Annotated in this window: 53 protein-coding genes and 1 pseudogene (1 of these 54 running past the window's edge); 34 read left to right on the top strand and 20 right to left on the bottom strand. The window is 71.1% G+C overall.

The features are described 5' to 3' along the window. Window positions 1-1,680 carry the 3' portion of a hypothetical protein gene (locus ABZ855_RS28770; RefSeq protein WP_360811673.1) on the top strand. 1,113 nt of this gene lie to the left of the window's left edge, so only the last 1,680 of its 2,793 coding nucleotides appear in the window; its start codon lies off the left edge, out of view; it ends in the stop codon at window positions 1,678-1,680. A 75-nt stretch (window positions 1,681-1,755) separates the two neighbouring features. Here ABZ855_RS28770 and ABZ855_RS28765 read toward each other — a convergent pair whose 3' ends face one another. After that, window positions 1,756-2,142: a PPOX class F420-dependent oxidoreductase gene (locus ABZ855_RS28765; protein ID WP_360811671.1), complete on the bottom strand. Its 387-nt coding sequence runs from the start codon at window positions 2,140-2,142 to the stop codon at window positions 1,756-1,758. A gap of 75 nt (window positions 2,143-2,217) precedes the next feature. Between ABZ855_RS28765 and ABZ855_RS28760 the strand changes: the two genes are divergently transcribed. The 3 genes from ABZ855_RS28760 to ABZ855_RS28750 all read left to right on the top strand — a co-directional run bounded on the left by ABZ855_RS28760 (window position 2,218) and on the right by ABZ855_RS28750 (window position 5,632). Beyond that, window positions 2,218-3,186: a hypothetical protein gene (locus ABZ855_RS28760; protein ID WP_360811669.1), complete on the top strand. Its 969-nt coding sequence runs from the start codon at window positions 2,218-2,220 to the stop codon at window positions 3,184-3,186. 116 nt (window positions 3,187-3,302) lie between these two features. Further along, the gene (locus tag ABZ855_RS28755) at window positions 3,303-4,124 is read left to right on the top strand and encodes an SAM-dependent methyltransferase (protein WP_360811667.1); all 822 of its coding nucleotides are present in this window, start codon (window positions 3,303-3,305) and stop codon (window positions 4,122-4,124) included. 149 nt (window positions 4,125-4,273) lie between these two features. After that, the gene (locus tag ABZ855_RS28750; protein ID WP_360811665.1) at window positions 4,274-5,632 is read left to right on the top strand and encodes a S1 family peptidase; all 1,359 of its coding nucleotides are present in this window, start codon (window positions 4,274-4,276) and stop codon (window positions 5,630-5,632) included. A 73-nt stretch (window positions 5,633-5,705) separates the two neighbouring features. Here the strand turns inward: ABZ855_RS28750 and ABZ855_RS28745 are convergent, their stop codons facing one another. Both ABZ855_RS28745 and ABZ855_RS28740 read right to left on the bottom strand, forming a co-directional pair. Continuing rightward, window positions 5,706-5,891, bottom strand: a complete 186-nt coding sequence (locus ABZ855_RS28745) for a hypothetical protein (protein ID WP_006380218.1) — start codon at window positions 5,889-5,891, stop codon at window positions 5,706-5,708. Between the two features lie 109 nt (window positions 5,892-6,000). After that, window positions 6,001-7,161, bottom strand: coding sequence for an ROK family transcriptional regulator (locus ABZ855_RS28740; protein WP_360811663.1), 1,161 nt, complete (start codon window positions 7,159-7,161; stop codon window positions 6,001-6,003). A gap of 171 nt (window positions 7,162-7,332) precedes the next feature. Here ABZ855_RS28740 and ABZ855_RS28735 point away from each other — a divergent pair, with 171 nt between their 5' ends. From ABZ855_RS28735 to ABZ855_RS28720, 4 genes are read left to right on the top strand one after another with little or no spacing between them, the layout of a single operon-like run. Continuing rightward, window positions 7,333-8,235: a sugar ABC transporter permease gene (locus ABZ855_RS28735; protein ID WP_360811661.1), complete on the top strand. Its 903-nt coding sequence runs from the start codon at window positions 7,333-7,335 to the stop codon at window positions 8,233-8,235. A gap of 17 nt (window positions 8,236-8,252) precedes the next feature. Continuing rightward, entirely contained in the window at window positions 8,253-9,206 is a 954-nt protein-coding gene (locus ABZ855_RS28730; protein ID WP_360811659.1) for a carbohydrate ABC transporter permease, read from the top strand. Window positions 9,207-9,223: 17 nt separating this feature from the next. Then, entirely contained in the window at window positions 9,224-10,579 is a 1,356-nt protein-coding gene (locus ABZ855_RS28725) for a sugar ABC transporter substrate-binding protein (RefSeq protein WP_360811657.1), read from the top strand. A gap of 47 nt (window positions 10,580-10,626) precedes the next feature. Further along, on the top strand, window positions 10,627-11,829 hold the full coding sequence (locus tag ABZ855_RS28720; protein ID WP_360811655.1) for a Gfo/Idh/MocA family oxidoreductase: 1,203 nt from the start codon (window positions 10,627-10,629) through the stop codon (window positions 11,827-11,829). Between the two features lie 52 nt (window positions 11,830-11,881). Here the strand turns inward: ABZ855_RS28720 and ABZ855_RS28715 are convergent, their stop codons facing one another. Then, window positions 11,882-12,577, bottom strand: coding sequence for a L,D-transpeptidase (locus ABZ855_RS28715; RefSeq protein ID WP_360811653.1), 696 nt, complete (start codon window positions 12,575-12,577; stop codon window positions 11,882-11,884). A gap of 180 nt (window positions 12,578-12,757) precedes the next feature. Here ABZ855_RS28715 and ABZ855_RS28710 point away from each other — a divergent pair, with 180 nt between their 5' ends. Beyond that, on the top strand, window positions 12,758-13,336 hold the full coding sequence (locus ABZ855_RS28710; protein WP_360811651.1) for a hypothetical protein: 579 nt from the start codon (window positions 12,758-12,760) through the stop codon (window positions 13,334-13,336). 6 nt (window positions 13,337-13,342) lie between these two features. Here ABZ855_RS28710 and ABZ855_RS28705 read toward each other — a convergent pair whose 3' ends face one another. The 4 genes from ABZ855_RS28705 to ABZ855_RS28690 form a co-directional block, all read right to left on the bottom strand. Then, entirely contained in the window at window positions 13,343-14,308 is a 966-nt protein-coding gene (locus ABZ855_RS28705) for an SDR family oxidoreductase (RefSeq protein ID WP_360811649.1), read from the bottom strand. A 58-nt stretch (window positions 14,309-14,366) separates the two neighbouring features. Continuing rightward, on the bottom strand, window positions 14,367-14,939 hold the full coding sequence (locus ABZ855_RS28700; RefSeq protein WP_360811647.1) for a DUF6624 domain-containing protein: 573 nt from the start codon (window positions 14,937-14,939) through the stop codon (window positions 14,367-14,369). A 49-nt stretch (window positions 14,940-14,988) separates the two neighbouring features. Beyond that, window positions 14,989-15,408, bottom strand: coding sequence for an ATP-binding protein (locus tag ABZ855_RS28695; RefSeq protein WP_360811645.1), 420 nt, complete (start codon window positions 15,406-15,408; stop codon window positions 14,989-14,991). 209 nt (window positions 15,409-15,617) lie between these two features. Continuing rightward, window positions 15,618-17,072 (bottom strand): hypothetical protein, encoded by a 1,455-nt coding sequence (locus ABZ855_RS28690; protein WP_360811643.1) that lies wholly within the window; start codon window positions 17,070-17,072, stop codon window positions 15,618-15,620. 253 nt (window positions 17,073-17,325) lie between these two features. Here ABZ855_RS28690 and ABZ855_RS28685 point away from each other — a divergent pair, with 253 nt between their 5' ends. The 5 genes from ABZ855_RS28685 (at window position 17,326) to ABZ855_RS28665 (ending at window position 21,170) form a co-directional block, all read left to right on the top strand. Then, entirely contained in the window at window positions 17,326-18,192 is an 867-nt protein-coding gene (locus tag ABZ855_RS28685) for a helix-turn-helix transcriptional regulator (protein ID WP_360811641.1), read from the top strand. A 3-nt stretch (window positions 18,193-18,195) separates the two neighbouring features. After that, window positions 18,196-18,444: a DUF397 domain-containing protein gene (locus ABZ855_RS28680; RefSeq protein ID WP_360811639.1), complete on the top strand. Its 249-nt coding sequence runs from the start codon at window positions 18,196-18,198 to the stop codon at window positions 18,442-18,444. Between the two features lie 275 nt (window positions 18,445-18,719). Beyond that, window positions 18,720-19,286: a hypothetical protein gene (locus tag ABZ855_RS28675; RefSeq protein WP_360811637.1), complete on the top strand. Its 567-nt coding sequence runs from the start codon at window positions 18,720-18,722 to the stop codon at window positions 19,284-19,286. Between the two features lie 34 nt (window positions 19,287-19,320). Next, window positions 19,321-20,130, top strand: coding sequence for an SAM-dependent methyltransferase (locus ABZ855_RS28670; protein ID WP_360811635.1), 810 nt, complete (start codon window positions 19,321-19,323; stop codon window positions 20,128-20,130). Window positions 20,131-20,216: 86 nt separating this feature from the next. After that, window positions 20,217-21,170, top strand: coding sequence for an alpha/beta hydrolase fold domain-containing protein (locus ABZ855_RS28665; RefSeq protein ID WP_360811633.1), 954 nt, complete (start codon window positions 20,217-20,219; stop codon window positions 21,168-21,170). Here the strand turns inward: ABZ855_RS28665 and ABZ855_RS28660 are convergent. Together ABZ855_RS28660 and ABZ855_RS28655 are read right to left on the bottom strand one after the other, a co-directional pair. Continuing rightward, the gene (locus ABZ855_RS28660; protein ID WP_360811631.1) at window positions 21,157-22,194 is read right to left on the bottom strand and encodes an RNA polymerase sigma-70 factor; all 1,038 of its coding nucleotides are present in this window, start codon (window positions 22,192-22,194) and stop codon (window positions 21,157-21,159) included. The genes ABZ855_RS28665 and ABZ855_RS28660 overlap by 14 nt on opposite strands. A gap of 471 nt (window positions 22,195-22,665) precedes the next feature. Beyond that, window positions 22,666-23,865, bottom strand: a complete 1,200-nt coding sequence (locus ABZ855_RS28655; protein WP_360811629.1) for an FAD-dependent oxidoreductase — start codon at window positions 23,863-23,865, stop codon at window positions 22,666-22,668. Between the two features lie 354 nt (window positions 23,866-24,219). On the opposite strand from ABZ855_RS28655, the gene ABZ855_RS28650 reads away from it, so the two are divergent. Both ABZ855_RS28650 and ABZ855_RS28645 read left to right on the top strand, forming a co-directional pair. Continuing rightward, window positions 24,220-26,295: a discoidin domain-containing protein gene (locus tag ABZ855_RS28650; RefSeq protein ID WP_360811627.1), complete on the top strand. Its 2,076-nt coding sequence runs from the start codon at window positions 24,220-24,222 to the stop codon at window positions 26,293-26,295. Window positions 26,296-26,317: 22 nt separating this feature from the next. After that, window positions 26,318-26,911: a TetR/AcrR family transcriptional regulator gene (locus ABZ855_RS28645; RefSeq protein ID WP_360811625.1), complete on the top strand. Its 594-nt coding sequence runs from the start codon at window positions 26,318-26,320 to the stop codon at window positions 26,909-26,911. A 43-nt stretch (window positions 26,912-26,954) separates the two neighbouring features. On the opposite strand, the gene ABZ855_RS28640 is transcribed toward ABZ855_RS28645, so the two are convergent. The 3 genes from ABZ855_RS28640 to ABZ855_RS28630 form a co-directional block, all read right to left on the bottom strand. Next, window positions 26,955-27,599: an NAD(P)H-dependent oxidoreductase gene (locus ABZ855_RS28640; protein ID WP_360811623.1), complete on the bottom strand. Its 645-nt coding sequence runs from the start codon at window positions 27,597-27,599 to the stop codon at window positions 26,955-26,957. An 86-nt stretch (window positions 27,600-27,685) separates the two neighbouring features. Next, window positions 27,686-29,119, bottom strand: a complete 1,434-nt coding sequence (locus ABZ855_RS28635) for a HAMP domain-containing sensor histidine kinase (RefSeq protein ID WP_360811836.1) — start codon at window positions 29,117-29,119, stop codon at window positions 27,686-27,688. 77 nt (window positions 29,120-29,196) lie between these two features. Continuing rightward, complete coding sequence (locus ABZ855_RS28630; RefSeq protein ID WP_319210367.1) at window positions 29,197-29,895, bottom strand: response regulator transcription factor; 699 nt, start codon at window positions 29,893-29,895, stop codon at window positions 29,197-29,199. Between the two features lie 151 nt (window positions 29,896-30,046). Between ABZ855_RS28630 and ABZ855_RS28625 the strand changes: the two genes are divergently transcribed. The 3 genes from ABZ855_RS28625 to ABZ855_RS28615 are packed head-to-tail and all read left to right on the top strand — an operon-like array spanning window position 30,047 to window position 32,851. Then, window positions 30,047-31,384 (top strand): ferric reductase-like transmembrane domain-containing protein, encoded by a 1,338-nt coding sequence (locus ABZ855_RS28625; protein WP_360811621.1) that lies wholly within the window; start codon window positions 30,047-30,049, stop codon window positions 31,382-31,384. A 10-nt stretch (window positions 31,385-31,394) separates the two neighbouring features. Continuing rightward, the gene (locus tag ABZ855_RS28620) at window positions 31,395-32,123 is read left to right on the top strand and encodes an FMN-binding protein (RefSeq protein ID WP_360811619.1); all 729 of its coding nucleotides are present in this window, start codon (window positions 31,395-31,397) and stop codon (window positions 32,121-32,123) included. 5 nt (window positions 32,124-32,128) lie between these two features. Further along, window positions 32,129-32,851 carry an FAD:protein FMN transferase gene (locus ABZ855_RS28615; RefSeq protein WP_360811617.1) on the top strand — a complete coding sequence of 241 codons (723 nt, stop codon included), beginning with the start codon at window positions 32,129-32,131 and terminating at the stop codon, window positions 32,849-32,851. A 99-nt stretch (window positions 32,852-32,950) separates the two neighbouring features. Here the strand turns inward: ABZ855_RS28615 and ABZ855_RS28610 are convergent, their stop codons facing one another. From ABZ855_RS28610 to ABZ855_RS28600, 3 genes are all read right to left on the bottom strand, one after another. Next, on the bottom strand, window positions 32,951-33,580 hold the full coding sequence (locus ABZ855_RS28610; protein WP_360811616.1) for an MBL fold metallo-hydrolase: 630 nt from the start codon (window positions 33,578-33,580) through the stop codon (window positions 32,951-32,953). Further along, the gene (locus tag ABZ855_RS28605) at window positions 33,580-34,665 is read right to left on the bottom strand and encodes an S-(hydroxymethyl)mycothiol dehydrogenase (protein ID WP_360811834.1); all 1,086 of its coding nucleotides are present in this window, start codon (window positions 34,663-34,665) and stop codon (window positions 33,580-33,582) included. The genes ABZ855_RS28610 and ABZ855_RS28605 overlap by 1 nt, the downstream gene beginning before the upstream one ends. A 206-nt stretch (window positions 34,666-34,871) precedes the next feature. Beyond that, the gene (locus ABZ855_RS28600; RefSeq protein WP_360811614.1) at window positions 34,872-35,468 is read right to left on the bottom strand and encodes a transketolase; all 597 of its coding nucleotides are present in this window, start codon (window positions 35,466-35,468) and stop codon (window positions 34,872-34,874) included. Between the two features lie 270 nt (window positions 35,469-35,738). On the opposite strand from ABZ855_RS28600, the gene ABZ855_RS28595 reads away from it, so the two are divergent. Genes ABZ855_RS28595 through ABZ855_RS28580 form a run of 4 tightly spaced genes read left to right on the top strand, consistent with a single transcriptional unit; the run spans window position 35,739 to window position 41,220 of the window. After that, window positions 35,739-36,509, top strand: coding sequence for an isopentenyl transferase family protein (locus ABZ855_RS28595; protein ID WP_360811612.1), 771 nt, complete (start codon window positions 35,739-35,741; stop codon window positions 36,507-36,509). Then, window positions 36,506-37,870 (top strand): FAD-binding protein, encoded by a 1,365-nt coding sequence (locus tag ABZ855_RS28590; protein ID WP_360811610.1) that lies wholly within the window; start codon window positions 36,506-36,508, stop codon window positions 37,868-37,870. The genes ABZ855_RS28595 and ABZ855_RS28590 overlap by 4 nt, the downstream gene beginning before the upstream one ends. Continuing rightward, complete coding sequence (locus ABZ855_RS28585; RefSeq protein WP_360811608.1) at window positions 37,867-39,423, top strand: TIGR00730 family Rossman fold protein; 1,557 nt, start codon at window positions 37,867-37,869, stop codon at window positions 39,421-39,423. Before ABZ855_RS28590 ends, ABZ855_RS28585 begins: the two co-directional genes overlap by 4 nt. 36 nt (window positions 39,424-39,459) lie before the next feature. Further along, a complete protein-coding gene (locus tag ABZ855_RS28580) occupies window positions 39,460-41,220 on the top strand; it encodes an ABC transporter ATP-binding protein (RefSeq protein ID WP_360811606.1) in 1,761 nt (586 codons plus the stop codon). Window positions 41,221-41,242: 22 nt separating this feature from the next. Here the strand turns inward: ABZ855_RS28580 and ABZ855_RS28575 are convergent, their stop codons facing one another. After that, window positions 41,243-42,088, bottom strand: a complete 846-nt coding sequence (locus tag ABZ855_RS28575; protein ID WP_360811604.1) for a (2Fe-2S)-binding protein — start codon at window positions 42,086-42,088, stop codon at window positions 41,243-41,245. Between the two features lie 208 nt (window positions 42,089-42,296). Here ABZ855_RS28575 and ABZ855_RS28570 point away from each other — a divergent pair, with 208 nt between their 5' ends. The 9 genes from ABZ855_RS28570 (at window position 42,297) to ABZ855_RS28530 (ending at window position 53,533) form a co-directional block, all read left to right on the top strand. After that, on the top strand, window positions 42,297-43,289 hold the full coding sequence (locus ABZ855_RS28570; RefSeq protein ID WP_360811832.1) for an iron ABC transporter permease: 993 nt from the start codon (window positions 42,297-42,299) through the stop codon (window positions 43,287-43,289). Next, complete coding sequence (locus tag ABZ855_RS28565) at window positions 43,286-44,335, top strand: iron ABC transporter permease (RefSeq protein ID WP_360811602.1); 1,050 nt, start codon at window positions 43,286-43,288, stop codon at window positions 44,333-44,335. Before ABZ855_RS28570 ends, ABZ855_RS28565 begins: the two co-directional genes overlap by 4 nt. Continuing rightward, a complete protein-coding gene (locus ABZ855_RS28560) occupies window positions 44,332-45,159 on the top strand; it encodes an ABC transporter ATP-binding protein (RefSeq protein ID WP_360811600.1) in 828 nt (275 codons plus the stop codon). Before ABZ855_RS28565 ends, ABZ855_RS28560 begins: the two co-directional genes overlap by 4 nt. Before the next feature lie 69 nt (window positions 45,160-45,228). Next, the gene (locus tag ABZ855_RS28555; RefSeq protein ID WP_360811599.1) at window positions 45,229-46,272 is read left to right on the top strand and encodes an iron-siderophore ABC transporter substrate-binding protein; all 1,044 of its coding nucleotides are present in this window, start codon (window positions 45,229-45,231) and stop codon (window positions 46,270-46,272) included. 107 nt (window positions 46,273-46,379) lie between these two features. Continuing rightward, complete coding sequence (locus ABZ855_RS28550) at window positions 46,380-47,567, top strand: ATP-grasp domain-containing protein (RefSeq protein WP_360811597.1); 1,188 nt, start codon at window positions 46,380-46,382, stop codon at window positions 47,565-47,567. 50 nt (window positions 47,568-47,617) lie between these two features. Next, entirely contained in the window at window positions 47,618-49,366 is a 1,749-nt protein-coding gene (locus ABZ855_RS28545) for an IucA/IucC family protein (RefSeq protein ID WP_360811830.1), read from the top strand. Next, window positions 49,363-50,577, top strand: a complete 1,215-nt coding sequence (locus ABZ855_RS28540) for an MFS transporter (RefSeq protein WP_360811595.1) — start codon at window positions 49,363-49,365, stop codon at window positions 50,575-50,577. Before ABZ855_RS28545 ends, ABZ855_RS28540 begins: the two co-directional genes overlap by 4 nt. Then, complete coding sequence (locus ABZ855_RS28535) at window positions 50,577-52,325, top strand: IucA/IucC family protein (RefSeq protein ID WP_360811593.1); 1,749 nt, start codon at window positions 50,577-50,579, stop codon at window positions 52,323-52,325. Before ABZ855_RS28540 ends, ABZ855_RS28535 begins: the two co-directional genes overlap by 1 nt. Further along, on the top strand, window positions 52,322-53,533 hold the full coding sequence (locus tag ABZ855_RS28530) for a type III PLP-dependent enzyme (protein ID WP_360811591.1): 1,212 nt from the start codon (window positions 52,322-52,324) through the stop codon (window positions 53,531-53,533). The genes ABZ855_RS28535 and ABZ855_RS28530 overlap by 4 nt, the downstream gene beginning before the upstream one ends. A 90-nt stretch (window positions 53,534-53,623) precedes the next feature. Here the strand turns inward: ABZ855_RS28530 and ABZ855_RS28525 are convergent, their stop codons facing one another. Continuing rightward, entirely contained in the window at window positions 53,624-53,920 is a 297-nt protein-coding gene (locus tag ABZ855_RS28525; protein WP_360811589.1) for a hypothetical protein, read from the bottom strand. 174 nt (window positions 53,921-54,094) lie between these two features. On the opposite strand from ABZ855_RS28525, the gene ABZ855_RS28520 reads away from it, so the two are divergent. Then, a complete protein-coding gene (locus ABZ855_RS28520) occupies window positions 54,095-54,469 on the top strand; it encodes a nuclear transport factor 2 family protein (protein WP_360811587.1) in 375 nt (124 codons plus the stop codon). 49 nt (window positions 54,470-54,518) lie between these two features. Here the strand turns inward: ABZ855_RS28520 and ABZ855_RS28515 are convergent, their stop codons facing one another. Beyond that, window positions 54,519-55,493: a CU044_5270 family protein gene (locus ABZ855_RS28515; protein WP_360811585.1), complete on the bottom strand. Its 975-nt coding sequence runs from the start codon at window positions 55,491-55,493 to the stop codon at window positions 54,519-54,521. Then, a complete protein-coding gene (locus ABZ855_RS28510) occupies window positions 55,486-56,034 on the bottom strand; it encodes a sigma-70 family RNA polymerase sigma factor (RefSeq protein WP_360811583.1) in 549 nt (182 codons plus the stop codon). Before ABZ855_RS28510 ends, ABZ855_RS28515 begins: the two co-directional genes overlap by 8 nt. Before the next feature lie 9 nt (window positions 56,035-56,043). Here ABZ855_RS28510 and ABZ855_RS28505 point away from each other — a divergent pair. Beyond that, window positions 56,044-56,300 (top strand): annotated as a pseudogene (locus ABZ855_RS28505) (hypothetical protein); the annotation flags it as partial.

The raw sequence follows: 56,300 nt of genomic DNA, 5'->3' as shown, positions 1-56,300 counted from the left end.
CCGGGCTGTGACGGCGATGTGTCCGATCTGCAGGGCGAGGTGGCCGTGGACGGCACCCGTGGGATCAGCCGCGGTACCGCCCTGCACAGCGCGGTGTACGTGATCGGCGCCAACCACAACTACTTCAACACCGAGTGGACGCCGGGGCAGGCGCAGGCGCCGGCGGACGACGACTTCGGGTCGGACCCGGACGAGCGGGACCCGGTGTGCGACGTGGGCACCCGGACCCGGCTGACCCCCGACCAGCAGCACAGGGCGGGCTCCTCCTACATCGCGGCTGCGGCCAGGCTGTTCGTCGCGGGCGACGACCGCGTGCGTCCGCTGCTCGACGGCTCCGGCCGGCGGGCGCCGTCCGCCGACCCGGCGCGCGTCCTCACGCACGCGGTGGGCGGGAACCGTTCCGCCGGCATCCTGCCGGACGGCGCGGTGACCGTGCAGGGCGGCGGCGGGCGGCTCTGCTCGGCGGTGGACGACCGCCCCTCGGTCAGGTGTCTGGCCCCGGAGGCAGCTCAGTCCCCGCACTTCGCGAGCTGGATGCCGCCGCGCGAGGTGGGCCGCCGTGCGATCACCTTCAAGTGGTCGCAGCCGGGCGGCGCGGTACGGGTCACTCCCGGCCGTCCGGTCTCCCTCGGCGGCGCCAAGGCTCTCGCCCTGCGCGTCTTCGTGCCGCCCAACACCACCGGCACTCAGCTCGACGTGTCCGTCACCGACACCGCCGGCAAGCACGCCACGCTCGGCCGGGTCCGCGTCGACGGGCTGCCCGGCAGTCCGCGGACGGCCTCGTACTGGGCGCGGGAGGTCCGCGTACCGCTGTCCGCCGCCGCCCGGGCCGGCCTCGACCTGCGCAAGGTGCGGAGCGTGGAGCTGACTCCGCGCAGCCGTGCGGGGCAGGCCTGGCTGATCGACACCTGGGGCTGGCGCCCCGGCACCCCGGCGGTACGCGCCGCCGCGCTGCCGCGCGTGGACATCGGACGGCTCACCGTGAAGGAGGGCGACTCCGGCTCCCGCACCTACCGGGTGCCGGTCCGGCTCGCCGGCCGGGGCAGTGGCACGGTCCGGGTGTACGTCCTGCCCGCCGGGACGGAGACCATGACGAGCCGACTGGTGACGGTGCGTCCGGGCCACCAGGGCATCGACGTGCCGGTGACGGTCAAGGGCGACACACTCTACGACTACGAGTCGTGGATGTATGTGATGGTGAAGGCGGTGCGCGGTACGGTCATCGGCTCGTACACCGGCGGGGTGACCGTCACGAACGACGACCCCAAGCCCAAGGTCACCGTCACCCCGGTCGCGGACCGGGTCACCGAGGGGCAGCGGCTCACCTGGCGCGGGACCCTGTCGGCGCCGTCCCGCACCGAGATGAACACGATCCTGGAGATCCTGCCGGTCACCGGTGGCACGGAACTGTCCACCACGGACGTCGACCCGGCGTGGCTGATGGAGGTGTCCGGTGAGTCACCGCTGCCGTCGCGGCCGTTGTCCTCGATCGACGGGCTCGCTCTGTGGGGGACCGTCCCGCCGGGCTCGCTGAGCGCGGAGGTGAGTGTCCCGACCGTCGCGGACACCGTCGCCGAGCCCGCCAGGACGCTGCGGTTGCGGCAGATCGAATACGACGACGAGACCGGGGACCCGATCCCGGGTCCGGAGTTCACCGGGACGGTGCTCGACGCGTCGTAGGGCGTGAACTCCCTTGCACGTGGCTGAAGGTGGGACCTCTGCCCCTGCGGGGGCGGGTCCCACCTTCGGCTGTTTCTAGACGAGGGTGATCCGGATGCCGACCGTGCCCGACTTTCCGCGCCGCAGCCGGCTGCCGAGCAGGGTGAGCCGGCCCAGCACGCTGTACTTGCGGGCGATGAGCTGCCGGTAGGCGTCGGTCGCGGGCTGGTCGAGGATCGTGGCCGTGGCGGGGACCGAGTCGCCGGTCGGGTTGCCGCGGGCGTCGCAGGGGCCGACGAGGATGTCCGCCCGGTTGCGGATCCGCTTCACCTTCCAGGCGTCCGCCGCCGACCAGGCGCCGAGGGCGTCCCCGTCCCGCACCACCCAGACCGGGGTGGCGACGGACGTGCCGTTCTTGCGGAAGCTGGTGATCAGGAGGTACTTGCCCGCGCCGAGCCGGTCCAGGTTGCTGGTGTCGTCCATAAGCGGGAGTGTAGGCGCCGGCGCTCACCCGATAATCAGATGCCCTTCCGGTCGCCCTGCGGGATGCTGACCTGTGTGACCCGGCAGCACACGCACGTCGAGATCGCCTGCGACGAATCGGGGTCGGACGGCGAGAACCTGACCGGCGGGAACACCGATGTCTTCGCGCACGCCAGTGTGGATGTGCCCATGGAGTGCGCGGCGGCGGCCATCCGGGAGATCCGCGACCGGATCCGGTCGCCCGCCGAGGAGTACAAGGCGAACCATCTGCTGCGGGAGAAGCACCGGGCCGTCCTCGAGTGGCTGCTCGCGCCCTCGGGTCCACTGCACGGTCGCGCCTACGTCCATCTCACGGAGAAGACCTTCTTCATGGTGGAGCGGGTCGTCGACCTGCTCCTCGGCGACCCGACGGGCGCCGTCCCCCTCTGCCGGGCGGGCGCGGACGTCTTCGGCACCGAGCTCTGGACGCGGTTCCTGACGGCCGCGAACGCCCTGCTCTGGGTACGCGCCGAGGCCGGCGCCGGTCCCGGGGCGCCCGTCGAGGCGTTCTTCCGCGCGGTGGACGCGTTGGCCGAGCGGACACCGGAGCCGCGTGCCCCGGACGCGGCGGACGTGCTGAAGCTGCTCGGGGGCGCCCGCTCCCGTGCCGCGGACCACCGGGCCCGGCTGCTCGCGGCCCCCTCCCTGATCCCCCTACTGAATCCGCTGCTGCCGGCGATCCTGCAGACCGCCGCCTACTGGCGCGGCGGCGGCCGGGCCGTCGTGCTGGTGCACGACCGGCAGAACACGCTGACGGAGGAGCGCATCGAGTGGCTCAAGGACACCGCCCGCATCGGCGGCCTGCGGCTCGTCGTCGCACGGGACGACACCCGGGTCCAACTGGCCGATTTCCTCGCCGGAATCGCCCGGAGTGTCGCCTCGCACGAGCTGAACGGGCGCGGGGACGCGACACTCACGGCACTGCTGCGGCCGTACGTGGACGCCCGGTCCGTATGGGGCGACGAGCGCAGCCGGGGCCGGCTCTTCGGTGCCGTCCCCAGCTGATCCACGACTGATTCGCAAGTGATCCGTCATTGCGGCGTCACAGCTCTCGCCAACATCAACAACCTTGTCTAGATTGCCGGTTGACACTCTCTCGCAGGTGCTCAGGAGCTGACCCCGTGCCCGAGAACTCCCCGGCCCCCTCGCTGCAGTCGCGGATCAACTCGCGACAGCCGCACACGGCCCGGATCTGGAACTACTGGCTCGGCGGCCGGGACCACTACGAGGTCGACCGCGAGGCCGGCGACCGGATCCGTGAACTGCACCCGGGCATCAGCGAGTACGCCCGCGCGGACCGGCTCTTCCTGGGCCGGGCCGTACGCCATCTGGTCACCGTGTGCGGGACACGGCAGTTCCTCGACATCGGGACGGGACTGCCGACCGCCGACAACACGCACGAGGTGGCCCAGCGGCTCGCCCCCGACACCCGGATCGTGTACGTGGACAACGACCCGCTCGTCATGGTCCATGCCCGCGCCCTGCTCACCAGTACGCCCGAGGGGCGTACGGACCATGTCGACGAGGACCTGCGCAACGTCGACGCGATCCTCGAACAGGCCGCGCGGACCCTGGACTTCACCCGGCCCGTCGCCCTGATGCTCCTCGGGGTGGTCATCTTCCTCGGCGACGACGAGGACCCGCACGGCGTCGTACGACGGCTGCTGGACGCCCTTCCGCCGGGCAGCCACCTGGTCCTCTCGCACACCATCACCGGCCCGGGACTGAGCGAGGTGGACGCGGCGGTCCGCTACTGGAACGCGCACGGCACCCCCCGGCTGACCCAGCGGACCACGGAGGACGTGACGCGTTTCTTCGACGGCCTGGACCTGCTGGAGCCGGGCGTCGTGTCCTGCTCGCGCTGGCGCCCGGAGGGGTCGCCCGCCGGGGAGGACGAGCCGCCGGAGGTCGCCATGTACTGCGGAGTGGCCCGCAAGCCCTGACGTGATCCGCCCCGGGGCGAACAACCCGAACGGGATCTTGGACGAGGTGAACACGAACACCGCTTGCCACGTATGGAAGTGAGGGTCACTCAACGACCGGAGGTCCCCGCGGTGTCGACACCGCGCGTTCAGGGTTCGGGAGCCATTTGATGAGGCACGCACGACGACGGATCGTCCGGCGAGCGACACGGCTGGCGGCCGTCGGCGGAGTCATCCTCGGCGGATTGATGGTCACCCAGGCTGTGGCGACCGAGCCACCCCAAGTCGCCCTGCCCTTCAGCTCCGCGCGCGCGGCCGGCACCACCGGCAGTGACCTCGTCAACGAACTCGGCACCGACCGTACGGCGGGCAGCTGGATCGCGGCCGACGGGAAACCGGTGGTCGCGGTGACCGACGCCCAGGCGGCGGCGGAGGTCGAGAAGGCGGGCGCCCGCGCGAAGGTCGTGGACCACAGCATGAACGACCTCAAGTCGGCGACGCAGGCGCTGCGTTCGGCGCCGCGCGTGGCGGGCACGGCATGGGCGGTCGACTACACGAAGAACGAGGTGGTCGTCCAGGCCGACAAGACGGTGTCGGCCGCCGACTGGGACAAGCTGGCCGCGGTCGCCAAGCGCATCGGCGCTTCCGTGCGCATGGAGCGCAGCCAGGGCGAGTTCACCACCCGGATCAACGCGGCGCAGCCGATCCTGTCGACCGGCGGGCGCTGCTCGGCGGGCTTCAACGTGACCAACGGCTCGGCCGACTTCATCCTCACGGCCGGTCACTGCGGCCCCAACGGTTCGGTGTGGTTCGCGGACACCGGGGGTTCGCGGGAGATCGGCAAGACGATCAGCGGCAGCTTCCCGATCAACGACTACTCGTTGGTGCAGTACGACGGCGGTTCGGCCGGTGACGGCGCCGACGTCGTCGCCATCGGCAACGGCCGGGGCGTGCGGATCACGGGTGCGGCCGATCCGACCGTCGGCCAGAAGGTGTTCCGCAGCGGCAGCACGACCGGGCTGCGCGACGGCAAGGTGACCGGGCTCAACGCCACGGTCAACTACCCGGAGGGCACGGTGTCGGGCCTGATCGAGACCACTGTGTGCGCCGAGGCGGGCGACAGCGGCGGCCCGTTGTTCTCCGAGGGCATCGCGCTCGGGATCACCTCGGGCGGCAACGGCGACTGCAAGACCGGCGGTACGACGTTCTTCCAGCCGGTGACCAAGGCGCTGACCGCGCTGAACGTGCGGCTGATCGGCCAGGCGGGTCAGGCGGCGGCTCCGGCGCCGGCCGCGACGGCCTCGCAGAACGCCGTGGCCCCCGGGGAGGCCCAGCCGGGCTCGGTGGCGCCGGTGACGGGCGGCTCCGCCGGGGAGGCACTGCTGGAGAGGCTCGGCGACCCGAAGAATGTGGGCCCGGGGCTGCTGATCGTGGGCGGCAGTCTGATCGCCCTGGTCGCCACGCGATGGTTCCGGGTGGAACAGGACCGGCGGGACTACCGCAGGTCGTACTCGGCCACCTGGGGCTGAGAAACACAAGAGGCCGGGGCTGACGCGCTCTGCGCGGCCCCGGCCTTGCGGCTGGAAATGTCGAACGAAGACGTCAGGCGTCGCGTCCGGGGTGCGGGGAGACCGCGGCCCACTCGGCGACGAGCTGCTGATAGGTGAGCCGCTGCTCACTGTTGAGGATCCCGCCCGACCGGAGCCACAGGGCCCGGATCTCTTCGTTGACGTCGGCTGCCGAGCGATCAGGGGCGGATTGAAGAGTGGTGGACATGCTGTGAAGCATATGACGCCCCGCGTGAAATCTGAATCGAATAAATCGGACTGTTCCGGCATTACTGACCGTGTTGCTGATCACGTCCACCGCGTCACACCCCCGTCGCCCGCCTCGGAGTTCACCGGTCGGTCGCCCCCAGGACCAGCACCTGGATGGCGAGTACGGCGGCCCCGCGCGCCCAGTCGTGGAAGTCGGAGACCTTGGTCTCGAGGTTGACCGGGTCGGCGAGCGGATGCCGGTTCGCCAGGATGCTCTCCTCGACGGCGCCGCCGGCCGCCTCGACCAGACCCACGCCCTCTCCGGCGAGCAGGATCTTCTCGGGCATCGCGAAGTTGGCGATCTGGGCGATTAGCGTGCCCAGCGCACGGGCCGCCTCGTCGACGACCCGTGCGGCCATGGGGTCACCGGCGAGCGCCGAGGCGAGGATCTCGTCGTACGTCGGATCGTTTCCGGTGGCGGCGCGGATCTGGTAGCGGATGCTGGGGATGGTGAGCAGCGAGATGGCGCTGCCGCGTTCCCCGTCCGGGGTGAGCGGGCCGTTCGGGTTGACGATCCAGCGGCGCCCTATGCCCAGGCCGTCCTCGGAGGACTGCACGCGTCGGCCACCGTTGACCAGGCCGTAGCCGAGGCCCGCCCCTATCGTGAGGACCGCGAAACGGTCGAGGCCGCGGCCCGCGCCGAACCAGCTCTCGGCCTCGACGAGGGCGGTGACGTCGTTCTCGACGACCACCCGCAGCCCGGTGCGCTCCTCGACGAGTGCGGCTAGCGGGACGTCGTACCAGTCGAGGAAGACGGAGTCGGCGACCACCGCGCGGTTCTCCACGCGCCCGCCGACGCCGATCCCGATTCCGGCCACCGCGGGGTGGGCGGCGGTCAGTTCGGCGGTCATCTCACCGACCAGATCGGCCACTCGGGCCGGATCATGGGTGGTGAGAGGGCGGTCGAGGCGGGCGACGACCTCGCTGCGCAGCGTGGTGACGACGCTGTAGACCATGTCGTCAGTGATCTTGAAGCCGAGGAAGGCGCGGGACTCGGCGACGACGTCGAGGGGCTGCGAGGGGCGCCCCTGGCGCACCTCGGCCGCCGCACCGGTGTCGGGCACCTCGACGAGGAGTCCCGATTCGAGCAGGGGTTTGGTCAGCCGGGTGAGGCTGCCCGCAGAGAGGTCCAGCCGCCGGGCGAGTTCGGTACGGGACAGCGGGCCGTGGACGAGCACCTCGATCGCCACCGAGCGCTCACCGGCGCTGAGCGGCGGCCACCCGTCGGTCAGTGCGGTCATACCGATCAGACCCCCACCTTTTCTTTTGGCACGGAACTAACAGGGCTCACCATACGCGGGAACCATCGCCCGAAAAAGATTCCGACCCGCACCTTGACGGATGGATTCTTTCGTCGCAAAAGTAAGTGACCTGAGGACGAGCCGCCGACGAGCAGACGAGGGAGTCTCTCCATGACCGTCGCCTCCACCAGACCTCCTGTGCGTCCACCCCGAGGCGACGGCGCGCTCGCAGCGCTCTTCGTCGCCCCGGCGATGCTGGGCTTCCTGGTGTTCCTGCTCTGGCCGACGCTGCGGGGCGTCTACCTGAGCTTCACCCGCTTCAACCTGCTGACCCCGGCCGAGTGGGTGGGGCTCGACAACTACGTCCGGATGGTCAACGACCCTATCTTCTGGGACTCGCTGACCGTCACGGTCGAGTACGTCGCCATCAACATCGGCGTGCAGACGGTGTCCGCGCTCGCCATCGCCGTACTGCTCCAGCGGCTGACCCAGTCGGCCGTGCTGCGCGGGATCGTGCTCACCCCCTATCTGATGTCGAACGTCGTCGCGGGCATCGTCTGGCTCTGGATCCTCGACACCCAGCTCGGCATCGGCAACGAGATCGTCGCGGCCCTCGGCCTCGACCGGATCCCGTTCCTCGCGGACGAGACCTGGGCGATCCCCACCATCGCGCTGATCAACGTGTGGCGGCACGTCGGCTACACCGCACTGCTGCTCTTCGCGGGTCTCCAGGCCATCCCGGGCGACATGTACGAGGCGGCCAAGGTGGACGGGGCGAGCGAGGGGCGAATGTTCTGGCGCATCACGATGCCCTTGCTGCGTCCGGTCCTCGCGGTGGTCCTGATCATGACGGTGATCGGCTCGTTCCAGGTGTTCGACACGGTCGCGGTGACAACGGCGGGCGGCCCGGCGAACGCCACCAACGTCCTGCAGTTCTACATCTACGGCTCCGCCTTCGGCCGCTTCCAGTTCGGCTACGCCTCGGCGATGTCCGTGGCCCTGCTGGTCGTGCTGAGCGCGATCACCTTCCTCCAGTACCGGCTCACCCGGGCCGGCCACACCGACCTCGGCTGACCGGGAGGAGCCGCACGATGACAACCTTGACGACACCGGCACCAGCACCGGCACCCACCCCGACCCCGGTCGAAACGGCCGTACGACCGCTGCGGCGCGGGCCCTCCCTCGGGCGGATCGCCGCCTGGACGGTGATGGCCGCGATCGTGCTGGTCACACTGCTGCCGTTCTACTGGATCCTGCGCACCGCCCTGTCCACCAACGCGGGCCTCGCCGCCGACCCGGCGAACCCGCTGCCGGTGCACCCGACCATCGGCGGTTTCGAGCGGGCGCTCGGCCTGCAGTCCACCAAGGAGGCGATCGCCCAGGGCGGCGCGGGCGGCGGCCTGGACTTCTGGCGCTACCTGCTGAACTCGGTGCTCGTGTCGACCCTGATCACCGGCTGCCAGATCTTCTTCTCGGCGATGGCCGCGTACGCCTTCGCCCGGCTGCGCTGGCGGGGCCGGGACACCGTCTTCGGGCTGTTCCTCGCGGGCCTGATGGTCCCGGCCATCTTCACGCTGCTGCCGAACTTCGTCCTGATCAAGCAACTCGGCCTGGTGGACAACCTGTTGGGGATCGCCCTGCCAACGATGTTCATGACGCCGTTCGCCGTGTTCTTCCTGCGCCAGTTCTTCATGAACATCCCGCGCGAGGTCGAGGAGGCCGCGCTCCTCGACGGCGCCGGCAAGATCCGCGTGTTCTTCCGGGTGCTGCTGCCGATGGCGTCCACACCGGTGCTGACGCTCGCGATCCTGACGTACATCACCGCCTGGAACGACTACTTCTGGCCGCTGATGGTGTCGTACAGCGACAGTTCCCGGGTGCTGACGGTGGCGCTCGCGATCTTCCGGGCGCAGACCCCGCAGACCGGTGTCGACTGGTCGGGGCTGATGGCGGCGACCCTGATCGCGGCGCTGCCGATGCTCGTCCTGTTCGGGTGCTTCGCGCGCCGCATCGTGAGTTCCGTCGGCTTCACGGGGATCAAGTGACAACCGAGAGGACGGACATGCGCATTCGTACCGTCGTGGCACTGACCGGAGCCCTGACACTGTCCCTCGCGACCGGTTGCGCGCAGGGCGGAGCGACCGGCTCGTCGGCGGACACGGTGACCTACTGGCTGTGGGACGCCAACCAGCAACCCGCCTACGAGGCCTGTGCGAAGAGCTTCGAGCGGCGGAACCCCGGGCTGAAGGTGAAGATCACCCAGCTGGGCTGGGACGACTACTGGACCAAGCTCACCGCGAGCTTCATCGCGGGTACCCAGCCGGACGTGTTCACCGACCACATCCAGAAGTTCGGCCAGTTCGCCGACCTGAAGGTCCTCGAGCCGCTCGACGACCTCGGCATCGAGGACTCCGCCTACCAGCCGGGCCTCGCCGCCAACTGGATGGGCCAGGACGGACACCGCTACGGCGCCCCGAAGGACTGGGACACCGTCGCCCTCTTCTACAACCGGAAGCTGACGGACGCCGCCGGTCTCACGGCCGCACAGCTGAACGAACTCTCCTGGAACCCGAAGGACGGCGGCACCTTCGAGAAGGCGATCGCGCACCTCACCGTCGACAGGAACGGCAAACGGGGCGACGAGCCCGGCTTCGACAAGGACAACGTCAAGGTGTACGGGCTGGCCACCAACGGCGCCGGCGACGGTGACGGCCAGACCCAGTGGAGCACCTTCGCCGCGTCGGCGGGCTGGACCTACACGAACGAGAAACGCTGGGGCACCGAGTACCGGTACGACAGCGATGTCTTCCAGTCGGTGATCAAGTGGTACTTCGGCCTGGCGAAGAAGGGCTACATGGTCCCCTTCACCGACTACAACTCCCAGTCCAACCAGGCCAACACACAGGTCGCGGCGGGCAAGGCGGCAGCGGCGTTCGACGGCGCCTGGATGATCTCGTCGTACGCCGGCTTCAAGGGCCTGGACATCGCCACCGCCGTCACTCCGGCGGGGCCCACGGGCAAGCGGGCGACGATGATGAACGGCCTCGCCGACTCCATCACCAAGAACGCCCACAACATGGCCGGCGCCAAGAAGTGGGTCGCCCATCTGGCGTCCGCCGAGTGCCAGCGGACGGTGGGGAGTTACGGGATCGTCTTCCCGGCCACCCCTGACGGCACGAAGGCCGCCGTGACCGCGTACAAGAAAAAGGGCATCGACGTCTCGGCGTTCACCAGGCCGGTCGCCGACGAGAAGAGGGGCGGGAAGGAGTTCGCCACCTTCTCCTACCCGATCACCAACTACGCGGCGGACGTGTACGCGCTGATGCACCCCGCCATGCAGGACATCTTCGGCAACGGCAGGTCCGTGACCAGCCTCGACCGGACCAACAGCCAGATCAACCTGATTCTCGACCAGTGACGGCACCGAAGTCACCGGCAGGACAACACACGAAGGGCACGCACAACATGACGTTCTCCCTCGGCATCGTGGGCGCCGGGCAGTTCTCCGGTCAGTTCGCCAAGCTGTTCCTCGCCCACCCGGGCGTCGGCGAGGTGTACGTGACCGACCTCCTGCCGGAGCGGGCGGAGCAACTGGCCGCGGCGGAAGACCTGTCGGGCACGTTCCCCTCGTACGAGGCGATGCTGGAATCGCCCGCGGTCGACGCGGTCGCGATCTTCACCCAGCGCTGGACGCACGGCCCCCTGGTCGTCCAGGGCCTCGGGGCCGGCAAGCACGTGTACTCGGCGGTGCCGATGGCGGTGACCGCGGCGGAGATCGGCGCGATCATCGACGCCGTACGGGCCACCGGGCTCACGTACATGATGGGTGAGACGAGTCAGTACAACCCGGCGACCGTCCACGCCCGCAACCAGATCGCGGAGGGCGCCTTCGGCAGGCTCTTCTACGCCGAGGGGGACTATGTCCACGACATGGACCTCGGGTTCTACGAGGCCTACCGGTACAGCGGCGGCGACAACTGGAAGGCAACCGCCAGCTATCCCCCGCTGCTGTATCCGACGCACTCGGTGGGCGGGGTGCTCGGCGCCTGGCAGACGCACGCCGTGAGCGTGTCCGCGATCGGGGTGCGGGACGAGCGCGGCGACGGTGTGTTCGACAAGGAGGTCAGCCAGTTCGGCAACGACTACTCCAACGCGAGCGCGCTGTTCGAGGTCGCGGGCGGCGGTTCGTTCCGTACGAACGAGTTCCGCCGGGTCGGCTACCCCTCACAGATCCGGGAGTCGCGGTTCCGGTTCTTCGGTACGGACGCGAGCATGGAGCAGCTCGCCACGGTCGCCCTCTGGCAGGACAAGAAGGGGGTCACGGACATCAGCGAGCTGCTGGAGCCCAAGCCCACCATGGCTGCTGACGATCCGTCACTCCAGCACATCGCACCGGACCTGCGGGCCGCGTTCACCTCGGGCTCGGCCCCGGTGCACGACCGTTCGCGGCTGCCGAGGGAGTTCGACGAGCTGCACAACGGCCATGAGGGCAGCCACCACTTCCTGGTGGACGACTTCGTGACGGCGGTCAACACCCGCACCCTGCCCTCGGTGAACGCGTGGGTGGCCGCCCGTTACACCCTGCCGGGCATCGTGGCGCACGACTCGGCGCGGCAGGGTGGGGCGAGGCTCGCGATCCCGGACTTCGGGGACGCGCCCGAGGTGTGACCCCCCGGGGGAAAGGGGGCGACGACCGGGCGGCCCGTGGCCGGGTGCCTCATCAGGTGCCCGGCTTGCGGCCGTACACGAAGACGTCGTCGCCGTTCTTCAGCAGCGACCAGTACTTCTTGGCGGTCGTCTTCGTCATGTTGACGCAGCCGTGCGAGCCCGGCGGGTTCCACATGCTGAGGCCGACCGAGTGGAAGGCCTGCCCGCCGTCGAAGAACTGGCTGTAGGGCATCGGCACGTCGTAGATGTTCGAGACGTGGTCGATGTCCCGCCAGTAGATCTTCTTCAGTCCGGTGCGGGTCTCATAGCCGTCGCGGCCGGTGCGGACCGGCACCGGGCCGTAGACGAGGCGGCTGCCGTCCTGGATCCAGCTCAGCTGGAGCGTGAGGTTGACGCAGGCGATCCGGCCCTTGTTGGTCGGGCACTTGCCTTCCTTGTTGGGCTTGTTCCCGACGGCCTTCTGCTTCAGCATCAGGTCCATCACACCCCAGGTGACGGAACCCGCGTAACCCACGTTGGGGGTGATGCCGTGCTTGGTCTGGAAGGCCCGTATGGCCTTGCAGTCGGCGGCGGACTGCCGCCCGTCGACGGGCCGGCCGAGGAACTTCTCCACCTTCTTCTGGTACGGCCCGGTCTGCGTCGTGCAGCTCGCGGCCTGCGCCGGAGCGGTGCCGAGCGCGAGCGTGAGCGGGGCCAGCAGCCCCGTGATCCCGAGCGCTACCGCACCTCTTCTGCGTATGTCCCCCATGGTGGTGCCTCTCTCGTCATGTTCTGCGTGCGGGTTGTCATGAACTCTCTTCTCTGCGTCCTAGACCCGCGCGGCGCCCGATCGGTTGTAGGTCGGCCCGGGCCGGGACAGAACGGTGACAATCCCGTGGTCAGCGACCGTACTGTGCTGGAGATCAACTGGACGGATAGCGTGGCGAACATGTCCGCGTTCATTCAGCAACTCCCCGCTCTCCTGGGTGTCGTCATCGGCGCCCTCGGCTCCTACTGGGCCGTCGCACGGGGGGACCGGGTCCGCTTCCAACGCGAGCGAGAGGCACGCTGGGAGGAGCGCCGGCTGGCGGTGTACACGGAGTACGCGCGGGCGCTCAAACAGTCGGTCACCCTGACCTACCGGGTCGCGGCGAGCCTCGGCAACGACCCGCATCCGCATCCCCTGACACCCGAGGAGGCGGCCCCGCTCATCGCCGAGGCCACCGTCGCCCGGGACCCGTACGGGGAAGCCCTGCTTCTGCTGGGCGCCCCAGAGGTGGTGACGAAGGCCCGGGAGTGGGTGGTCACGCTGCTGGAGATGGAGGCGTTCTTGCGGGAGCGGATCGAGGATCCACAGATCTGGCAGGCGCTGCTGGAGCGCCAGCGGGCCGGACGCGAGGGCTACTACTCGGCCGTACGGAGCGACCTGGCGCTGCCGCCGGGCCACTCCGCCCGCTGGCCGGTCCTGCCGGTCCAGGCGGTCCCCGGGAGCCCAGGGGACCCCGGAAGCACGGCCGGCCGCAGCTGACGGCTCCTACCGGTATCCGCTCGTGTCCGCCGGCTTCCCCGCGTCCTGGACCTCGACCATGTAGCGCCAGGCGTCCGGGCGGCTGCCGTCGAGGTCGGTGAAGCCGTAGACCTGGGCGAGTTGCCCGCTGGAGAGGGACTCGCCGTTCCAACGGGCCACGTCGGGGTCGGCCGCCAGGGCCGTGACGGCGCGGCCGACGAAGCGCGGGGTCTCCGAGATGGCGAAGTGCGGGACGCGTTCCAGCGCGTCCCGCCAGTTCTCCTCGCGGACGCCGAAGTGTTCCAGCATCATCTCGGAGCGCAGCCAGCCGGGGGTCAGGGCCACGGCGGTGGCGCCGCGCGGGCCGAGTTCCCGGCCGAGGGCGAAGCCCATGCGCAGGACGGACGACTTGGCCAGGTCGTAGAAGAAGGTGGCGCGGTAGTTGGCCCGGTTGTAGTCGGCGGTGCCGTCGGTCATCTCGACGACCAGGCCGCCGGGGTTGCGCAGCAGCAGGGGCAGGGCGTGGTGGCTGGTGATCGCGTGGGTCTCCACGGCGAGTCGCAGCAGGCGCAGGCCGTTGTCGAGGTCGTGCTCCCAGACAGGGCTCTCCCACTCGAAGAGGTTCTCCCCGCCCCAGATGTCGTTGACCAGCACATCGAGCCGGCCCTGCTCGTCGGCGACCCGGTCCACCAGCGCCCGGACCTGCGCCGGGTCGAGATGGTCGGTGGGTACGGCGATGCCCCGGCCGCCGGCCTCGGTGACCAGGTCGGCGGTGTCCTCGATGGTCTCCGGCCGGTCGTACTCGGAGCGCTGCTGCCGGGTGCTGCGGCCGGTCACGTAGACGGTGGCCCCGGCGGCACCGAGTTCCACGGCGATGCCGCGTCCGGCGCCGCGCGTCGCCCCGGCGACCAGCGCGACCCGGCCGGTCAGTCGCCCGGCGGGAGCCCCCTCGTCCCGCTGCCCGTCCAGGGGGCTGTCCGTCGTCCTCGGCATGTCCGTGTCTCCTCCGTGCGTGAGCGGTGGCCCGACCGACCCGGTCGGTGGACCGGCGTCACGTCCAGGGTGACGCCGATACCGGACAACCCTTGTCGGGTATTCCGCTCACGACATGCCGTAGCGCGGGAAGTTGCTCCGCCAGCGGGTCCAGGCCGACGTCCTGACGGCGTTCCTCGACCGTCTCGGGTTGACGGATGGGGTACGGGCAGAGGGTGCCGGCGTCGATGCGGGTGCCGTAGAACTGCGGCTGGCCCAGCTCGACCGCGCAGTGGTCGGCGATGTAGGCGTGGTGCACGGCCGGGCAGCCGCCGTCCGCCACGGCCTCCGCGATCAGGTCGCGGCAGGTGAGCTGGAAGCCGAGGTCGGCGGTGTGCAGCAGGATCATCAGGGCGGCCGTGGAGGCGCGCTCGCCGACCTGACCGGCCTCCGGCCAGCCTCGCCGGGCCACCACCGCCCGCAGGGCGTCGGCGTTGGCGCCGCGGCACCGGGTGACGAAGTGCCGGTTGAGCGCGGTGGGCGCCTGTCGGGCCAGTCTGGTCAGCCGCTGGTCCTCCTCGGCCCTGCGCACCAGTTCGGCGGCCAGGGCGGTGTGTCCCGGGCCGGCCGCCGAGTCTCGCGCGGTCTCCATGGGCGGTGCGCTCCTCATACCGATTCCGTTCTCCTGCCCCCGACGCCCTTCACGTCTTCTCTCCGACGACCAGCGAGAACCACACCTTCTTGCCCCGCGTTCCCGGGTTCGGCGGCGCTGTGCCCCAGTCGTCCGCGAGCGCGGCGACGATGGCCAGTCCGCGTCCCGACTCAGCCGCCTCGCCGGGTGTGCGCGGCCGGGGCAGCAGGGGTGAGGGGTCCGAGACGGTGACGCGCAGTTCGTGCTCGGTGTGCTCGAGCACGATGACGACCGAGTCATCGGGACCGGCGCCCGCGTGCGAGACGGCGTTCGCGAACAGTTCGTCCGTCGCGAGGACGGCGTCGTCGAGCAGCTGGGACAGGTGCCAGAAGGTGAGGTGAGCGGCGACCGTGCGCCGTACCCGGGACGCGCACGAGGGGTGCGCGGGCACCGCGACCTGGAACAGGCTGGGCCTGCTGAGGGAGATCAAGGGAGCCTCACCATGTAGTCCACGTCCGGGGGCGTAAGTGTGGTGGGGACGCCGTGGGTGCCGTGGGTGCCGTCGGTGCCGTCATCGGGGATCCTTCCGGTGCGTCGGAGCGCCGGGTGCTGTTGTCGAAGACAACAGCACCGGTGGCCTGCCTGACCAGGGAGTGCGGGGGTTGTCCGGTTGCATATGCGTAGTGGTTCCGGTGGCGGCTATGCCACCGCTCCCAGGACCGGACGCGACCTGCGTTCGAACTCCTGCACGATCGGCTCGGCGCGGTGCGGGCCGAGCCGGCCTCGGAAGTCCCGCAGGGCCTGGATCGAGCGTTCACTGTGGACGCCGCTCAACGCGTCGAGTGCCTCTGTCGCCGTGCTGAGCGCCTCGTCCAGCCGGTGCTGCTGCAGATGGGCCGTCGCCAGCACCGAGCGGCTGATCGCCTGGCGTCGGCGGCGGTCGGCGTGGGCGCGTACGGACTGCGCCGCGGTGTCCTCGGCCTGTGCCGCCCAGCCCAGGTCGCGGAAGCACAGCGCCGACTCCGCCTCCAGGTAGTGGTGGTCCAGGAAGCGCACCCAGGGCGACTCCTCGGCGCTTCCCCGGCTCGCGGCCAGCTGCTGCTCGGCCGCGCGCAGGGCGTCGGTGGTCTCGCGGGCGCGGCCGAGCGCCGCGTGTCCCCGGGCGGACATGGCGTACAGGCGCATCAGGCCGAGGGGGCTGCCGGCGCTCCTGGCGGTGGCGAGGCCGGCCCGGGCCAGGCACACGCCCTCGTCGGGACGGCCGAGGCTGGTCGCGAGGTGGGACAGGCCGGCCATGATCTGCCCGCCGAGCACCCGGTCACGCCCTTCGGCGCAGAGCCGCAGCCCCTGGGTCATGTAGCGCTGCGCGAGCCCGTACTCCCCCGCGTCGTACGAGCTCCAGCCGGCCATCGCCGCGAGGCGGGCCGCGGCGGCGAACAGCTCGCGCAATTGGGCCGGGGCGACTCCGCGCTGCTGCAGCATCGGGATGAGCTCGGTGGTCAGGTAGTGCACGATGCTGGTGCGGACCCCGCCGCCGCCGTAGTGGTTGTCCATCTCGTCGAACATGCCGATCATCGCGTGGACCTGCTCCACGGGACCGGCGGCGCCGGGAGGGGGCACGACGGCCAGTGGGGGACGGACTCCGCCCGTCTCCTTGGCCGTGTCGACGGGGGCCGCGTTCTCCAACAGCCAGAGCAGCCACTCCCGCTGAGGGTTCGTCAGGGCGCCCGCGACGAAGGGCACCGTGCCGAGGAGCGTGCGCCGGGAGATGTCGGTGGAGCCGAGTTCCGCCAGGGTGTGCAGCGTTTCGGCCACGTCGTCGCCGTACACGAGTGCCCTGCCCACGACGGGGCGTTGCGCGTCGGGCGCGAACCCGAGGTCGGCCGGGGAGAGGGTGCGGGCGAGGCGCTCGCACAGCACGGCGGCGATCAACTCCGGTGTACCGCCCCGCGGCTGCTGGCCCTGGAGCCAGCGGGTGACGGACGCCTTGTCGTAGTTGGTGTCCACGCCCTGACGGCGACCCAGTTCGTTGACGCGGTGCGCGAGTGAGGCGTACGAACAGCCGGCGTCCTTGAGCGCGTTCGCCAGCGCCTTGTTGGCTCCGGCCGCGCCCTTGCCGGGGCTTCTCGGTTGTCCGTTCGTCACGGCGGCCATCCAGGTCTCGCATCACGTCGGTGTGGGGGCCTCGCACCCCTCCCGAGCTGCCGGGGCGTCAACTTCCCGGCAGCCGGACGAGGTTCGGTGAACCGCCGCGCGATGTGCGGTAGGTCACCCGATCACTATGGTGACCGACGGGCACAGCTCGCAACCTTCGTTCTGATAATTTCAGAATGAAGCGCAAAGCCCTGTCGGTGTCAACCGAAGACATGGCACACTGCCCGCTGTGACGGTCCCCCGGAGGTCCCACGTGAGCGAGAACCGCTCAGGCGGAAGTGCCCCCACCGTCCTTCGGATGGTCCTCGGCAAGCGGCTGAGGCATCTGCGGGAACAGGCGGGTGTGTCGTTCGAGGACGCCGCACGGGCGATCGAGGTCACGCCGTTGACGGTCCGCCGGATGGAGAAGGCCGAGGTCGGCCTCCGCATCCCCTACGTGAAGGAGCTGCTGCGCACCTACGGGGTCCTGGCCAAGGAGATCGACGACTTCCTCCACCTCGCCAGGGAGGCCAACCAGCCGGGCTGGTGGTACACGTACCGCGATGTGCTGCCGGACTGGTTCAGCGCCTATGTCAGCCTGGAGAGCGAAGCCACCGTCATCCGGCTGTACGAACCCCACTACGTCCCCGGCCTGTTGCAGACCGACGACTACGCCGCCGCGCTGCTGCGCATCGGCTTCCCCAACGCGAGTGACGAGGACATCCGGCGCCGGGTCGCCCTGCGGCTGAAGCGCCAGGATCTGCTCGACAAGCCCGAGGCGCCCGCCGTCTGGGCCGTCCTCGACGAGACCGTGCTGCGCAGGCCCGTGGGCGGGGCCGAGGTGATGCGGGCTCAGATCGACCACCTCAGTGAGGTGTTGGAGTACCCGAAGGTCCGGATCCAGATCATGCGGTTCACCGCCGGTCCGCACCCGGGAGCCTTCGGTCCCTTCCACTACTTCCGCTTCGGCTTCTCCGAACTGCCCGACGTCGTCTACACGGAGAGCCTCGCCGGCGCGCAGTACTTCGACCAGCCCGCCGACGTCGTGACGTACCTGGAGGTACTGGACCGGATGTCCGTTCAGGCGGAGCCGGTCGCTCGGACCAGGGAGATCCTGGCAGCACTGCGTAAGGAGTTGTGAACCATGGCAACAGACAACAACCCCGTTTACAGCGGCATGCCCGCGTCCGAACTCGGCCGCGAGGGCTGGCACAAGCCCTGGAGCGGCACCAACGGCGGAAGCTGCGTCGAGGCCAAGCGGCTGCCCGACGGCAGTGTCGCGTTCCGGCAGTCCAAGGACCCCGAAGGGCCCGCGCTGGTCTACTCCCGGGACGAGATGGTCACGTTCCTGGAAGGCGCCAAGTCCGGCCAGGCCGACTTCCTGATCGCCTGACACCCGTGCCCGCCGTGCGCCCTGGGCGCGAACGGTCCGCGTACGGCGCGTCACCACACCCGCACAACCGGACAACCCGCACGCGCACTGCCGCCGCGCGGAGGTCCCGTACACACTGAGGGAGTTGACGCACGACCGCGCGCACGACCGTGCGCGCACCACTCCGAAGGGAGCGGCATGCACACGCCGCCTCGCGCCCCGGGTCCAGCCATGCCGCCCGGACGTGCCGGCACTCCCCTGCCGGGCCGCTCCCCCGGAGCGGGGACACCCGCGCGATGAACCATCCGCCCCGGCCTCTCGCGGAGACCGTCGCGCCGTACCGGACCCTGTTCGTCGAGGGCCACGAGGGCGTCCACCGCGGCCGACTTTTCACCCAACTGGCGCAGTTCGGCTTCCCGTTACGGCGACCGCCGACGGGTCTGCACCACCTCGACCCCGCCCGTCCGTACCGCGAACTGCTGGCCGCGCCCGGCCGGTTCGTCGTCGACGGCGGTGTCATCGGGGAACTCGTGTACGGGCCGCTGCGTCGCGGACGGTCCCGGGTGACCTGGATCGAGGCACTCGACCTCGCCGAGGCGATCGCGGAACGCGAGGGCGCCATGATCCATCTCACCGGCGGTGAAGGCTGCGGCGAGTCCGGCGACGAGGGGGCGGAGACCGCGGCCGCCGCACTCGCCTACGCCCGGGTGTTCGAGACGCTCGCCCAGCACGTTCCCGTGGTGAACGTGCGTGTCACCCCCGCCCTTGTGGACGTGGTCACCGAACGGGCGCGCCGCATCCGTGCACCCGCGCACTGGCAGCCCCAACTCCGGCAACAGCCCAGACAGTTGACGGTAGGTTAGCGATGTCCGCGCGAGGCAAGTCAGGAGAACTCCGATGACAGACAGCCGGTCCACCCCCGACCAGGAAGCCCTGTCCAAGATCGACACCACGGTGCCGCACTCCGCCCGTATCTGGAACTACTGGATGGGAGGCAAGGACAACTACGAGGTCGACCGCGAGGCGGGCGACGAGTACCGCCAGATCGCCCCCAACATCGAGGCGATGGCCCGCGCCTCGCGCGTCTATCTGATCCGCACGGTCACCTTCGTGGCCCGCGAGCGCGGCATCCGCCAGTTCCTCGACATCGGCACCGGCCTGCCGACGTACGACAACACGCACCAGGTCGCCCAGAAGGTGGCCCCCGAGTCGCGCATCGTCTACGTCGACAACGACCCGCTCGTCCTGCGGCACGCCCAGGCCCTGCTCACCAGCACCCCCGAGGGCACCACGGACTACGTGGACGCGGATCTGCGCGAGCCCGAGAAGATCATCGAGACGGCCCGTACGTTTCTGGACTTCGACCAGCCGGTTGCGCTGATGCTGATGGGCATCCTCGGCCACATCCAGGACTGGGAGGAGGCCAAGTCGATCACGCGCCGCCTCCAGGCCGCCCTTCCCCCGGGCAGCTACTTCGTGCACTACGACAGCACGGACACCGACGAGGAGCTCAAGCGGGCGCAACAGGGGTACGACGACACGGGCGCGGTTCCGTACGTGCTGCGCAGCCCCGACAAGCTGTCCGCGCTCTACGAGGGTCTGGAGCTGCTGGAGCCGGGCATCGTCTCCTGCCCCCTGTGGCGTCCGGAGCCCGGCACCTCGCCGGAGCCCACGGATGTGTACGGCGGAGTCGCCTACAAACCGTAGACGCTTCCCTCGCACCGGGCGGTCGTGTTGAATGACACCCTGTCGATCGACAGGATTCCTGGCATAGCCCGACCGAACGGAACCGCATGTCCCTCCTGGCCAGGCCTGCGGTGGCCTCCCTCATCGCCAAGACGATGCAGCGTGTCCTCACACTGGCGGACCGTCGGTCCGGCGGGCCGGGTTCCGCCGCCGCGGCCCATGCCCGCCTGCCCGAGTTCCCGCGTGCGACGAGCGAGTTGACGGTCCCGACGTCGGTCGCCCCGGCCCGGGTCGTGGTCTACCGTCCCCCGGCCGAGGACACCGACGACGCGGCCCCACCGGTCCACGTCAACTTCCACGGCGGCGGGTTCATCATGGCGCTGACGGAGTCGGACGACGCCTTCTGCCGTGCCGTCGCGGCGCTGGCGGGCGTGGTGGTCGTCAACGTCGACTACGTCGTCGCCCCGCAGTACCCGTTCCCGGCCCCGCCCCGGCAGTCGTACGAGGTGGTCCGGTGGATCGCCGAGAACGGGGCCGCGCACGGCTGGGACGGCACCCGGCTCACCGTGGGCGGGCAGAGCGCCGGCGGTGGTCTCGCGGCGGCCGTGGCCCGCCAGGCCCTGGAGGAGCAGGGCCCCGCCATCGCCCTCCAGGTCCTGCACTACCCGCCGCTCGACCTGGCGACCGCCGCGAAGGACAAGCGGGCGGCCATAGCCAAGCCGATGCTGCGCCCATGGATGGGTGAGGTGTTCGACAGCGCGTACGTGCCCGACCCGAGCCGGCGCACCGACCGCCTGGTCTCCCCCGCCCACCCGAAGGAGACCGCGGACCTCAAGGGCATCACCCCGGCCCTGATCATCACGGCCGCCCACGACCGGCTCCGGGCGGAGGGCCTGCGGTACGCCGAGCGGCTCCGCCAGGTGGGCTCGCTGGTGGAGCACCATGACGTGGCGGGGGTCGACCACGGCTACGACCTGAACGACGACGAGCGGGGCCGGGAGATCTACGCCTTCGTCTCCCGGCACATCCGGCAGGCCACGGCCGACGTCAGCGCAGGGTGAGCGGGGTCTCCGTCTCGGCGCGGGTCAGTTTCTCGGGGTTGCGCACGTAGTAGAGGCCGGTGACGCGCGCGTCCTCGACGCGCATCGCCAGGATCCCGTCGAGCACACCGCCCAGGCTTACGCGGAGTGCGAAGCCGCCGTTGACCTCGGTGGGGGCGACGGTGACCGGGCTCGTGTTCTTGCCGAGGGCACCGACCAGGAAGCGGGCCACCTTCTCGGCGCCGCTGATCGGCCGCAGCGCGGCCTGCTTGATGCCGCCACCGTCGTTCACCATGACGACGTCGGGGGCCAGTACGGCGAGGAGGGTCTGCGGGTCCCCGGTCTCCAGTACGCGCTGGAACGATTCCAGGACGGCCCGGCTCTCGTCCGGGGACACCGAGTGGCGGGGGCGCCGGGCGTCGACGTGCCGGCGGGCACGGTGGGCGATCTGGCGGACGGCCGCGGGGCTCTTGTCCACGGCGGCGGCGATCTCGTCGTAGCCGGTGTCGAAGACCTCGCGGAGGACGAACACGGCGCGTTCGGTCGGCGACAGGGTTTCGAGGACGAGCATCAGGGCCATCGAGATGCTCTCGGCGAGTTCGACGTCCTCGGCCACGTCGGGCGCGGTGAGCAGCGGCTCCGGCAGCCACTCGCCGACGTAGGCCTCCTTGCGGCGGCTCATCGTGCGCAGCCGGTTGAGGGCCTGCCGGGTCGTGATGCGGACCAGATAGGCACGCTGGTCGTTCACCTGCCCGAGGTCGACCTTGACCCAGCGCAGCCAGGTCTCCTGAAGAACGTCCTCGGCATCGGCCGCCGACCCGAGCATCTCGTAGGCGACCGTGAAGAGCAGGTTGCGGTGCGCGATGAAGGTGTCGGTCGCCGGGTCGGTGGAGGGGGTGGGGGTGGGGGAACCGGGTTCAGGGGTGGCTGGTGCAGTGGCCCCAGGCTCGGGGGTCGCGGGTGCAGTGGCCCCAGGCTCGGGGGTCGCGGGTGCAGTGGCCCCAGGTTCGGGGGCGGGTGCAGTGGTGGGGGGTTCGGGAGGCATGATTTCAGGAGTTGCGGGTTCGGAGGGCATGAGTTCGAGGGACCTTGGTGCCGGGGCCGCGGGCTCGGCGGCTGCGGACTCGGGGACCGCAGGCACAGCGGCTGCGGACTCGGGGACCGCAGGCTCAGCAGTCGCGGGCTCGGGGGCCGCCGACTCGGGAGCCCCAGGCGCGGAGGCCCCAGGCGCGGGGTCCGCCGGCGCGGGAACCCCAGGCGCGGGAGCCACAGGCGCGGAGGCCCCAGGCTCGGGAGCCGCAGACTCGGGAGCCCCAGGCTCGGAGGCCGGCGGCTCGGGAGCCGCAGGCTCGCTCATGTTTCCGCCCCTGTCCGGCGTGGGCCGCGGCCCCGTCTGCCGACGGTTCTGGTTCTTGGGCGTGCTTCCACCAGGGTCCCTCTTCTTTTCCTTGACAGCGTTCGATCAATAGCGGCGGGACACTGCCCGGCGTCCCGCCGTGACACACCGGGCAGCGTCTCAGGCCGCTCGCTCGGTGGCGGCAGGCTCCTGGGCGAGCACGGCCTTGACGCGCTGCCCACGCGTGGCGTCCTTGGACCACCACGTACGCGCACCGGGCTTGCGCGCCTCGTACGACAGCTGCCAGGGGATGCCCTTGCAGATGAGCTCCTTGATCTTCGCGCCCGACCAGCCACCGAGGTAGTACTTCCTGACGCTGTCGTCCTTCTCGGCGAGCTGGAAGACACCCCCGTGCCGCCCCAGGCTGATGCACTGGGCGACGAACCCCACGTCGACGGACGCGGGCTGCTCACCCGCGATCCGGCTCAGTACCGTCTGCGCGGCCTGCGGGCCCAGTTGGACCGCCGCCTGGCAGCTCATCCGGTACGGCAGGTCCGAAGGTGCGGCCGAGTCCCCGGCCGCGACGATGCGCTCGTCGTCGACGCTCGTCAGGGTCTCGTCGGTGAGCAGCCGGCCCAGGGCGTCGGTGCGCAGCGCACTGCGCGCGGCCAGGTCCGGCACGCCGAACCCGACGGTCCAGACCGTCACCGCGCTCGGCAGCTCGCGCCCGTCGGCGAGCCGCACAGCGTCTCCGGTCACCGCCGTCACCTTCGTGTCCGGGCCGTCGAGGACACTCACCCCGAGCGCGGTGAGCTGCTTGGCCACCGAGCGGCGTGCTCGCGGATGCAGCGACGGGCCGAGCAGTCCCCCGCACACCAGGGTCACGGTGCGGCCCTGTTCGGCGAGCTCGGCCGCGGTCTCGATACCGGTCGCCCCCGCCCCGACCACCGTCACCGGAGCCCCGGCGGGGGCGGCGTCGAGGGCCGGCCGCAGTCGCTGTGCCTCCTCCAGGCCGGCGATCGGGTAGGCGAACTCGGCGGCGCCCGGCACGCGCGGGTCGGCGCTGCCGCTGCCCACCGCGTAGACCAGGTAGTCGTAGGCGACCGTGCCTCCGCCGGCGAGCGTCACGGCGCGTCCGGCCGCGTCGATCTCCGTCACGGTGTCCACCATCAGCCGGACGTTCTCGGCGAGGAGCTTGCCGTAGTCGGCGAGCGCGTCGTGGGTGCCGGCCACGAGTTGGTGCAGGCGGATGCGGTCGACGAAGGTGGGGCGGGGGTTGATCAGGGTGACGGTGATGTCGGTGCGCTGTGTCAGGCGGTTGGCGGCCATGACTCCGGCGTAGCCGCCGCCTATCACGATCACATCGGTGTTCCCGCTCATGGTGTCTCCTCCGTTTGGGCTGTGCGACGGGGTCCCCTCGAAGGGGGTTCGGCCTTAAGACACCGGGCGGCTCGGGGTTGTGACAGGTGTTCCCGGATTTTTTTCGGCCCCGCCGCCCCTACCCGTCCCATCACTGGGGGCTGCCGCCCCCAGACCCCCGCTTCGGCCTGAACGGCCTCGTCCTCAAACGCCGGACGGGCTGAGAGGGCGGGCCCGGGCCGTAAGGTGCGGCGGCCGGGCTGAAGGAGCGCCTATCAGGTCAAGCGTCCCGGACTATTGACTCCGTCACCCTGCTGTAGCGATCCTCGTCACGTAGTTGCACGTGTCATGACAACCTTTTGTGCGAGGACGTGAATGATGACCGAGCCCCCTTTTCCGCCTCGCCCGCCTCGCGGACGCAGCCCTCTGGCCGTGGTGTCCCTGCTGCTCGCCGTGCTGGCGCTGACGCTCGGTACCGGGCCCAGCTCGGCGGCCGGCACCGACTGGTGGACGCCTACCGCCCGGCCTGCGCCCGACTCCCAGATCAATGTCACGGGTGAGCCCTTCAAAGGCACCAACTCCCAGGGCGAGGTACAGGGGTTCGTCGACGCGCACAACCACCTGTTCTCCAACGAGGCGTTCGGCGGACGGCTCATCTGCGGAAAGGTGTTCTCCACCAGCGGGATCGCCGACGCCCTCAAGGACTGTCCCGAGCACTACCCCGACGGCACCTTCGCGGTGTTCGACTACATCACCCACGGCGGTGACGGCAAGCACGACCCGGTCGGCTACCCGACGTTCAAGGACTGGCCCGCGTACGACTCGCTGACCCACCAGGCGAACTACTACGCCTGGATCGAGCGGGCCTGGCGCGGCGGTCAGCGGGTGCTGGTCAACGACCTGGTCACCAACGGCGTGATCTGCTCGGTCTACTTCTTCAAGGACCGCAGCTGCGACGAGATGACCTCGATCCGCCTCCAGGCGAAACTGACGTACCAGCTCCAGGACTTCATCGACGCGCAGTACGGCGGCACCGGCAAGGGCTGGTTCCGGATCGTCACCGACAGCGCGCAGGCCCGCGAGGTGATCAAGCAGGGCAAGCTGGCGGTCGTGCTGGGCGTCGAGACGTCCGAGCCCTTCGGCTGCAAGCAGATCCTGGACATCGCGCAGTGCGGCAAGGCCGACATCGACAAGGGCCTCGACGAGCTGTACGACCTGGGTGTGCGCAGCATGTTCCTGTGCCACAAGTTCGACAACGCGCTGTGCGGGGTGCGCTTCGACGAGGGCGGTCTCGGTACGGCGATCAACGTCGGCCAGTTCCTGTCGACCGGCACCTTCTGGCAGACGGAGAAGTGCGCGGGCGCGATGCACGACAACCCCATCGGCGGTGCGACGGCGACCAACGCGACCGAGGAGCTGCCGGAGGGCACCGAGCTGCCGACGTACCCCTCGGACGCCCAGTGCAACAAGCGCGGGCTCACCGATCTCGGCGAGTACGCGGTGCGCGGCATGATGAAGCGCAAGATGATGCTCGAGATCGACCACATGGGCGTCAAGGCCGCCGGCCAGGCTATGGACATCTTCGCGGCGGAGGCCTACCCGGGCGTTCTCTCCTCGCACAGTTGGATGGACCTCAACTGGACCGACCGGGTCTACGGTCTCGGCGGGTTCATCGCCCAGTACATGCACTCCTCCAAGGAGTTCGTCGCGGAGGCCGCGCGCACCGACGCCCTGCGCACCAAGTACAACAAGGGGTACGGCTACGGCACCGACTTCAACGGCATCGGTGACCACCCCGCCCCGCGCGGCACCAACACCGGTACGGCGGTGACGTACCCCTTCACCAGTGTCGACGGCGGTTCGGTGATCAACCGGCAGACCACGGGTTCGCGCACCTGGGACATCAACACGGACGGTGCCGCGCACGTCGGCCTGATCCCGGACTGGATCCAGGACATCCGGCAGGTCGGCGGCGCCGACGCGGTGGGTGACCTGTTCCGGGGCGCGGAGTCCTACCTCGACACCTGGGGGGCCTCGGAGGCCCACAAGGCCGGGGTGAACCTCGCCAAGGGCGTGTCCGCGACGGCCAGTTCGTCGGAGTCGAACCCCGTCACCAGCTACCAGCCCGGCCGCGCCGTGGACGGCGACGCGGGCAGCCGCTGGGCCAGCGACTGGAGCGACGACCAGTGGCTGCAGCTCGACCTCGGTTCGACGAACCTGGTCAAGCGGGTCACCCTCGACTGGGAGAGGGCGTTCGGCAAGTCGTACCGCATCGAGCTCTCGACCGACGGCACGACCTGGCACACCGCGTGGTCCACGACCGTCGGCGACGGCGGCCTGGACACGGCGCAGTTCGCGGGAACACCGGCCCGCTATGTGCGCGTCCACGGACTGGATCGGGGCACGGACTGGGGATACTCACTCTACGAAGTGGGTGTCTACGGCACCTGAGTTCCGTATCTAGGGGGAGTTCATGGCACGCAAGCCGTCGGCCGAGCGACGCCGGCAGCTGACCGAGGCGGCCATCCGCGCGATGACCCGGGACGGCGTCCCCAGGACGACGACCCGGTCCATCGCGGCCGAGGCGGGCGTGTCACTGAGCGTCTTCCACTACTGCTTCGACTCCAAGCAGGCCCTGATCGAGTCGGTCATCACGACGATCATGGATCACACGGTGGGGGTGGTGCGTGCGGCGATCCAGCCGCAGGCCACCCTCCAGGAGACGATCCGGGCGGGCTTCAGGGCGTACTGGGACCATGTGGTGGCCCATCCCGGCGAGCACATGCTGACCTACGAACTCACCCAGTACGCCCTGCGCGAGCCGGAGTTCGCGCATCTGGCGCGTCGGCAGTACACGCTGTACACCGACACGTACGCCGAACTGCTGGAGCAGCTGCGCGAGAGCATGGGCTTCGAACTGAGCGTGCCCGTACCGGTGTTGGCCGGTTATCTGGCCGCGATGACGGACGGGCTGACGCTCAACTTCCTTGCCCTCGGCGACGAGAAGGCCAGCGGGGACATCATCGACACGGTCACCGACCATGTGGCCGCCCTGGTGAAGGAGTAGCCCGCGCCGGAGGAGCGGCCCGGGCTCTCTCCTGGGTCAGCCTCTACCGGGTTACCGCCAGCAGCCGTTCGGCGTACTCCGTGAGGTACTCCTCCCGCTGTTTCGCCGACGCCTCCCCGGGGGCCCGGGCGACGAACGGCGGGAGGACGTCGAAGCCCAGGCAGCGCAGGACGCCGTGGTGGACGGGCCACAGGACGCGGTCCAGGTCGTCGTCCGTGCTGTCGGGGTCGTACAGGCCCGTCGGGGTGCCCGTGGTCGTGCAGACCAGCGCGCGTCTGCCCTTCAGCGGGCCGGTGCCGTAGGCGCGTCCCTCTCCGTAGGCGAAGCCGCGGGCCATCGTGCGGTCGATCCAGCCCTTGAGGATGGCCGGCATCCCGGACCACCAGAGCGGGAAGTGGAGGATCAGCAGATCGCACCGGGCGACCTTCTCCTGTTCCGCGAGGATGTCGGGCGGGGTCTCCCGCGCCGCCGTCACGCGTTCCTGTTCGACGGCCACGTCCAGGAAGTCCGGGTCGGTCCAGACTCCGGGGAAGTCCTCGGCGTCGACGGTGGCCTTCCAGCCGAGCCGGTACAGGTCGCTGACCACGACCTCGTGCCCGGCCCGCTTCAGGACCTCCACGGCTCTGACCTTCAACGCGCCGTTGAATGAGCAGAGTTCGGGGTGGGCGAAAACGATCAGTACGTTCACAGTGGGGGGTCTCCTCAGATCGTCCGTGCCGAGCCGTTCGGACCGAGTCGTTCTGTTCGCGTTGCTTTTCCCAGGCTTTCGGCTGTTCAGGTGTTCAGCGGGCGGTCCGTTCTGTCGAGCGGGATGCGCAGGGTGAAGGCGGTGGAGCCGGGGCCGCTGGTCACGTCGAGGGATCCGCCGTGCGCCCGGGCCAGGGAGAGCGCGACGGCGAGGCCCAGGCCGCTGCCGCCGCGGTCGCGGCTGCGGGCCTTGTCGACGCGGTAGAAGCGGTCGAAGACCCGGTCCCTGTCGGCGGCCGGGATGCCGGGGCCCGCGTCGGCGACCCGGACCACCGCGTAGTTGTGGGCACTGTTGTCGCCGCCCGCGCCGCCGCTCTCACTGTGGCCGGTGTGCTCCACCATCACGTCCACGGACACCGCTGTTCCGGCGGGCGTGTGCACGGCCGCGTTGGTCAGCAGGTTGTCCAGAACCTGCCGGACGCGCAGCGGGTCGAGGCGCAGCCGCAGTTCCTTCGGCGCGGCGGTCAGCGTCAGCGGATGGGCCGGGTGGCCCGCGCGGAAGGCGTCCGCCGCCTGGGCCGCCAGTTCCACCAGGTCGGTGTCCTCCAGGCGCAGCGGTGCCTCGACCTGGGCGGCGTCCAGCCGGGCGAGGAGCAGCAGGTCGTCGAGGAGGACGCCCATCCGGGCCGCCTCGGCGCGCAGCCGGGCCAGGTGCTTCTCCCGTTCGCCCGGCTCGTTGGCGGCGGCGTACTGGAAGAGGTCCGCGTAGCCCCGTACCGACATCAAAGGGGTGCGCAGCTCGTGCGAGGCGTCGGCGACGAAGCGGCGCAGGCGCTGTTCGGCCTGCGTGCGCACGGCGAGGGAGTCGTCGATGTGTTCGAGCATGGTGTTGAACGCGGTGCGCAGTTCCTCGACCTCGGGGCCGCCGTTGCCCCGGTCGGCGCGTACGGGGAGCCGGGCGGAGTCGGTGAAGTCGTGCGAGGTGATGCCGCGGGCCGTGTGGGCCATGTCACTGAGGGGTCTCAGGCCGCGCCGCAGCACCGCGCGGCCGAGGATCACGAGGCCGAGCAGCGCGAGCGCGAAGGCGACGACCTGGACCGTGACCAGCCGGTCCATCGTGTCCTCTATGTCGTCCATGGGTGCCGCGGTGACGAGGACGATCCCGTCCTCGACCTCGCAGGCGCGCAGCCGGTAGGCCTCCCCGTCGATGCGCGCGGTGCGCAGGACGGGGTCGGTGCCGGAGGCCCGCAGGGTCGCGGCGGTGGCGAGGAGCTGGGCGGAGTCCGTCGGCACGTCGGCCGGCTGTCGCAGGACCGGCTGGGGGCCGGACACCGCGTACGAGGCGGTGTACCAGCCCCAGTACGGCTTGCCCTGCACGCTGCCGTATGCCTCGACGTCCTTGGACTGGCTCGTCTGGACGAGCGCCATCTGGTCGCTGAGCTGGCGTACCAGGTACTCCCGCATGTACATCGAGAGCGACGCGCCGACGACGGCGAAGACGCCCAGCGCGAGGACGCCCATACCGAGTGCCAGCCGCGTGCCCAGCCGCAGCCGGCGGTAGTGCTCCCGGCAGCGGCGGATCGCCTGGACCACGCGCTTCACTCGCCGACCTGCCGGACCACGTAGCCGACGCCGCGCACGGTGTGGATCAGCGGCTCGTCGTGCTGGTCGGGGTCGTCGAGCTTGCGGCGCAGCCGGCTGACGACCAGTTCCACGACGTTGGACCGGCCGCCGAAGCCGTACTCCCAGACATGGTCGAGGATCTGCGCCTTGGTGAGCACGGTCGGCGACTTGCGCATCAGGTAGCGCAGCACCTCGTACTCGGTGGGGGTGAGGGTGAGCCGTTTGTCGCCGCGGCGGACCTCGCGGGTGTCCTCGTCCATGGTCAGGTCGGCCACCTGGAGCACGGACCGCTGGAAGGCGGGGCCCGCGCTGCGGCGCAGCACGGTCCGCAGCCGGGCCATCAGCTCCTCCACGGCGAAAGGTTTCACCAGGTAGTCGTCGCCGCCCCGGGTGAGTCCGGCGACACGGTCGGCGACTCCGTCGCGGGCGGTGAGGAAGACCACGGGCACCATCGTGCCCGACAGCCGCAGCCGGTCGAGCACGGCGAAGCCGTCGAGGCCGGGCAGCATCAGGTCGAGCACCACGATGTCGGGGCGGAACTCGGCGGCCCTGCTCAGCGCGTCCTCGCCGGAGTACGCGGTGACCGCCTCCCAGCCCTCGTAGCGGGCGACGGTCGCGACCAGGTCGGCGATGGGCGGATCATCGTCCACGACTAGAAGTCGTACTTTTTCCACGTGCTCATACTGCTGCACGCCGCCCGCGACGCCACACCTCCCTCCCCTTCCTGCGCACGATCGATAAGAACTTGAAAGTCCAACGACAGGTGAATGACAGCTACGGTCGGTCATGCTCGGTGTCCCAGGACCCGATCAAGGAGCACCATCCGTGACGACCGTCCAATCGCCTCCCGCGCCCCCCACGGCGATACGACCCAAAGTGGTGGCCCGCACCGGCCTGTACGCCGTGCTGGCCGCCAATGTGGCCGTCGTGACCGTCTTCTTCGCCCAGGCGGGCTTCGCCTCGAACGCGCTGATCGTGCTGGGCCGCCTCGCCGGCCTGTACGGCGCGCTCTTCATGGCCTTCCAGCTGGTCCTGGTGGCGCGGCTGCCGTGGCTCGACCACCGCATCGGCATGGACCGGCTGACCTCCTGGCACCGCTGGGTCGGCTTCGGACTGCTGTGGACGCTGCTGGCCCACGCGGTGTTCATCACCTTCGGCTACGCCGAGGGGACGTCAATGGGCCCGATCGACGAGCTGGTGGAGCTGGCCGAGACCACCGAGGGTGTGCTGCGCGCGATCGTCGCCCTGGCCCTGATCATGATCATCGGCGCGGTCTCCGCACGCTACGCCCGCCGCCGCCTCGCGTACGAGACCTGGCACTTCATCCACCTGTACACGTATGTGGCGGTGGTCCTGGCGTTCACCCACCAGGTCGGGGTCGGTACGACGTTCACCTCGTCGCCCGCCGCCACCACGTACTGGTGGGCCCTGTGGGGCGTGGCCCTCGGTTCGGTGTTCCTGGGCCGGGTGGTGCTGCCGCTGCGCAAGAACCTCCGCCACCAGCTGCGCGTCTCGGCGGTCGTCCCCGAGGCCGACAACGTCGTGTCGATCTACATGACGGGCCGCGACCTCGACAAGCTGCCCGCCCGCGCCGGCCAGTTCTTCCTGTGGCGGTTCCTCACCAAGGACCGCTGGTGGCAGGCGAACCCGTTCTCGCTGTCGGCCGCGCCCGACGGCAAGTCGCTGCGGCTGACCGCGAAGGTGGCCGGCGACGGCACCGCCGCCCTCCGCCACATCCCGGTCGGCACCCGTGTCTTCGCCGAGGGCCCGTACGGCGCCTTCACCGCGATGCACCGCACCCGGCCGGAGTCCGTCCTCATCGCGGGCGGCGTGGGCGTCACGCCCATCCGCGCGCTCCTGGAGGAGATCCAGGGCCACGCGGTGGTCATCTACCGGGTGGCCAGGGACCAGGACGCCGTCCTGTACGAGGAGCTGCGGGACATCGCCCATGCCAAGGGCGCCGAGCTGCACCTGGTGAGCGGGCCCGTCGTCCCCGACCTGCTGGCCCCGGCCGAGCTGGCCGCGCTGGTGCCGGACATCACGGAGCGGGACGTCTTCCTGTGCGGCCCGCCGCCCATGATGAACGCGGTGCTGCGCAACCTGCGGGAACTGGGCGTGCCCAAGTCGCAGACCCATTTCGAGCGCTTCAGCCTGGCCGGATAAGAGGAACGTCGTGAAACGAGCACTGCCTGTACTGGTCCTGAGCGTGGCGGGCCTGGTCCCCGTCTGGCTCTACGAACCGTCCCTGGGCATCACGTCCTCGGCGGCCTCGACCCCGTCCACCTCGTCGTCGTCCTCCTCATCGGGGTCCGGCGGTTCGTCGTCCAACGTCTTCACCGGTCCCACCGTGAACACCGAGAAGGGCGACGTCCAGGTCGAGGTGACGTTCGCGGGCTCGAAGATCTCCTCGGTACGGATGCTGAAGCAGCCGAACCACCCGCAGACCACGGCCGCCGTGCCGGTCCTCATCAAGGAGACGCTCGCGGCGCAGAGCGCCGACATCGACACCGTCTCCGGCGCCACCATCACCAGCGGCGCCTACAAGGAGTCCTTGCAGGCCGCCATCGACGCCCGGGCCGACTCCGCCGCTTCGGCCCCGTCGCCCGCCGCGTCCACCCCGTCGTCCGGGGCCGCCGCCTCCGCGTCCAAGGTCGTGTCCGGGACCGCCGTGGACACGGAGAAGGGCACCGTGCAGGTCGAGGTGACCTTCGAGGGCGACAAGATCGCTTCCGTGAAGATGCTCCAGCAGCCGAACCACCCGCAGACCACGGCCGCCGTCCCGGTCCTGATCTCGGAGACCCTGGCCGCGCAGAGCGCCGACATCGACACCGTCTCCGGCGCCACCATCACCAGCGGCGGCTACCGGGAGTCCCTCCAGGCCGCCATCGACGCGAAGGGCTGAGCGGGATGCGGCGCGTCGAACACATCATGGGGTTCCCGATCTCGCTGCTGATCGAGGACGAGAGCCCTCCGACGGGGGCGGCGGACGCCGTGTTCGCCTGGCTCCACGAGGTCGACGCGCGCTTCAGCCCCTTCAAGGCCGACAGCGAGGTGTCCCGCCTGGACCGGGGCGAGCTGGGGTACGGCGAGCTGAGCGCGGACCTCACCGAGGTGCTCGGCCTGTGCGAGGAGTACCGGGTCGCGACCCAGGGCGCCTTCGACGTACGGCTGCCCGGGCGGGGCCTCGATCCGTGCGCCATGGTGAAGGGCTGGGCGGTGCAGCGGGCCGCGGAGCGGCTGGAGGCGGCGGGCGTACGGACGTACTGCCTGAATGCCGGCGGTGACGTGGCCGCCGCCGGGCGCCCCTGGCGGGTGGGGGTACGGCATCCCGAGCACGCCGACCAGCTGTGCGCCGTGCTGGAGCTCACCGAGGGGGGTGTGGCGACCTCCGCCCGCTATGAGCGGGGCGACCACATCCTCGACGGCCGCACCGGCCGGCCGGCGACCGGGCTGCTGAGCCTGACCGTCGTCGCGCCCACGCTCACCGAGGCGGACGCCACGGCGACGGCGGCGTTCGCGATGGGCGCGGAGGGCATCGACTGGGCGGCCGCCCGCAAGGGCTGCGAGGTGTTCGCGGTCGACGCCGACCGCCAGGTCTTCCGCACCCCGGGACTGCCGGTCGCCGCCTGACCGAACGCACTCGTTCGCCGTGTACGTCCGTGTGGGCGCCCTCCGTCTCGGCGGTGGGCGCCCAAACAGGCGTGTCCGGGTCCGTGGCCGTCGGTGGCGTCAGTGGCCGCGGGCGATCCAGTCCTCCAGGCTCGGCGCCTCGGCCCCGATGGTGGTGGAGTCACCGTGCCCGGTGAGGACCTTCGTCCCGGCCGGAAGGGCGAGCAGCCTGTCCCGGATCGAGTCGATGATCGTCGGGAAGTGGGAGTAGGAGCGGCCGGTGGCACCCGGGCCGCCGTTGAAGAGGGTGTCGCCCGTGAACACGGTGCCGAGCCCCTGGACGTAAAGGCAGACCGCGCCCGGGGCATGGCCCGGCGTGTGCAGGACCGTCAGCTCGATCCCGGCGACCGCCAGCACCTGGCCGTCGGTCAGCGTCGCGTCGGGGTCCCGGTCGGGGTGCGTCTGCTTCCACAGCGGCAGGTCGTCGCCGTGGAGCAGGATCGGGGCGCCGGTGCGCGCGGCCAGTGCGGGAGCGGCGTCGATGTGGTCGTTGTGGGCGTGGGTGCACACGATGGCGGTCAGGCGCCGGTCGCCGACGGCCGTCGCGATGGCGTCGGCGTCATGGGCGGCGTCGATGACGATCACCTCGTGGTCGTCGCCGACGATCCACACGTTGTTGTCGACGTCCCAGGTGCCGCCGTCGAGGCTGAACTGCCCGGAGGTGACGAGGTGTTCGATGCGGGCGGCCATCAGAGCACCACCACGGAACGCAGTACGTCGCCGCCGTGCATCCGCTCGAACGCCTTCTCCACCTCGTCGAGTTGGATGGTCTCCGTCACGAACTTGGCGAGGTCCAGGCGGCCTTGAAGGTGCAGGTCGATGAGCATGGGGAAGTCGCGGGAGGGCAGGCAGTCGCCGTACCAGGACGACTTCAGCGAGCCGCCGCGCCCGAAGACGTCGATCAGCGGCAGCTCGAGCTTCATCTCCGGCGTCGGCACCCCGACCAGGACCACCGTCCCGGCGAGGTCACGGGCGTAGAAGGCCTGCTTGTACGTCTCCGGGCGGCCCACCGCCTCGATGACCACGTCGGCACCGAAGCCGCCGGTCAGTTCCTGGATCGCCTCGACGGGGTCGGTCTCCTTGGAGTTGACCGTGTGGGTGGCGCCCATCGTGCGGGCGGTGGCCAGCTTCCGGTCGTCGATGTCGACGGCGATGATCTTCGCGGCTCCCGCGAGGTTGGCCCCGGCGATCGCCGCGTCGCCCACCCCGCCGCAGCCGATGACGGCCACCGTGTCACCGCGACCGACGTTCCCGGTGTTGATGGCGGCGCCGATACCGGCCATCACACCGCAGCCGAGCAGCCCGGCGACGGCAGCGGAGACCGACGGGTCGACCTTGGTGCACTGGCCGGCCGCGACGAGGGTCTTCTCGGCGAAGGCGCCGATACCGAGGGCGGGAGAGAGCTCGGTGCCGTCGAGCAGGGTCATCTTCTGCTTGGCGTTGTGCGTGTTGAAGCAGTACCAGGGGCGGCCACGCAGACACGCCCGACAATTCCCGCACACGGCACGCCAGTTGAGGATCACGAAGTCCCCGGGAGCCACATCGGTGACCCCCTCCCCCACCGACTCCACCACACCAGCGGCCTCATGGCCGAGCAGGAAGGGGAACTCGTCGTTGATCCCGCCCTGCTTGTAGTGCAGGTCCGTGTGGCACACCCCGCACGCCTGGATCTGGACGACGGCCTCGCCCGGACCGGGGTCCGGCACGACGATCGTCTCGACCCGCACCGGTTCGTTCTTGCCCGGTGCGATCACGCCGCGTACTTGCTGCGCCATGGTGCTGAACCCTTCCATCGGCCAATGTTCGGTTCTTCGCTCCGACCCTACGTGCGACCGATCGGTAACGGCACGTCCACGGCGGAGCCCGCCGCGTGGCGTGGCGGGTGCCCGCCACGCTCGGCGGGGCGGGCGGCGGGCACGGGCGGTCCGTGCCGCCGAGCGGCGCGTTCGCGGGGCTCGGCGAGCAGCCGCCGACGCGGGCGTCAGCGCATGAATTCCCTTACCGCCCGGGCGAGTTCGGCCTCGTCGAGGCCGTCCGGGCCACCGAGGGCCAGCAGCCGGTGCGGTACGTGGACGAGCGTGCCGGCGATGTGATGGGCCGAGGTGCCGCGCGGGCAGGGCTCCACCAGGATGACGTCGGCGTGCTCCGCGGCGAGCACGGCGGTGCGCAGCCCGACCTCGTCGAAGGGGCGGACGACGGCCGTGTAGAGGACGGCGAGGTCCAGCCCGGCCGTGGCCCGCAGCACCGGGTCGAGCGTGGCACCCACCGCGAGCACCACGCCGGCGCCTCCTTCCCGGACGAGCACGAAGCCATCGGTCGCACCGCGCCGCGGTTCGGCATTGGACTCGGCGGACACATGGATGTACGCGCGCTCGGCGCGCGTGGTGGCGGCCAGTACGGACTGCCGCGCCTCCTCCGCGTGGCCCGGGACGTACACGGTCCAGTCGGGACGGGTGGCGAACCTGGCGAGTTCCTCCGGCACACCGAAGCCGACGAGGACCTGAGTGTCCGGGCGGACCTCGTCACGCCCCGGGAGCGGCAGGGCGTCAGCGGCGGCGAGCAGCATGTCGGAATGCACGGAGTCCTCCTGGGTAAGAGCCTGATGCACAGCATGAGGAATTCATTAAAATAAGGGGTTTCCCGCCCCAGCCTCCTGTTGCGGATTCCCTGGGATTCTCCCACTCAAGCAGCCTTTTCCAGCCTTTAACAACTGCGGGAAAATGTGGTTGTTTCTTTGCCCTGACCAGGCGGGCAGCTGGTGTTGACCCGTGTCACGTCGTGCTTTTCTTGTCCGTGCTCAGCAGCGGTTTCATGGAAACGAGTCGCACGGATCGGGAGGGAAGCGCCGATGGCCGGTATCCCGGAGGACTGCACGAATCGTCCTTTTGTTCATCTGATCGCGGGGCCGACGGGGGCGGGCAAGAGTGCCGCGGCCAACGATCTGGCCCGGGCCACCGGAGCCCCGGTCGTCGTCGCCGACCGGCTCCAGTGCTTCACCGACCTGGCCACCACCAGCGCTCGCGCCGGCGGCGAGGCCCCGGATGTACGGCGGTACTGGCTCGCGGACCGGACCGTCCCCGACGGCGACCTCGGCGCGGTCGCGGCCGCCGACTCCCTGTTCGACCTGGTCGAACAACTGGGCGCGCGACACCGGTTGGTGATCGTCGAGGGCGGTTCGATCTCCCTGCTGAAGGTACTGGCCGAGCGCTGCGCCGCGCTCCCCTGGCAGCTGTCGGTACAGGTGCTGCCGCTGCCCGCGTACGGCGACTACGTCGAGGCCCTCACCCGCAGGGCGCTGACGATGCTCGCTCCACCGGCCCCCGACCGCAGCCTGCTGGAGGAGCTGGCCGAGCTCTGGGCCGATCCCCGGCAACGGCGTTTCGCGGCGTCCGTGAACGGCTTCGAGGCCGTTCTCGAATGCTGCGCGAAGTACGCACTGGATGTAGAGACCATTCACAAACAGGAACTGCCCGATCCGATACGGTCGCGGATGGCCTCTCTCATCGCCCTGCGGCATGCGGAGCACGGCATTCTGCAGAGTCGCGTGTTCACCGAAACTTTCGAAAAACAGGTACCGGGGCCCGTATTCGATCCGAGTGTGCTGGAGCGTGCCGCGTGAAGAAAGCAACCGGCGTCATTACCCGGCCGGATTCCCTGTATCCGTTCCCGGAGTTCACCGCGGACGCGGGCCCGGCCGCCGGCGACTTCGGGCACATCGTCGGTTCACGGCCGCTGGGCGTGTTCGCGCCCCCGTCCGTGGCCGCTCTGCGGGACTTCGTCGCCCTGGTCGGCCCCCGGGGTCTGCCCGTCACCGCACGGGGCGGCGGGTACTCCGTATACGGCCAGGGGCAGGCGGAGGGCGGGTACGTCGTCGATCTGAGCGCCCTGGACGAGGTGCGCTGTACGTCGGCAACGCGGACGCTGACCGCCGGAGCCGGCGCGAGCTGGAGCGAGGTGGTCCGCGCCGCCCTCGCCGAAGGGCTCACCCCGCCCGTGCTCCCCGACCATCTCGGCGGCAGCGTCGGCGGACTGCTGAGCACCGGCGGCCTGGGCGGATCGAGTCACCGGCACGGCCTGGTCGCCGACCACGTGCGGGAGTTGGAGGTGGTCACCGGCGCCGGTGACCTGGTGACCTGCTCGCGCGAGCGCCACCCGGACCTCTTCGACGCCGTACTGGCGGGACTCGGTCAGTGCGCGGTGATCGTAAGCGCCACCCTCGAACTGGTCCCCGCACCCGCCCTGGTCCGTCGCTTCCGCCTCTACCACCACTCCCCCGGCACCTTCTTCGCCGACCAGCGCGCGCTGGCCCGCGACGACCGCTTCAGCCATGTGTGCGGCCAGGCACGGCCCGCGCTCGGCGGCACCTGGGACTACATGCTCGAGGCGGTGGCCCCGCACACCGGCCAACTGCCCTGCGACGACATCCTGTTGACCGGCGGGCTCGCACACGACCGCAACACCGAGGAGATCGAGAACCTCTCGTACGAGGAGTTCGTGCGGCGCATGGACCGTGACGAGCGGATCCTGCGCACCACGGGCGAGTGGCAGCGCCCGCATCCCTGGCTCACGCTGCTCCTCCCGGAGGAGGCCGCCGCCGACTTCGTCCCGACGGTGCTGGCCGACCACGCGCAGAGCGGTCTGCGCGCCTGCGGAGTGGTCCAGCTGCGTCCGCTCATCTCCCGGACGCTGCGTGCCCCGCTGCTGCGCAGGCCGTCCGGCGAACTCCTGTGCCTGCTCTCCCTGATGCGCACGGCGCCGCCGGGCGCCCCCGAGAACGTACGGGAGGCTGTCGCCGCCAACCGTGCGCTGTACGAGCGGGCACGCGAGCTCGGCGGGGTCCTGCACCCGACCAGCGCGCTGCCGATGACCTGCGGGGATTGGCGGACGCACTTCGGCCCGGCCTGGGAGACCCTCGCCCGCGCGAAGGAGCGCTACGACCCGTACTCCGTCCTCACCCGGGGGTACGGACTGTGGCCGTGACCTCTGTCACCGTCTTCTGTGGTGCCTCCCCCGGGCACCACCCCGCCCACCGGGAGATCGCCGCCGAGCTGGGCCACGCCCTCGCGAAGGCGGGCCTGCGTCTCGTCTACGGCGGCGCCCGCACCGGCCTCATGGGCGCCCTCGCGGACGCCGCGCTGGACGACGGCGGCACCGTGACCGGAGTCGTACCGCGCCGGCTGCTGCCGTACGAGATCGCGCACGAGGGGCTCAGCGAGCTGGAGGTCGTGGCCGACATCCATGAACGCAAGGCGCGCATGGCGGAGTTGGGCGACGCGTTCGTGGCGCTGCCGGGCGGGCTCGGTACGGCGGAGGAGTTGCTGGAGGCGCTGGCCTGGGCGCAGCTGCGCATTCACCGCAAGCCGTGTCTGCTGCTCGATCCGTGCGGCTTCTATCGTCCGCTGCTGGCCTTCCTCGAGCACGCGCGGGACGAGGGGTTTCTGCATCCCGGGGACCTGGAACGGATCGTCGTGTGTACGTCGGCGGAGGAGGTCGTCGAGCAACTCAACGGGTCTGATCGCCGGTTGACCGACGAGGCGGCTTCGGAGGGGGCAACTTCCCAGGCCCCGACGGCTTTTCGTGGGCGGACCGCGTTCCTGTTCTCGGGTGCGGGGTCGCAGCGGCCGGGGATGGGGCGTGAACTCCATGACCGCTTCCCCGTGTTCGCTGCGACGCTGGAAGAGGTGTGCGCGGGGCTCGACCCCTATCTGGACGTGCCACTGCTGGACGTGATGTTCGCCGAGGCCGGGACGCGGACGGCGGCTCTGCTGGACCGGATGGCTTTCGGCAATCCGGCGATCTTCGCCCTCCAGGTCGCGCAGTACCGGCTGCTGGAGAGCTGGGGTGTGCGTCCGGACGTCCTCTTCGGTTACTCGGCCGGGCGGATGGCCGCCGCCCATGCCGCCGGGGTGTTCTCCCTCGCGGACGGCTGCCGTGCGGTGGGCGCCCTGTCGCGGCTCATGGGTTCACTGCCGAGCGGAGGCGCGATGGCGGCGCTCGAGGTGTCCCCGGAGGAGTTCCGCGCGCGGCCCGGTGTGGTGGTCGCCGCGGTCAACGGGCCCCGGGCGGTGGTGGTTTCGGGCGACCGGGACGCGGTGCGTGCCGTACGGGAGGAGTGGGAGGCACGCGGCCGGCGGACGGGGGCGCTGCGCACCGATGTGGCCGCGCACTCGGCGTGGCTGGACCCGGTCCTCGACGATTACCGGCGCACCCTGGGGACGCTGGACCTGCGGGCCCCGCGCCTGCCCCTCGTCTCCGACATCTCGGGGAAGCCGGTCGGCGGCGAGGCCGCGACGCCGGAGTTCTGGGTGCGGGAGCTGCGCGAGCCGGTCCGCTTCGCCGATGCCGCCGACCTGTTGGCGCGGGACGGGGTGGGCACGTATCTCGAACTCGGCCCGGGCGAGGTGCTGGCCGGGCTGCTCGACGGCTGTCTGCCGGACGACGGCCCGGCACCCCTCGTGCTGGCGACGGCCCGGGACTGGCGGACGCTGCGCCGGCAGGTAGGGGCACCGCACCTCCCCACGCCGTCGACGTAGGGTGAATGCCCACCCCGACTGCCTTCGAGGAGCGCCGTGAGCATCGCAGAGCCGAACGCCGGTCCGCCGCCCGCCTGGCGGCTGCTCCTCGGCTACGTACGGCCGCACCGCTGGACCCTGCTGGTGGGCGCCCTGCTGTCGCTGGCCACGGGTGCCGCAGGGCTGGCGCTGCCGCTGGTCGCGCGGGGGCTCATCGACGACCTGTCCCACGACCGGACGATCACCGGGGCGCTGCTGCTGATGTCGGCGCTCGTCGTCGCCAACGCGGCACTGGGCGCGCTCGGTTCGTACGTGCTGCGGCGCACGGCCGAGTCGGTGGTGCTCGGCGCCAGACGGGCGCTGTCCTCCTATCTGCTGCGGCTGCGGATTCCGGCCGTGGACAAGACCGAGCCCGGCGATCTGATGGCCCGGGTCACCTCGGACACGACTCTGCTGCGGGAGGTCACGACCGACTCGCTGGTCGGCCTCGGCACCGGCGGTCTCACCCTGGTGGCGACGGTCGTGATGATGGGCCTGGTGGACCCGGTGCTGCTGGGCGTCACCCTCGCCGTGATCGTGGGGGCGGGAACCGTGCTCGGGGTGATCGTCCCGCGTATCAACAAGGCGAGCCGTCGGGCGCAGGACGCGGTCGGTGTCATGGGCGCCTCGCTGGAACGGGTCCTGGGCGCGCTGCGCACGATCAAGGCGTCCGGCGCGGAGCACCGGGAGGAGGAGCGGCTGCACGCGGCGGCCGAGGAGTCGTGGCGGCAGAGTGTGAGCGCCGCGAAGTGGTCGGCGGCGGCGGGCAACACGGCAGGTCTCGCGATGCAGATCGCCTTCATCACGGTGCTCGCGGTGGGCGGCGCGCGCGTCGCCACGGGCGCGGTCGAGGTCGGCACGCTGGTCGCGTTCCTGCTCTACGTCTTCTATCTGATGTCGCCGATCCAGCAGGTCGTCGGCGCGATCACCCAGTACCAGACGGGCGCCGCGGCCCTCACCCGTATCCAGGAGGCTCTCGCCCTGCCCGCCGAACCCGCGGCGGCCCACCCCGTGCCGCTCCCGGCCCCCGACGCCGAACCGGCGGCCCTCGCCTTCGAGGAGGTCCGCTTCCGCTACGCCGACGACCTTCCCTACGTCCACCACGGGGTGACGTTCGCCGTGCCGCCCCGGGGCATGACGGCGTTCGTCGGCCCGTCCGGCGCGGGCAAGACCACCGTCTTCTCGCTCATCGAGCGCTTCTACGACCCCGAGTCCGGTGTCATCACGCTCGACGGCCGGGACACCGCCGACTGGGAACTGACCGAACTGCGTTCCGCGATCGGCTATGTCGAGCAGGACGCGCCCGTCCTGTCGGGCTCGCTGCGCGACAACCTGCTCCTCGGCAGCCCGGAGGCGGACGAGGACGCGGTCACGCACGTCGTGAAGACGACCCGGCTCGACGGTCTGGTGGCGCGGTTGCCGCGCGGGCTCGACACGCTGGTCGGGCATCGCGGCACCAAGTTGTCGGGCGGCGAGCGCCAACGGGTGGCCATCGCACGCGCGTTGCTGCGCCGCCCCCGGCTGCTTCTGCTGGACGAGGCGACCTCGCAGCTCGACGCGGTGAACGAGGCGGCGCTGCGCGACACGGTCGCGGATGTCGCCCGTACGACCACGGTCCTGGTCGTCGCCCACCGGCTGTCGACGGTCACGATGGCGGACCGGATCGTGGTGATGGACGCGGGGCGCGTGCGTGCGGTGGGCACACACCGCGAACTCGTCGCGGGGGACCCGCTGTACGCCGAGCTGGCGGCGACGCAGTTCCTGGCGACGGCCGGCTGAGGGTACGCGGCTCGGCCGGCGCTCAGCTCTCCAGCCTGCGCAGCCGTTCCGTGTCGCAGGTGCGGGGGCAGGTGAGGCAGGCCTCGTCCGGGCGGATCGTGTAGTAGAGACAGCAGCCGGCCCGGGTGCGGGTCGGGTGGCTGTGCCCGGCGGTGTCGGTGAGGTGGCGGAATCCGGCGCCTCCGGGGTACGGGGAGACGGCGGAGGGCAGCAGTTCGGTGGCCGCGCGGACGGCGTCGTCCTCCTGGCCGAGCACCCGCCCGAGGTACCAGATCCCGGAGACGAGGTCGTCGGAGACCATGCCCCACAGGGCACGTGATCCCCGGCGGGCGACCGGGCCCAGCGCGGTGAGCAGCGGGGCCATGTGGTCGGCGACGGCGGAGCGCAACTCGGCGCGCAGCGCCTCCTCGTGCGGGAGGACCGTGACTCCGGGGAGGCCGGCGGCGGGGTCGCCGGGCAGACAGGACAGGGCGGATCCCGGTGTGATCCTGTACACGCCGGTGGGGAGGTCCAATCGGACATCCTCGGGCCGGATGCGCGGCACGCGCCGCTCCAGGTACCAGACGCCGCTCATCAGCAGGCTCACCGACCAGGCGTAGTCGTGCAGAGCGCGGGACGCGGCGACATGGGGGCGGGCGGTGTGCGCGTAGCGCTCCTGGATCCGCGCCGACTCGGCCCCGACGAAGGCATCGAGGGTTTCCTGACGAGCCGTCAACTCAGCTGCTGTGAAACCCCCTTGAACGCCCGGCGCGTCCGGTGCCACCACCTCCGCGGTGAGCACCTCGCAGACCTCGGTGAGCCGCTTGTAGGCGCCGCCGAGGACGAGCGCGACGGCGGCGGTCGGCGTGGTCTCCAGGGTGACGCTCATCGGTACTCCTGCACAGAGGGGCCCCCAGATAGGGTTAGATAAGGCTTACCTTACTAGCAAGATCGCAAGGCGGTAACCGGGCATGCCCTCATCTCGACGATCAAGGACCGTGCACGTCACAGGCCCTTCACGGCTGGTTGAAAAGTAAAGCATGCCTAACCTAAGCTCCCGGCTCGTGACTGCGACCCAACGGGGCGCGCCGACCGGTGTGCCCTTCCGTGCCCTGAAGCACATCCCGATCCTTCTGGGCGGACTCGGGGCCCTCGCCCTGTGCTCCGCGCTGAGTCTCGCCCTCGGCACGCGCTCGGTGCCCCTGTCGACCGTGGCCGACGCGCTGTTCGGCCACGCCCAGGGCAGAGACGCGCTCGTGGTGACCGGGCTGCGGCTCCCGCGTACCGTCATCGGGCTCGCGGTCGGTGCGGCGCTCGGGGTCGCCGGGGCGGTCGCCCAGGGCATCACCCGCAACCCGCTCGCGTCGCCGACCACCCTCGGCATCAACGCGGGCGCCGGTTTCGCGGTGGTGGTCGCCATCTTCGCGCTGAAGCTGAACGACCCGGTCGAATATGTGTGGTTCGCCTTCGCGGGCGCCGCCGGTGCCGCCCTTCTCGCCCAGTCGCTGGCCCGCCGGGCGGGCGACATCGACCCGGTACGGCTCGCCCTCGGCGGCACGGTCCTCCAACTCGTCCTGCTGTCCTGGACGTCGGCGGTCATGCTGCTGAACCAGCGCACCCTGGACGAGGCCCGCTTCTGGCTGGCGGGCTCCCTCTCCGGGCGCACTCTCGACACCCTCTGGCCAGTGCTGCCCACGCTGCTGCTCGGTCTGGTGCTCGCGCTCGCGGTCTCCCCCGCCCTCAACGCCCTTGCCCTGGGCGACGATTCGGCGCAGGCACTGGGCGTTCCGGTGGCGCGGATCCGCCTCGCGGGCGGTATCGCGGTCGTCGCGCTCGCCGGTTCGGCGGTCGCGGTGGCGGGCCCGATCGCGTTCATCGGCCTGGCGGCACCCCATCTCGTACGCCCCCTGCTGGGCGGCGACCACCGACTCCTGGTCCCCGGCTGTCTGATCGCCGGCCCGCTGCTCCTGCTCTCGGCGGATGTCCTCGGCCGGCTGGTGATCCGCCCCTCGGAACTGGAGGTCGGCATCGTGAGCGCCTTCCTGGGCGCGCCTCTCCTCGCGCTGCTGGCACGGAAGGTGGCCTCATGACCGTCGCCGCCCACTTCGCGCGTACGACGTCCGGTTCCCGCAGCCGGGCGAGCCGCCGGGTGCTGCTGTACGCCGGCTGCGGTGTCGTCGCCGTCCTCGTCCTGCTCACCGCCGCTCTCACGACCGGCGAGATGGACATGCCGGCCGGTACCGCGCTGCGGGCGCTGGTCGGGGTCGGGGACTCGGGGGACGTACTGGTGGTGCAGCAGTTCCGCGCGCCGCGCGCCTTCGCCGCGATCGTCGCCGGGGCGGGGCTCGGGGTCGCCGGGTGTGTGCTGCAGCGGCTGTTCCGGAATCCGCTGGCCTCGCCCGATGTCATGGGCGTGACCGGCGGGGCGTCGCTCGGCGCGGTGTCGCTCCTGGCGGCCGGGGCCTCCCAGGCGCTGATCCCCGTGGGCGCGCTGGCCGGCGGGCTGCTGTCAGCGCTGCTGCTCGGCGTGTTCGCCTGGCGCTCGGGGGTCGCGGTGACCCGGCTGGTGCTGACCGGGCTCGCCGTGCAGGCGGGGCTCGCCGCCGCCGTGAACCTGCTGATCGTGCGCTTCCCGGCCGAGCTGGCCGGCTCGGCGCTCCAGTGGACCACCGGTTCGGTGTACGGGCGGACGTGGACGGAGGTGTGGGGAGCGAGCGGTGCCATGGTGGCCGCGCTCGCCGTCACCCTCGTCCTGCACCGACGGCTCGCCGTGCTGGACCTCGGAGACGACTCGGCGGGCGCCCTCGGGCTCAACACGTCCGCCGTACGGCTCCAACTGCTGTTCACCGCCGTCGTGTTGGCGTCCCTCGCCGCCGCCCTTGCCGGTCCGGTGACGTTCGTGGCGCTCGCCGTGCCGCACATCGTCCGCTTCCTCACCGGCCCGCCGACCGCCGTCTCGCTGACGCTGGCCGGTCTCACCGGGGCCGTGCTGCTGCTCGCCTCCGACCTGGTGGTCCAGCATCTGCTGCCCGTCGAGGGACTGCCCGTCGGCGCGGTCACCGCCACCCTCGGCGCGCCCTGGCTGCTGGTGCTGATGTTCCGTCAGAGCAAGCCCGTTCACAGGAGTCACGCATGAACGCCCGGCCGGACACCACCAACGAGTTGCGCACCGAGGCTCTCGACCTGCGCTACGGCGACCGGCTCGTTGTCGGCGGGCTCGACCTGACTCTCCCCGGCGGCGCCGTCACCGCCATCGTCGGCCCCAACGCCTGTGGGAAATCGACCCTGTTGAGGGGACTGAGCCGACTGCTCGCCCCCGCCTCGGGCACCGTCACCCTCGACGGCTGCGACATCCACCGAATGTCCGCGAAGGCACTGGCCCTGCGGATGGGGCTGCTGCCGCAGCAGCCGGTCACCCCGGAGGCGATCACCGTCGAGGCGCTCGTCCGGCTCGGCCGGTATCCGCACCAGCGGCTGCTGGCCCCCTGGTCGACGGCCGACCAGCGGGCGGTCGACGAGGCGCTCGAGCGCACCGGCACGACCGCGCTGCGTGCCCAGCCCGTGGACCGGCTCTCCGGCGGTCAGCGTCAACGCGCCTGGATAGCGTTGGCGTTGGCGCAGGACACCGAGCTGCTCCTGCTGGACGAACCGACCACCTTCCTCGATCTGCGGCACCAGCTCGACGTACTCGATCTGGTCGCCGACCTGCACGCCGAGGCGGGCCGCACCGTGGTGATGGTGCTGCACGACCTCGGACAGGCCGCCCGCTACGCGGACCACATGGTGGTCCTCAAGGACGGCCGACTCGCCGCCGCCGGCCCACCCGCCGACGTGCTCGACGCGGAGCTGGTCAAGTCCGTGTTCGACGTGGACTGCCGGGTCATCGCCGACCCGGAGACCGGCACCCCGCTGGTCATACCCAAGGGCCGGGCGCTGCGGCACACCGCCGCGACCGCGTGACACACCCGTTTCGCGTTTCCCCTTCACCGTTTCCCGTTCACCGTTTGTCGACAGAAAGACCTACCCCCCATGCACAACAGCTCTCCCCTGCCCGGAATCAGCCGGTTCGGCCGTCTGGGCAGGCTCATCGCGGTGCTGCTCGCCGTCGTCCTCGGCACCGCCGTACTCGCCGCCTGCGGCGGCGGTGACTCCGACAGCAAGGGCACGGACACCTCGGCGAAGGCCGCCGCCGACACCGCCGGATTCCCGCGCACCCTCAAGACCGTCATGGGCGACGTGAAGATCCCCGCCAAGCCGAAGCGGGTCGTCGTGCTCGACACCGGCGAGCTGGACGACGTCACCCTCCTCGGTGTCGACCCGGTCGGCGCGGTCGCCCCGCACTTCAAGTCCGAGGGCGGCTTCCCGACGTACCTGAAGGGCGAGTTGAGCGGCACGAAGGACGTCGGTCCGCTCCTCGAGCCGAACCTCGAGCTGATCGCCTCGCTCAAGCCCGACCTGATCCTGTCCTCGAAGGTCCGCCACGAGGCGATCTACAGCAAGCTCAGCGCGATCGCGCCGACCGTCTTCACGGAGACCACCGGCGGCGTGTGGAAGCAGAACCTGAAGGTGCACGCCGAGGCCCTCGGCCTGGAGACCGAGGCCGCCGCAAAGCTCACCGCGTACGAGACGCGGGCCAAGGCACTCGGCGAGGCCATCAAGGCGAAGGACAAGGGCACCATGCCGACCGCGTCCGTGGTCCGCTTCATCGCCGGTCCGACCCGCCTCTACCAGTCCAACTCCTACAGCGGTGTCGTCCTCGGCGACATCGGTCTGGTCCGCCCCAAGTCGCAGGTCTCCACCGACCCCACGGTCACGATGAAGGACGTCAGCCCGGAGCAGATCGACCAGGCCGACGCCGACCTGATCTTCGTCACCGCCGCCGACACCGAGGACAAGACACAGAAGCAGCAGGTCGTCACCAACCCGGTCTGGAAGAGCCTGCCCGCCGTCAAGAACGGCAAGGTCTTCGAGGTCCCGGACGAGATCTGGATGTCCGGCATCGGAGTCCAGGCCGCCGAGCAGATGCTCGCCGATGTCGCCAAGGCCACCGGTGTGGAGCTCCCGAAGAAGTAACTCCCGCTGTACGGGAGCGGGGCGCGCCCTTCTGCACGCGCCCCGCTCCCGGGCCCTCGACCCGGGCCACAACCCCCCACCCGCTAGCGGAAGTTGTTCCACACGTCATGCGTCTTTACCTGCTCGCCCGCAACCCCACCGACTCCGTCACCGAGGGCTTTCTGCCCGCCGCCGCCCGTCTCGGCCTCGATGTCACCGTCCTCACCGACCATCCCGACGCCCACCGGGCCGTGTACCCGGACGTGGAGACCCTGGAGTGCGACGTCCGTGACTTCCGGGCCGTCGTCACCCGGATCTCGACGCATCACCGGCCCGACGCCGTCTTCAGCAACAGCGACCACCTCCAGACCCAGGCTGCCCTGGCCGCCGACTACTTCGGACTGCCGGGCAAGGACTGGCGGGCCGCGCTGGCCTGCAAGGACAAGGCCGAGATGCGGCGCCGGCTCGCCGCCGCGGGCGCGGACACCGTGTGGTCCGCCGAACTGACCGGGACCGGCGCCGTCGAGTCCGTCGCCCAGGCCGCGCCGTACCCGTGTGTCATCAAGCCGCGCGAGGGCGTGGCCAGCGAGGACGTGGTCCGCGTCGAGAACCCGGAACAGCTGCGGACCCGCGCCGAGGAGATCTTCGCGCGGCGGCCCGGTGCCGTACTGGTCGTCGAGGAGTATCTCCCCGGAGAGCTGTACACCCTGGAGACGCTCGGCGACGGCAAGCTGCGGCACGTCCTGGGCGGTTTCCACACCGAGTTGTCGCCGCCGCCGTACTTCATCGAGGAGCGGCTCGTCTTCGTCCCCGCTCATCCAGAGCCGGTCGTCGGCCAGATTCTGGCCCAACTGGACGCGCTGGGCGTCGGGTTCGGTGCGTGCCACACGGAGTTCGTGGTGCACGAGGGGCGCGCCCGGATCATCGAGGTCAACTACCGTGCCATCGGCGACCAGGTCGACCTGCTGTTGACCCGGCTGCTGGGGTTCCCCCTCTTCGAGCACATCCTGCGCACCCATCTGGGCGAGCCGCTCCCGGCCGACCTGGGTGTCCGCCAGGGCGGTGCGGCCCGGCTCGAGTACCCGTGCGCCGACCGCGCGGGCACCCTGACCTCGGCTCCCCCGGCCACCGAACTCAGCGTCGACGGCGTGACTCTGACGTACCGTCCGCTGCGTGCGGTGGGTGAGCGGCACGAGCTGTACCGCACCAACCGCGACTATGTGGGCGTCCTGCGGGCCACCGGCACCGACCAGCCGACGGTCGACCGGGTGTCGGCGCAGTTCCTGGCGGCGCAGCGCTGGGAGATCCAGCCGTGACCACCACCGCTCCCACTCCCACTCCCACTCCCGCTCCCGCTCCCGCTCCCGTGACGAGCGACGCCGCCGAGGCGGAGCTGCTCACCCGCGTTCTCAGTGCGCTGCTCCGCGAGGACGTCGTCGGCCTGCGCACCCTCGGCACGCTCACGCACCGCCCTGACGGCCTGTGGCTGCGCCTGGCGACCCCCGGCGACGACGCCCTGCTGCTGCCCCTCACCGAGGACGGCTTCCAGTGCGTGTACGCCGCCCGACTCCCGCTGCTGGTACGCGAGTCGGACGGGGCCGAGCTGACCTCGTACGACACCGTGCTCGCCGCACTGCGTGAACTGGCCGACCCCGTGGACCGCGACGGCTTCGACGCCTTCGCCGAGGAGTGCCGGCAGACCCTGGCCACCCTGCGGTTGCACGCCGCGACACACGAGGAGGCCACCGAGCGGCTGACGGACCTCCATGGCGCCGACCCGGCCGCCTGGACGGGCCTTGCAGCCTCCCTCGCCTACGACACCCTCGCGGCCCGTGTCGACCATCCGGTGTATCCGACCGCACGCGGCCGGGCCGGGCTGGCGGAAGCACAACTGCGGGCGTACGCACCCGAGTTCCACCCTCGTTTCGCCTTGCGCTGGCTCGCCGTGCCCCGGGAGGCGGTGACCCTCACGGGTGCCTTGCCCGAGTTCTGGCCGAGTCCTGCAAACCTGGGTATGGCAAATCTGGAGGGCACGCATCTGGCCCTGCCCGTGCACCCGTTGACCGTCGGCCCCCCGCTCGACGAGGCACTGCGCGTCACCGGCCTCGCGGGACGCGCCCGGCTTGCGGAGCACGGGTACCTCGACGTGGTCCCGACGCTGTCGATGCGTACCGTCGCGGTCGCCGCCGATCCCACCCTGCACCTCAAACTCCCCCTCGCCACAGCCACATTGGGGCTGCGCAACCGGCGCTCCATCAAGCCGGGCACACTCGTCGACGGCGCCGCCGGGCAGCGGCTGGTCGAGCGGGTCATCGAGCGTGAGCCCCGCTTCCGGGACACCGTCCTGCACGCCGACGAGACCACGTACGCGCACGCCGGACACGAACTCCTCGCCGTCCTGTGCCGCCGCTACCCGGCCGGCCTCGACAACGCCGCCGTCGTCCCGCTGGCCGCCCTCCTTGCCGAGGCGCCCGGAGGACGGCTCGTCGTCGACCATCTCGCCGACCGCTTCCACGCCGGTGACCCGCTCGCCCTCCTGGACGCGTGCCTCACCCTCCTCTTCGACTGGCAGACCACCCTCTTCGGCCACGGCATCGCCCTGGAGTCGCACCAGCAGAACGTCTCACTGGTCCTGGGGCCCGAACAGGGCCGGGTGCGGCTGCTGTTCAAGGACAACGACGGCCCGCGCATCAACACCGAGCGGCTCGCCGGCGTGCTGCCGGGGCCGTGGGGCTTCGACGACGAGCGGACCTACAGCACCGAGGACGATCCGGTCGCCGACGTGTTCGCCACCATCACCGTCCATCTGTGCGCGGGCGCCTACGCGTTCGGGCTCGCCCGGCACGGCCGCGCCCCGCTGCCCACGCTGCTGAGGCTGGTCCGCGACCGGCTCGGCGAGGCCGTCGACCGGCTCGGCGGTACGGCCGCCGCCGTACTGCGCGCCCGGATCCTCGACGCGCCGCACCTGCCCGTGAAGGCGATGGTCAGTGCCGGGACCCTGCTCAGCAAGGACCGTTCGGGTGCGGCGGACATCAACAAGCACTACACCACCGGCCCCAACTACCTTCTCCACGCGGGCCCCCAGGCCGTTCAGCACACGGGGGACGCGGTATGAGCGCCGAGGCGTGGCGTCTGCCGAGACGCTCCTCGTTCGGCCGCAGCCGTGTGCACGCGGTGGCCGGCTGCTACTTCGTCGCGTCGTTCGCGGCCCTCGGTCTGCCCCCGTATCTCACCCGGATCCTCCCGGAGTTCGGCGACGGCGCGGCCCGCTGGGCCGGGGTGCTGTATGTGGTCCCGACGGTCTTCGGGGCTCTCGGCGCTCCCTTCTGGGGCCGGCTCGCCGATCGCTTCGGCCGTAAACGGCTGCTGTTGCGCGCCCAGTTGGGCCTCGCCGTCGCGTTTCTGCTCGCCGGCTGGGCGGACTCGCTGGCCACGTTCACCGTCGCGCTGATCCTGCAGGGGGTTCTTGGCGGTACCTTCGCCGCGTCCAACGGCTATCTGGGCGCCGCGCTGGAGGGGTCCGCCCTGTCGAAGGCGCTCACCCTGATGCAGGGCAGTGCCCGGGCCGCCCTGGTCGTCGCGCCGATCGTCGTCGGTGCGCTGTCGGGCTGGCTGTCGCCGCACCGACAGTACGCGCTGCTGGCCGTACTCCCGCTGACCGCAGCCCTGTTGCTCGCCGCGCTGCCCGAACCGGGCGAGGAGGGGCCGGCGGAGTCCATACCCGGGACCACCGTGTCCACACCCGCGTCCGGACCGGTGGTCTCCCTGCGCACCCTGTACGCCCTGGAGTTCGCGTTCGTGTTCTCCACCGTCATCTCCTTCCCCTATCTGATCTCCCTGGTGGAGGACCAACTGCCGGGCACGTCGGCGACCTTGTCCGGTGTCCTGTTCGCCCTCCCCCACCTGGTCTATCTGGTGTCGGCGCTGGCGGTGCACGCCGCGGTCCGGGACCGGCCCCGGACCGGGATCGTCCTGGGCTTCGCCTGTATCGCCCTCGGACTCGCCGGACACGGCTTCGCCGACTCGCTGTCGGCGCTGGTCGCCGTACGGCTGGTCCTCGGGGCGGGGCTCACGCTCGGCCTGGTGTCGCTGTCGGTGCTGGCCGCCGACTGCGCCAAGGGCCGTGCGCCCGGCGGGATGTTCGGGTCGCTGGAGTTCTTCTCCAAGGCCGGAGCGGTCGCCGCCGGACTCGCCGCGGCCGCGGGCAGCGCCCGTTTCGGCCCGGCCGCGCCGGTGCTGACCGGCAGCGGAGCCGCCGTACTGACCGTGCTTGCCGCCCCCTTCCTCCTCAACCCCCACTCGCACCGCGCCCGTTGGAGCCGTTGATGCCCTCGCTGACCGACTCGCCCGACACCACCGCCGCCCCCACCGCACCGACCACGGTCGAACTCCCCACCGCCGACGACGTGGTGACCCACACCCTCCTCAACTGCCTGCTGCGCGAGGTGTCGGGCCCGGAACGCCAGACCGTCGTCGACGACGGCCATCTGCTGCTGCGCCTGCCCCGGCGCGGCGTTCTCCTGCGGGTCGGCCTGCGCCGCACCTCGCTCCTGGGCGCCCACCGCTTCACCGGTCCGGTGAGCGAGCGGGCCGACGACGGCTGGGCGGTGGTGGACTGGCGCCGACTGGCCGAGTACACGCGCGACGAGCTGACCCTGCGCACCGGGCAGCCCAACGACGAGTTCCTGGAGCAGATCGCCTCCAGCCACCAGGCCGTCACGGCCGCCCTGGCCGGGGAGCGCCCCACCGAGCCGGCGGCCGACCACCTCTCCGCCTACCTGGCCTCCGAACAGTCCCTGCTGTTCGGCCACCGCTTCCACCCCACGCCCAAGGCCCGCACCGGCGACCCGCGCGCCTGGTCGGCGTACGCACCGGAGACCGGGGCCGTCTTCCCGTTGCGGCACCTCGCCGTACGCGCCGACCTGATCGCCGAGGAGTGCGCCGCCCCCTGGGCCACGGCCGCGCTGGACGGCCGGCGCACCGACGTCCCCGACGGCTACCGGCTGCTGCCCGCGCACCCCTGGCAGTACGACACCCTGCGCGAACACCCCGTGCTCCGGGCCGCGTTGGAGCGTGGCGACATCCTTGACCTCGGCCCGGGAGGCCGCCCGTTCGCCGCCACCGCGTCGGTGCGCACCCTGTACGACGGCGAGACGTTCCTCAAGTTCAGCCTGAACGTGCGGATCACCAACTGCCTCCGCAAGAACAGCAGTTACGAGCTGTCCGGCGCCGTCGCCCTCACCCGCGCCCTCGCCCCGGCCCTCACCGACCTGGCGGGGCGTTTCCCCGGCAGCGCGGTGCTCCGCGAGCCCGCCTACCGCACGCTCGCCCTGCCAGGGCCCGACGGCACCCCGGACCGTGAGCTCTTCGAGGGCTTCGGCGTGATCGTCCGCGAGGGCCTCCCCCGACACCTGGCGCCGGGAGCAACTCCCCTGCTCGCGGCGGCGGTTGCCGACGAGTACCCCTCGAGCCCCGCGCACATCTCCCGGCTGCTGTCCGGCGCGGACGCGGGCACGGCCCTCGACTGGTGGTCGGCGTACCTCGAACTGCTGGTCCCACCGGTCCTGGCCGCCTACTTCGACCACGGGCTGGTCCTGGAACCGCATCTGCAGAACGTGCTGATCTGCGTCGACGCCGACGGCCGCCCCGTCCAGGTGCTCTTCCGCGACCTGGAGGGCACCAAGCTGGTCCCCGAGCACCACACCGACACGCTGACCGCCATGCCCGCCGAGGTCGCGGGCCCGATGACGTACGACGCGCAGCGCGGCTGGGACCGGGTCGTCTACTGCCTGCTCGTCAACCACGTCGCCGAACTGCTCGCCGCCCTGGCCGACCTGCACCCGCGGGCCGAGGCCGCCCTGTGGGGGCGGGTGCGCGACACGCTCCAGTCCTGCGCCGACCGTTTCGACCGACCGCCCCGGCTCGCCGCACTGCTCGCCGGGGTGCCGCTGCCCGCGAAGGCCAATCTGCTCACCCGCTGGGAACGAAAGGCGGACCGCGAGGCGGGATACGTCCGACTGCCGTCCCCGCTCGCCGAGGACATCCTGCGCGACACCACCCGGAGCACCCGATGACTCTCCCCGTGCGCGACCTCGCGCTGTCCCTGCCCGCCGCCGAACTCCCGGCGTACGTCTACGACTTGACGGAGCTGCGCGCCCACGCGGCGATGGTCCGGGCGGCGCTGCCCGAGCGGGTCGAGCTGTACTACGCGGCCAAGGCGAACCCGGAGCCGGAGATCCTGGCGGCGCTCTCGCCGTACGTCGACGGCTACGAGGTCTCCTCGGGCGGCGAACTCGCTCATGTCGCCGACGCGGTGCCGGGCCGACCGCTGGCGTTCGGCGGGCCCGGCAAGACGCCGGACGAGGTGCTGACCGCGCTGAAACTGGGTGTCGAACGGTTCCATGTCGAGAGCGAGCACGAGCTGCGCATGCTCGCCGAACTGACGCGCCAGGCCGGGCCCGAGCGCCGGGTGGCGGTGCTGGTGCGGGTCAACATCCCGGTGTCCGACGGCTCGTTGGCGGGCAGCTCGCTGACGATGGGCGGCCGGCCGACCCCCTTCGGGCTCGACCCGGCCGGGGCCGCGCCGGTGCTGCGGGCGCTGACGGACGGGACGTACCCGCGGCTCGAGCTGCGCGGGATCCACGCCCACCTGGCGAGCGGACTCGGCGCCCGGGAGCAGCTGGCGGTGGCGGAGTCCGTGGTCACCTGGGCGGCGGCGCTCGAGGTGCCTGTGACCGAGGTGAACGTCGGCGGCGGGATGGCCGTCGACTACGCCGCCCCGGCCGACCTGTTCGACTGGGCGGCGTTCGGTGCGGGCCTGGCGAGGCTGACCGAGGCGTACCCGGAGCTGACCCTGCGCATCGAGCCGGGCCGGGCGCTGACCGCGTACTGCGGGTGGTACGCCACCGAGGTGCTGGATGTGAAGCGCAGCCACGGCGAGGAGTTCGCGGTCGTCCGGGGCGGCACCCACCATCTGCGCACCCCGGCGACCAAGGGCCACGACCAGCCCTGCGCGGTGCTGCCGGTGGACACCTGGCCGCACCCGTGGCCACGCCCTGCGGCCGAGGATTCGCTGGTCACGCTGGCCGGCCAGCTGTGCACACCGAAGGACGTCCTGGCCCGGCGCGTCCCGGCACCCGGACTGCGGGCCGGCGACCGGGTCCTCTTCTCGCTGGCGGGCGCCTACGCGTGGAACATCTCCCACCACGACTTCCTGATGCACCCGAGACCCGGCTTCCACTTCCTGAACACGGATCCGGTGACAGAAAGCCGACTGAAATAGCACACACGTACGACAAACGTGTGGGCCGCCCGGTCCGGCCGGGCGGCCCGCTTGCCTTCGGTTCTCGAGTCCCCGGGGTCCGTGAGTGCGTCAGGCCTCGATACCCGGCAGCAGGCCGGTCACGGGGGCGGCCAGGTCGGTCAGCTGGTGCAGCTGGTTGAGGTCGTTCAGACGGTCGAGCGAGCGCAGCTGGTCGGCGACCCGGGGCAGGTCCTCGTGGTACTGGGCGGGAATGTCGCTCGCGGCGAGCGAGTCGAGCTGGGCGATCGGGTTCAGCTTGCCCGCGTTCTGGTCGGCGGCGGGAGCAGCACTGGCCAGCGGGGCGGCGAGGCCGGTGACGCCGACGGCGAGACCAACGGCGGCGGCGATTCGTCGTGTTGAGATCATGTACTCATGAACGGCGCGCGCCCCGCCCCGGACACGGGCACCCCGCCCCGCTCACTCGTCAGGCTCATCCCCCCTTCTGCGCTTGCCGAGGATCCCGGGACGGAGGACGCTCGGAAGGAGAGGCCCCTCGCGGCCCGCGCCCGATCGGGCCGCGCCCCCTCGGAGGAGGTCACCATGGGCACTGCGGCAAGCTCCACCTTCGACATCGAAGCACTGCGCCGGGGCATCGAAGGCCAGGACGCGTCAGCACTGCTGTCGCTCTACGCCGACGACGCCGAACTGCGCGTCGTCGACCACAAGACCCAGCCGAGCCACCCGATGGTCATGCACGGCCGCGGCGAGATCAGCGCCATGCTGAACGAGGTCTACAGCCGGGACATGACCCACAAACTGGAGCAGGTCGTCGTCCAGGGCGACCAGGTCGCCTACACCGAGTCCTGTCTGTACCCGGACGGGGTCCGCGTCCTGGCCGGCTCGATGATGTCCCTGCGCGACGGCAAGATCGTCGACCAGACCGTGCTCCAGGCATGGGACGAGGAGGGCGACTGAGGCCTCCGTCAGCCGGGCAGAGTGCGGCCCGGACGGCCCGCGGGCGTGATCAGCGCATCCAGGCGCTGTAGTCCATGACGTCTCCCTTCTTCAGGCCCCACTGGGGCTCCGCGACGGTGGCCGTGTTCTCCAGGCCGAGAACGGTCCCGGTGGCCGGGTCCATGATCACCATCAGCCGGGAGCCGCGTCCGTCGTACACATACGCCTGACCGGGCCGCCCGAGCCGGTCCGTCACCCGGCCGACCGGCCGCAGTCCCTCCGCGTCCGCGAGCAGCCGGGCGACGGCCGCGTCCTCGCGCGCCCCGAGTGTCCAGTGGTTGAGCAACACCGCGACCGCGTCCAGGAGTTCGGGTGTGGTCAGTGGGGTGGGCTGGTGCTGCGCCTCCTGGAGGTAGGCCTTCAGCCTCCCAGGGTCGTACGGGGGCGGTGACTCGGGCGGGGCGTCGCTCCAGCTCGGCCCGAACGTCTGCTCGCTGATGACATGGCCGTCCTCGACCATCCCGTCGCCCCCTTCGCTGAGCACCGGCCGGCCGGGGTGCCGTGGGTCGGTCGCGACGACCAGTTCCGTATGGCTCGCGTCGGCCCGCCAGCGGACGACACGCTCGACGGGCAGGGTGATCGGGGGCTTGTCCTCGGACATGCCCATGCTCCAGGTCTGTACGTGGGTGCCCTTGCGGAGTTTCGGTGAGCCGTCCGCGGCTGCCGCGTCGGCGATCTCCACCATCCTGGCCAGGGGTACGGGTGTGGAGCCGGCCTGTACGAGGAGCGGGCGGGGTGCGGCGACCGCCGGGACGGTGTTCGGGCCGGCGAGAAGCAGGGCCGTCATGGTCACCGCCACGGCCGCGACGGTCGCGAGGCTCCAGGCCCAGCGCAGACGACGGCGTCGGCGGCCCAACAGGCCCCGGCCGTGCAGGAGTTGGTTGAGCCGGCGTTCCGCGTCGTGGTGCAGTGGTCCGTCGCCGAAGTGGGGGCCGTCGGCCGGCACCGGGTTGGTGGCGCGCAGCAGGTCGAGTTCGTCAGGCATGGCCCTGTTCCTTCGGGGAGTTCACGTCGGCGGCGAGCGCGGGGCGTATCCGGTCGATCTCGGCTCTCAGACGGCGCCGGGCCCGGTGCAGCCGCATCGCCGCCGCGCGTGTACCGCAGTCCAGGGCCACGGCGACCTCGTCGACGGCGAGTTCCTCCCAGGCCGTCAGACGCAGTATCTCCTGGTCGGCGGGGGTGAGCCGGGCGAGCGCCTCGTGCACCCAGGCGCCCGGCGACTCGGCGTCGGGGCTCGCGACGACCTGCCTGCCGTGCGCGGTCTCGTCGTTGCCCAGCCGGTCGACGAGCCGACGGCGACGGCCCTGGCCGCGTACCGCGTTGGCCAGGCAGTTGCGCGCCACGCCGTACAGCCAGGGCAGAGGGGTGGCGGGCAGGTCTCCTCGGCGGCGCCAGGCGACGGTGAACACGTCCGCCACCACTTCCTCCACCTCGCCGGCACGGCCGTCCAGTCGCCGAGCGACATAGCGGCTGACCGCCCAGTAGTGCTCGCGATAGGCAGCGGCGAAGGTCTCGTCGTTGCTCATGTCCTGCTCGTGTCCGGCACCCGGCGGATCGTCACACCCGTTTCCGTGATTCTCGTCGCGTCCTTCGAGTGTGACGTCCGGGGCGGGCGCGGACACAGGCGGGGCGTGAAGACCATCAACCTCGAACCCCGCACCACCGACAGCCCCAGAAGCGTCAAGTGGCTGACAACTACGGACCACAAGACGATCGGCACGCTGTATCTGGTGACGTCGTTCGCGTTCTTCTGCATCGGTGGCGTGATGGCGCTGTTCATGCGCGCCGAGCT

Origin of the sequence: Streptomyces sp. NPDC047042 (genome assembly GCF_040644035.1) — a bacterium.
In the GTDB taxonomy this organism is placed as follows: Bacteria; Actinomycetota; Actinomycetes; order Streptomycetales; family Streptomycetaceae; genus Streptomyces.
This window is presented reverse-complemented; position numbering and strand designations above follow the sequence as displayed.

Coding starts and splice junctions, on each gene's coding strand:
- ABZ855_RS28765 (WP_360811671.1), bottom strand. CDS start 2,142: ATGGACGACACCAGCAACCTGGACCGGCTCGGCGCGGGCAAGTACCTC.
- ABZ855_RS28750 (WP_360811665.1), top strand. CDS start 4,274: ATGAGGCACGCACGACGACGGATCGTCCGGCGAGCGACACGGCTGGCG.
- ABZ855_RS28745 (WP_006380218.1), bottom strand. CDS start 5,891: ATGCTTCACAGCATGTCCACCACTCTTCAATCCGCCCCTGATCGCTCG.
- ABZ855_RS28740 (WP_360811663.1), bottom strand. CDS start 7,161: ATGACCGCACTGACCGACGGGTGGCCGCCGCTCAGCGCCGGTGAGCGC.
- ABZ855_RS28735 (WP_360811661.1), top strand. CDS start 7,333: ATGACCGTCGCCTCCACCAGACCTCCTGTGCGTCCACCCCGAGGCGAC.
- ABZ855_RS28730 (WP_360811659.1), top strand. CDS start 8,253: ATGACAACCTTGACGACACCGGCACCAGCACCGGCACCCACCCCGACC.
- ABZ855_RS28725 (WP_360811657.1), top strand. CDS start 9,224: ATGCGCATTCGTACCGTCGTGGCACTGACCGGAGCCCTGACACTGTCC.
- ABZ855_RS28720 (WP_360811655.1), top strand. CDS start 10,627: ATGACGTTCTCCCTCGGCATCGTGGGCGCCGGGCAGTTCTCCGGTCAG.
- ABZ855_RS28715 (WP_360811653.1), bottom strand. CDS start 12,577: ATGGGGGACATACGCAGAAGAGGTGCGGTAGCGCTCGGGATCACGGGG.
- ABZ855_RS28710 (WP_360811651.1), top strand. CDS start 12,758: ATGTCCGCGTTCATTCAGCAACTCCCCGCTCTCCTGGGTGTCGTCATC.
- ABZ855_RS28705 (WP_360811649.1), bottom strand. CDS start 14,308: ATGCCGAGGACGACGGACAGCCCCCTGGACGGGCAGCGGGACGAGGGG.
- ABZ855_RS28700 (WP_360811647.1), bottom strand. CDS start 14,939: ATGGAGACCGCGCGAGACTCGGCGGCCGGCCCGGGACACACCGCCCTG.
- ABZ855_RS28690 (WP_360811643.1), bottom strand. CDS start 17,072: ATGGCCGCCGTGACGAACGGACAACCGAGAAGCCCCGGCAAGGGCGCG.
- ABZ855_RS28680 (WP_360811639.1), top strand. CDS start 18,196: ATGGCAACAGACAACAACCCCGTTTACAGCGGCATGCCCGCGTCCGAA.
- ABZ855_RS28675 (WP_360811637.1), top strand. CDS start 18,720: ATGAACCATCCGCCCCGGCCTCTCGCGGAGACCGTCGCGCCGTACCGG.
- ABZ855_RS28670 (WP_360811635.1), top strand. CDS start 19,321: ATGACAGACAGCCGGTCCACCCCCGACCAGGAAGCCCTGTCCAAGATC.
- ABZ855_RS28665 (WP_360811633.1), top strand. CDS start 20,217: ATGTCCCTCCTGGCCAGGCCTGCGGTGGCCTCCCTCATCGCCAAGACG.
- ABZ855_RS28660 (WP_360811631.1), bottom strand. CDS start 22,194: ATGCCTCCCGAACCCCCCACCACTGCACCCGCCCCCGAACCTGGGGCC.
- ABZ855_RS28655 (WP_360811629.1), bottom strand. CDS start 23,865: ATGAGCGGGAACACCGATGTGATCGTGATAGGCGGCGGCTACGCCGGA.
- ABZ855_RS28650 (WP_360811627.1), top strand. CDS start 24,220: ATGATGACCGAGCCCCCTTTTCCGCCTCGCCCGCCTCGCGGACGCAGC.
- ABZ855_RS28645 (WP_360811625.1), top strand. CDS start 26,318: ATGGCACGCAAGCCGTCGGCCGAGCGACGCCGGCAGCTGACCGAGGCG.
- ABZ855_RS28635 (WP_360811836.1), bottom strand. CDS start 29,119: ATGGGCGTCCTCGCGCTGGGCGTCTTCGCCGTCGTCGGCGCGTCGCTC.
- ABZ855_RS28615 (WP_360811617.1), top strand. CDS start 32,129: ATGCGGCGCGTCGAACACATCATGGGGTTCCCGATCTCGCTGCTGATC.
- ABZ855_RS28610 (WP_360811616.1), bottom strand. CDS start 33,580: ATGGCCGCCCGCATCGAACACCTCGTCACCTCCGGGCAGTTCAGCCTC.
- ABZ855_RS28605 (WP_360811834.1), bottom strand. CDS start 34,665: ATGGCGCAGCAAGTACGCGGCGTGATCGCACCGGGCAAGAACGAACCG.
- ABZ855_RS28595 (WP_360811612.1), top strand. CDS start 35,739: ATGGCCGGTATCCCGGAGGACTGCACGAATCGTCCTTTTGTTCATCTG.
- ABZ855_RS28575 (WP_360811604.1), bottom strand. CDS start 42,088: ATGAGCGTCACCCTGGAGACCACGCCGACCGCCGCCGTCGCGCTCGTC.
- ABZ855_RS28565 (WP_360811602.1), top strand. CDS start 43,286: ATGACCGTCGCCGCCCACTTCGCGCGTACGACGTCCGGTTCCCGCAGC.
- ABZ855_RS28560 (WP_360811600.1), top strand. CDS start 44,332: ATGAACGCCCGGCCGGACACCACCAACGAGTTGCGCACCGAGGCTCTC.
- ABZ855_RS28555 (WP_360811599.1), top strand. CDS start 45,229: ATGCACAACAGCTCTCCCCTGCCCGGAATCAGCCGGTTCGGCCGTCTG.
- ABZ855_RS28550 (WP_360811597.1), top strand. CDS start 46,380: ATGCGTCTTTACCTGCTCGCCCGCAACCCCACCGACTCCGTCACCGAG.
- ABZ855_RS28540 (WP_360811595.1), top strand. CDS start 49,363: ATGAGCGCCGAGGCGTGGCGTCTGCCGAGACGCTCCTCGTTCGGCCGC.
- ABZ855_RS28535 (WP_360811593.1), top strand. CDS start 50,577: ATGCCCTCGCTGACCGACTCGCCCGACACCACCGCCGCCCCCACCGCA.
- ABZ855_RS28530 (WP_360811591.1), top strand. CDS start 52,322: ATGACTCTCCCCGTGCGCGACCTCGCGCTGTCCCTGCCCGCCGCCGAA.
- ABZ855_RS28525 (WP_360811589.1), bottom strand. CDS start 53,920: ATGATCTCAACACGACGAATCGCCGCCGCCGTTGGTCTCGCCGTCGGC.
- ABZ855_RS28520 (WP_360811587.1), top strand. CDS start 54,095: ATGGGCACTGCGGCAAGCTCCACCTTCGACATCGAAGCACTGCGCCGG.
- ABZ855_RS28515 (WP_360811585.1), bottom strand. CDS start 55,493: ATGCCTGACGAACTCGACCTGCTGCGCGCCACCAACCCGGTGCCGGCC.
- ABZ855_RS28510 (WP_360811583.1), bottom strand. CDS start 56,034: ATGAGCAACGACGAGACCTTCGCCGCTGCCTATCGCGAGCACTACTGG.